This window comes from Streptomyces sp. NPDC096323 (genome assembly GCF_040302845.1).
Taxonomy (GTDB): domain Bacteria; phylum Actinomycetota; class Actinomycetes; order Streptomycetales; family Streptomycetaceae; genus Streptomyces.
The window spans coordinates 97572-150763 of the sequence record NZ_JBEOSI010000013.1; the positions used below are offsets into that span (position 1 = coordinate 97572).

General features: G+C 71.3%; 65 protein-coding genes and 1 pseudogene (2 of these 66 cut by a window edge). 23 read left to right on the top strand and 43 right to left on the bottom strand.

The window, feature by feature from the left end; all coding sequences use genetic code 11:
* Positions 1 to 248 carry the 3' portion of an AAC(3) family N-acetyltransferase gene (locus tag ABTX18_RS31240; RefSeq protein ID WP_503061239.1) on the top strand. 589 nt of this gene lie to the left of the window's left edge, so 248 of the gene's 837 nt are visible here — the last part of the coding sequence; its start codon lies beyond the left edge, outside the window; the stop codon is at positions 246 to 248.
* Between the two features lie 78 nt (positions 249 to 326).
* Here the strand turns inward: ABTX18_RS31240 and ABTX18_RS31245 are convergent, their stop codons facing one another.
* The gene (locus tag ABTX18_RS31245) at positions 327 to 899 is read right to left on the bottom strand and encodes a helix-turn-helix domain-containing protein (RefSeq protein WP_352126157.1); all 573 of its coding nucleotides are present in this window, start codon (positions 897 to 899) and stop codon (positions 327 to 329) included.
* A 91-nt stretch (positions 900 to 990) separates the two neighbouring features.
* Here ABTX18_RS31245 and ABTX18_RS31250 point away from each other — a divergent pair, with 91 nt between their 5' ends.
* On the top strand, positions 991 to 1857 hold the full coding sequence (locus ABTX18_RS31250; RefSeq protein ID WP_352126158.1) for an EamA family transporter: 867 nt from the start codon (positions 991 to 993) through the stop codon (positions 1855 to 1857).
* Between the two features lie 37 nt (positions 1858 to 1894).
* Here the strand turns inward: ABTX18_RS31250 and ABTX18_RS31255 are convergent, their stop codons facing one another.
* Entirely contained in the window at positions 1895 to 2632 is a 738-nt protein-coding gene (locus ABTX18_RS31255) for an acyltransferase (RefSeq protein ID WP_352126159.1), read from the bottom strand.
* 168 nt (positions 2633 to 2800) lie between these two features.
* Between ABTX18_RS31255 and ABTX18_RS31260 the strand changes: the two genes are divergently transcribed.
* The gene (locus tag ABTX18_RS31260; RefSeq protein WP_352126160.1) at positions 2801 to 3331 is read left to right on the top strand and encodes a gamma carbonic anhydrase family protein; all 531 of its coding nucleotides are present in this window, start codon (positions 2801 to 2803) and stop codon (positions 3329 to 3331) included.
* Positions 3332 to 3371: 40 nt separating this feature from the next.
* On the opposite strand, the gene ABTX18_RS31265 is transcribed toward ABTX18_RS31260, so the two are convergent.
* On the bottom strand, positions 3372 to 4031 hold the full coding sequence (locus ABTX18_RS31265; RefSeq protein ID WP_352126161.1) for a DedA family protein: 660 nt from the start codon (positions 4029 to 4031) through the stop codon (positions 3372 to 3374).
* Positions 4032 to 4182: 151 nt separating this feature from the next.
* The gene (locus tag ABTX18_RS31270) at positions 4183 to 4620 is read right to left on the bottom strand and encodes a DUF4442 domain-containing protein (protein WP_352126252.1); all 438 of its coding nucleotides are present in this window, start codon (positions 4618 to 4620) and stop codon (positions 4183 to 4185) included.
* A 154-nt stretch (positions 4621 to 4774) separates the two neighbouring features.
* On the opposite strand from ABTX18_RS31270, the gene ABTX18_RS31275 reads away from it, so the two are divergent.
* The gene (locus ABTX18_RS31275) at positions 4775 to 5875 is read left to right on the top strand and encodes a DUF8017 domain-containing protein (RefSeq protein ID WP_352126162.1); all 1101 of its coding nucleotides are present in this window, start codon (positions 4775 to 4777) and stop codon (positions 5873 to 5875) included.
* Between the two features lie 106 nt (positions 5876 to 5981).
* Entirely contained in the window at positions 5982 to 7301 is a 1320-nt protein-coding gene (locus tag ABTX18_RS31280) for an MFS transporter (RefSeq protein ID WP_352126163.1), read from the top strand.
* Here ABTX18_RS31280 and ABTX18_RS31285 read toward each other — a convergent pair.
* From ABTX18_RS31285 to ABTX18_RS31295, 3 genes are all read right to left on the bottom strand, one after another.
* The gene (locus ABTX18_RS31285) at positions 7263 to 8108 is read right to left on the bottom strand and encodes a spermidine synthase (protein WP_352126164.1); all 846 of its coding nucleotides are present in this window, start codon (positions 8106 to 8108) and stop codon (positions 7263 to 7265) included. The genes ABTX18_RS31280 and ABTX18_RS31285 overlap by 39 nt on opposite strands.
* A 106-nt stretch (positions 8109 to 8214) precedes the next feature.
* Positions 8215 to 9390: an elongation factor Tu gene (gene tuf, locus ABTX18_RS31290; RefSeq protein WP_352126165.1), complete on the bottom strand. Its 1176-nt coding sequence runs from the start codon at positions 9388 to 9390 to the stop codon at positions 8215 to 8217.
* A 304-nt stretch (positions 9391 to 9694) separates the two neighbouring features.
* Complete coding sequence (locus ABTX18_RS31295; protein ID WP_352126166.1) at positions 9695 to 10432, bottom strand: DNA alkylation repair protein; 738 nt, start codon at positions 10430 to 10432, stop codon at positions 9695 to 9697.
* A gap of 48 nt (positions 10433 to 10480) precedes the next feature.
* Here ABTX18_RS31295 and ABTX18_RS31300 point away from each other — a divergent pair, with 48 nt between their 5' ends.
* The 4 genes and pseudogenes from ABTX18_RS31300 to ABTX18_RS35915 form a co-directional block, all read left to right on the top strand.
* Entirely contained in the window at positions 10481 to 11200 is a 720-nt protein-coding gene (locus tag ABTX18_RS31300; protein WP_352126167.1) for a TVP38/TMEM64 family protein, read from the top strand.
* A 181-nt stretch (positions 11201 to 11381) separates the two neighbouring features.
* Positions 11382 to 12254, top strand: coding sequence for an undecaprenyl-diphosphate phosphatase (locus tag ABTX18_RS31305; protein WP_352126168.1), 873 nt, complete (start codon positions 11382 to 11384; stop codon positions 12252 to 12254).
* 91 nt (positions 12255 to 12345) lie between these two features.
* Entirely contained in the window at positions 12346 to 13137 is a 792-nt protein-coding gene (locus tag ABTX18_RS31310) for a class I SAM-dependent methyltransferase (protein ID WP_352126169.1), read from the top strand.
* 235 nt (positions 13138 to 13372) lie between these two features.
* Positions 13373 to 13621, top strand: a pseudogene (locus ABTX18_RS35915) (transposase); the annotation flags it as partial.
* 44 nt (positions 13622 to 13665) lie between these two features.
* On the opposite strand, the gene ABTX18_RS31320 reads toward ABTX18_RS35915, so the two are convergent.
* The 3 genes from ABTX18_RS31320 to ABTX18_RS31330 form a co-directional block, all read right to left on the bottom strand.
* Positions 13666 to 14667, bottom strand: a complete 1002-nt coding sequence (locus ABTX18_RS31320; RefSeq protein ID WP_352126171.1) for an SGNH/GDSL hydrolase family protein — start codon at positions 14665 to 14667, stop codon at positions 13666 to 13668.
* 392 nt (positions 14668 to 15059) lie between these two features.
* The gene (locus ABTX18_RS31325) at positions 15060 to 15242 is read right to left on the bottom strand and encodes a hypothetical protein (protein WP_352126172.1); all 183 of its coding nucleotides are present in this window, start codon (positions 15240 to 15242) and stop codon (positions 15060 to 15062) included.
* Positions 15243 to 15403: 161 nt separating this feature from the next.
* Positions 15404 to 15589, bottom strand: coding sequence for a hypothetical protein (locus tag ABTX18_RS31330; RefSeq protein ID WP_352126173.1), 186 nt, complete (start codon positions 15587 to 15589; stop codon positions 15404 to 15406).
* 108 nt (positions 15590 to 15697) lie between these two features.
* Between ABTX18_RS31330 and ABTX18_RS31335 the strand changes: the two genes are divergently transcribed.
* Entirely contained in the window at positions 15698 to 15922 is a 225-nt protein-coding gene (locus ABTX18_RS31335) for a hypothetical protein (protein ID WP_136326307.1), read from the top strand.
* An 85-nt stretch (positions 15923 to 16007) separates the two neighbouring features.
* Here the strand turns inward: ABTX18_RS31335 and ABTX18_RS31340 are convergent, their stop codons facing one another.
* Together ABTX18_RS31340 and ABTX18_RS31345 are read right to left on the bottom strand one after the other, a co-directional pair.
* Positions 16008 to 16166, bottom strand: a complete 159-nt coding sequence (locus tag ABTX18_RS31340; RefSeq protein ID WP_168713581.1) for a hypothetical protein — start codon at positions 16164 to 16166, stop codon at positions 16008 to 16010.
* Positions 16167 to 16367: 201 nt separating this feature from the next.
* A complete protein-coding gene (locus ABTX18_RS31345) occupies positions 16368 to 16997 on the bottom strand; it encodes a flavin reductase family protein (RefSeq protein ID WP_352126174.1) in 630 nt (209 codons plus the stop codon).
* 45 nt (positions 16998 to 17042) lie between these two features.
* Here ABTX18_RS31345 and ABTX18_RS31350 point away from each other — a divergent pair, with 45 nt between their 5' ends.
* The gene (locus ABTX18_RS31350) at positions 17043 to 17309 is read left to right on the top strand and encodes a hypothetical protein (RefSeq protein ID WP_352126175.1); all 267 of its coding nucleotides are present in this window, start codon (positions 17043 to 17045) and stop codon (positions 17307 to 17309) included.
* A 63-nt stretch (positions 17310 to 17372) separates the two neighbouring features.
* On the opposite strand, the gene ABTX18_RS31355 is transcribed toward ABTX18_RS31350, so the two are convergent.
* Together ABTX18_RS31355 and ABTX18_RS31360 are read right to left on the bottom strand one after the other, a co-directional pair.
* Entirely contained in the window at positions 17373 to 17570 is a 198-nt protein-coding gene (locus tag ABTX18_RS31355; RefSeq protein WP_352126176.1) for a helix-turn-helix domain-containing protein, read from the bottom strand.
* 58 nt (positions 17571 to 17628) lie between these two features.
* On the bottom strand, positions 17629 to 18015 hold the full coding sequence (locus tag ABTX18_RS31360; RefSeq protein ID WP_351395384.1) for a hypothetical protein: 387 nt from the start codon (positions 18013 to 18015) through the stop codon (positions 17629 to 17631).
* A 116-nt stretch (positions 18016 to 18131) separates the two neighbouring features.
* On the opposite strand from ABTX18_RS31360, the gene ABTX18_RS31365 reads away from it, so the two are divergent.
* Positions 18132 to 18617, top strand: a complete 486-nt coding sequence (locus tag ABTX18_RS31365; protein ID WP_352126177.1) for a nuclear transport factor 2 family protein — start codon at positions 18132 to 18134, stop codon at positions 18615 to 18617.
* A gap of 99 nt (positions 18618 to 18716) precedes the next feature.
* On the top strand, positions 18717 to 20387 hold the full coding sequence (lnt, locus tag ABTX18_RS31370; RefSeq protein ID WP_352126178.1) for an apolipoprotein N-acyltransferase: 1671 nt from the start codon (positions 18717 to 18719) through the stop codon (positions 20385 to 20387).
* Between the two features lie 203 nt (positions 20388 to 20590).
* Here the strand turns inward: lnt and ABTX18_RS31375 are convergent, their stop codons facing one another.
* Both ABTX18_RS31375 and ABTX18_RS31380 read right to left on the bottom strand, forming a co-directional pair.
* A complete protein-coding gene (locus ABTX18_RS31375) occupies positions 20591 to 21490 on the bottom strand; it encodes a Gfo/Idh/MocA family protein (RefSeq protein WP_352126179.1) in 900 nt (299 codons plus the stop codon).
* A 19-nt stretch (positions 21491 to 21509) separates the two neighbouring features.
* Positions 21510 to 22754: an FAD-dependent monooxygenase gene (locus ABTX18_RS31380; protein WP_352126180.1), complete on the bottom strand. Its 1245-nt coding sequence runs from the start codon at positions 22752 to 22754 to the stop codon at positions 21510 to 21512.
* 82 nt (positions 22755 to 22836) lie between these two features.
* On the opposite strand from ABTX18_RS31380, the gene ABTX18_RS31385 reads away from it, so the two are divergent.
* On the top strand, positions 22837 to 23598 hold the full coding sequence (locus tag ABTX18_RS31385) for a TetR/AcrR family transcriptional regulator (protein WP_352126181.1): 762 nt from the start codon (positions 22837 to 22839) through the stop codon (positions 23596 to 23598).
* A 551-nt stretch (positions 23599 to 24149) separates the two neighbouring features.
* On the opposite strand, the gene ABTX18_RS31390 is transcribed toward ABTX18_RS31385, so the two are convergent.
* The 18 genes from ABTX18_RS31390 to ABTX18_RS31475 form a co-directional block, all read right to left on the bottom strand.
* Positions 24150 to 24635: a hypothetical protein gene (locus ABTX18_RS31390; RefSeq protein WP_352126182.1), complete on the bottom strand. Its 486-nt coding sequence runs from the start codon at positions 24633 to 24635 to the stop codon at positions 24150 to 24152.
* 162 nt (positions 24636 to 24797) lie between these two features.
* On the bottom strand, positions 24798 to 25481 hold the full coding sequence (locus ABTX18_RS31395; protein ID WP_352126183.1) for a uracil-DNA glycosylase: 684 nt from the start codon (positions 25479 to 25481) through the stop codon (positions 24798 to 24800).
* Between the two features lie 142 nt (positions 25482 to 25623).
* On the bottom strand, positions 25624 to 27204 hold the full coding sequence (locus ABTX18_RS31400; protein WP_352126184.1) for an ABC transporter substrate-binding protein: 1581 nt from the start codon (positions 27202 to 27204) through the stop codon (positions 25624 to 25626).
* A gap of 118 nt (positions 27205 to 27322) precedes the next feature.
* Positions 27323 to 28078, bottom strand: a complete 756-nt coding sequence (locus ABTX18_RS31405) for an SDR family oxidoreductase (protein WP_352126185.1) — start codon at positions 28076 to 28078, stop codon at positions 27323 to 27325.
* Between the two features lie 20 nt (positions 28079 to 28098).
* The gene (gene fabG / locus ABTX18_RS31410) at positions 28099 to 28860 is read right to left on the bottom strand and encodes a 3-oxoacyl-ACP reductase FabG (RefSeq protein ID WP_352126186.1); all 762 of its coding nucleotides are present in this window, start codon (positions 28858 to 28860) and stop codon (positions 28099 to 28101) included.
* A gap of 216 nt (positions 28861 to 29076) precedes the next feature.
* Complete coding sequence (locus ABTX18_RS31415) at positions 29077 to 29460, bottom strand: DUF3037 domain-containing protein (RefSeq protein WP_352126187.1); 384 nt, start codon at positions 29458 to 29460, stop codon at positions 29077 to 29079.
* Positions 29457 to 30308, bottom strand: coding sequence for a HipA family kinase (locus ABTX18_RS31420; RefSeq protein ID WP_352126188.1), 852 nt, complete (start codon positions 30306 to 30308; stop codon positions 29457 to 29459). The genes ABTX18_RS31415 and ABTX18_RS31420 overlap by 4 nt, the downstream gene beginning before the upstream one ends.
* Before the next feature lie 484 nt (positions 30309 to 30792).
* Positions 30793 to 31071, bottom strand: a complete 279-nt coding sequence (locus ABTX18_RS31425) for a gas vesicle protein K (protein WP_352126189.1) — start codon at positions 31069 to 31071, stop codon at positions 30793 to 30795.
* The gene (locus ABTX18_RS31430) at positions 31068 to 31295 is read right to left on the bottom strand and encodes a gas vesicle protein (RefSeq protein WP_352126190.1); all 228 of its coding nucleotides are present in this window, start codon (positions 31293 to 31295) and stop codon (positions 31068 to 31070) included. Before ABTX18_RS31430 ends, ABTX18_RS31425 begins: the two co-directional genes overlap by 4 nt.
* A gap of 3 nt (positions 31296 to 31298) precedes the next feature.
* Entirely contained in the window at positions 31299 to 32123 is an 825-nt protein-coding gene (locus tag ABTX18_RS31435; protein WP_352126191.1) for a GvpL/GvpF family gas vesicle protein, read from the bottom strand.
* Between the two features lie 23 nt (positions 32124 to 32146).
* Positions 32147 to 32485, bottom strand: a complete 339-nt coding sequence (locus tag ABTX18_RS31440; RefSeq protein ID WP_352126192.1) for a gas vesicle protein — start codon at positions 32483 to 32485, stop codon at positions 32147 to 32149.
* Positions 32482 to 33588, bottom strand: a complete 1107-nt coding sequence (locus ABTX18_RS31445; protein ID WP_352126193.1) for an SRPBCC family protein — start codon at positions 33586 to 33588, stop codon at positions 32482 to 32484. Before ABTX18_RS31445 ends, ABTX18_RS31440 begins: the two co-directional genes overlap by 4 nt.
* A 6-nt stretch (positions 33589 to 33594) precedes the next feature.
* Positions 33595 to 34554: a histone protein gene (locus tag ABTX18_RS31450; RefSeq protein WP_352126194.1), complete on the bottom strand. Its 960-nt coding sequence runs from the start codon at positions 34552 to 34554 to the stop codon at positions 33595 to 33597.
* 7 nt (positions 34555 to 34561) lie between these two features.
* On the bottom strand, positions 34562 to 34816 hold the full coding sequence (locus tag ABTX18_RS31455; protein ID WP_352126253.1) for a gas vesicle protein GvpG: 255 nt from the start codon (positions 34814 to 34816) through the stop codon (positions 34562 to 34564).
* Positions 34817 to 34818: 2 nt separating this feature from the next.
* Positions 34819 to 35568 (bottom strand): GvpL/GvpF family gas vesicle protein, encoded by a 750-nt coding sequence (locus ABTX18_RS31460; RefSeq protein WP_352126254.1) that lies wholly within the window; start codon positions 35566 to 35568, stop codon positions 34819 to 34821.
* Positions 35569 to 35570: 2 nt separating this feature from the next.
* Complete coding sequence (gvpJ, locus tag ABTX18_RS31465) at positions 35571 to 36026, bottom strand: gas vesicle protein GvpJ (protein ID WP_352126195.1); 456 nt, start codon at positions 36024 to 36026, stop codon at positions 35571 to 35573.
* A 33-nt stretch (positions 36027 to 36059) separates the two neighbouring features.
* Complete coding sequence (locus ABTX18_RS31470; RefSeq protein ID WP_352126196.1) at positions 36060 to 36380, bottom strand: gas vesicle protein GvpO; 321 nt, start codon at positions 36378 to 36380, stop codon at positions 36060 to 36062.
* A 111-nt stretch (positions 36381 to 36491) separates the two neighbouring features.
* Complete coding sequence (locus ABTX18_RS31475; protein WP_352126197.1) at positions 36492 to 37418, bottom strand: SDR family oxidoreductase; 927 nt, start codon at positions 37416 to 37418, stop codon at positions 36492 to 36494.
* Positions 37419 to 37589: 171 nt separating this feature from the next.
* Here ABTX18_RS31475 and ABTX18_RS31480 point away from each other — a divergent pair, with 171 nt between their 5' ends.
* The 4 genes from ABTX18_RS31480 to ABTX18_RS31495 are packed head-to-tail and all read left to right on the top strand — an operon-like array spanning position 37590 to position 41048.
* Positions 37590 to 38345 (top strand): enoyl-CoA hydratase family protein, encoded by a 756-nt coding sequence (locus ABTX18_RS31480; protein ID WP_352126198.1) that lies wholly within the window; start codon positions 37590 to 37592, stop codon positions 38343 to 38345.
* A gap of 14 nt (positions 38346 to 38359) precedes the next feature.
* Positions 38360 to 39208 carry a CoA transferase subunit A gene (locus tag ABTX18_RS31485; RefSeq protein WP_352126255.1) on the top strand — a complete coding sequence of 283 codons (849 nt, stop codon included), beginning with the start codon at positions 38360 to 38362 and terminating at the stop codon, positions 39206 to 39208.
* Positions 39205 to 39984 carry a CoA-transferase subunit beta gene (locus ABTX18_RS31490; protein ID WP_352126199.1) on the top strand — a complete coding sequence of 260 codons (780 nt, stop codon included), beginning with the start codon at positions 39205 to 39207 and terminating at the stop codon, positions 39982 to 39984. Before ABTX18_RS31485 ends, ABTX18_RS31490 begins: the two co-directional genes overlap by 4 nt.
* The gene (locus tag ABTX18_RS31495) at positions 39981 to 41048 is read left to right on the top strand and encodes an NAD(P)H-dependent flavin oxidoreductase (RefSeq protein ID WP_352126200.1); all 1068 of its coding nucleotides are present in this window, start codon (positions 39981 to 39983) and stop codon (positions 41046 to 41048) included. Before ABTX18_RS31490 ends, ABTX18_RS31495 begins: the two co-directional genes overlap by 4 nt.
* A gap of 155 nt (positions 41049 to 41203) precedes the next feature.
* On the opposite strand, the gene ABTX18_RS31500 is transcribed toward ABTX18_RS31495, so the two are convergent.
* On the bottom strand, positions 41204 to 41665 hold the full coding sequence (locus ABTX18_RS31500; protein ID WP_352126201.1) for a nuclear transport factor 2 family protein: 462 nt from the start codon (positions 41663 to 41665) through the stop codon (positions 41204 to 41206).
* An 87-nt stretch (positions 41666 to 41752) separates the two neighbouring features.
* On the opposite strand from ABTX18_RS31500, the gene ABTX18_RS31505 reads away from it, so the two are divergent.
* Entirely contained in the window at positions 41753 to 42319 is a 567-nt protein-coding gene (locus ABTX18_RS31505; protein WP_352126202.1) for a TetR/AcrR family transcriptional regulator, read from the top strand.
* A gap of 80 nt (positions 42320 to 42399) precedes the next feature.
* On the opposite strand, the gene ABTX18_RS31510 is transcribed toward ABTX18_RS31505, so the two are convergent.
* Genes ABTX18_RS31510 through ABTX18_RS31530 form a run of 5 tightly spaced genes read right to left on the bottom strand, consistent with a single transcriptional unit; the run spans position 42400 to position 46410 of the window.
* Positions 42400 to 43458, bottom strand: a complete 1059-nt coding sequence (locus ABTX18_RS31510; RefSeq protein WP_503061240.1) for a serine hydrolase domain-containing protein — start codon at positions 43456 to 43458, stop codon at positions 42400 to 42402.
* A complete protein-coding gene (locus ABTX18_RS31515) occupies positions 43455 to 44378 on the bottom strand; it encodes a DUF6895 family protein (protein WP_352126203.1) in 924 nt (307 codons plus the stop codon). The genes ABTX18_RS31510 and ABTX18_RS31515 overlap by 4 nt, the downstream gene beginning before the upstream one ends.
* 31 nt (positions 44379 to 44409) lie before the next feature.
* Complete coding sequence (locus ABTX18_RS31520; protein WP_352126204.1) at positions 44410 to 45516, bottom strand: DUF6895 family protein; 1107 nt, start codon at positions 45514 to 45516, stop codon at positions 44410 to 44412.
* Positions 45513 to 46223, bottom strand: coding sequence for a hypothetical protein (locus tag ABTX18_RS31525; protein WP_352126205.1), 711 nt, complete (start codon positions 46221 to 46223; stop codon positions 45513 to 45515). The genes ABTX18_RS31520 and ABTX18_RS31525 overlap by 4 nt, the downstream gene beginning before the upstream one ends.
* A 10-nt stretch (positions 46224 to 46233) precedes the next feature.
* A complete protein-coding gene (locus ABTX18_RS31530) occupies positions 46234 to 46410 on the bottom strand; it encodes a hypothetical protein (protein WP_352126206.1) in 177 nt (58 codons plus the stop codon).
* A 324-nt stretch (positions 46411 to 46734) separates the two neighbouring features.
* Here ABTX18_RS31530 and ABTX18_RS31535 point away from each other — a divergent pair, with 324 nt between their 5' ends.
* Positions 46735 to 47463, top strand: a complete 729-nt coding sequence (locus ABTX18_RS31535) for a hypothetical protein (protein ID WP_352126207.1) — start codon at positions 46735 to 46737, stop codon at positions 47461 to 47463.
* A 36-nt stretch (positions 47464 to 47499) separates the two neighbouring features.
* Here the strand turns inward: ABTX18_RS31535 and ABTX18_RS31540 are convergent, their stop codons facing one another.
* The 3 genes from ABTX18_RS31540 to ABTX18_RS31550 are packed head-to-tail and all read right to left on the bottom strand — an operon-like array spanning position 47500 to position 50662.
* Positions 47500 to 48657, bottom strand: a complete 1158-nt coding sequence (locus ABTX18_RS31540) for an acetyl-CoA C-acetyltransferase (protein WP_352126208.1) — start codon at positions 48655 to 48657, stop codon at positions 47500 to 47502.
* 56 nt (positions 48658 to 48713) lie between these two features.
* A complete protein-coding gene (locus tag ABTX18_RS31545) occupies positions 48714 to 49499 on the bottom strand; it encodes an SDR family oxidoreductase (protein ID WP_352126209.1) in 786 nt (261 codons plus the stop codon).
* Positions 49496 to 50662 (bottom strand): acyl-CoA dehydrogenase family protein, encoded by a 1167-nt coding sequence (locus ABTX18_RS31550; RefSeq protein WP_352126210.1) that lies wholly within the window; start codon positions 50660 to 50662, stop codon positions 49496 to 49498. Before ABTX18_RS31550 ends, ABTX18_RS31545 begins: the two co-directional genes overlap by 4 nt.
* 46 nt (positions 50663 to 50708) lie before the next feature.
* Between ABTX18_RS31550 and ABTX18_RS31555 the strand changes: the two genes are divergently transcribed.
* The 3 genes in view from ABTX18_RS31555 to ABTX18_RS31565 are tightly spaced (at most 55 nt apart) and all read left to right on the top strand, a layout consistent with a single transcriptional unit that may run on beyond the window.
* Positions 50709 to 51557, top strand: a complete 849-nt coding sequence (locus ABTX18_RS31555) for an enoyl-CoA hydratase (RefSeq protein WP_352126211.1) — start codon at positions 50709 to 50711, stop codon at positions 51555 to 51557.
* A complete protein-coding gene (locus ABTX18_RS31560) occupies positions 51557 to 52732 on the top strand; it encodes an acyl-CoA dehydrogenase family protein (RefSeq protein WP_352126212.1) in 1176 nt (391 codons plus the stop codon). Before ABTX18_RS31555 ends, ABTX18_RS31560 begins: the two co-directional genes overlap by 1 nt.
* A 55-nt stretch (positions 52733 to 52787) precedes the next feature.
* Positions 52788 to 53192, top strand: the 5' end (the start) of a protein-coding gene (locus ABTX18_RS31565) for an acyl-CoA dehydrogenase family protein (protein WP_352126213.1). 591 nt of this gene lie beyond the right edge of the window; only the first 405 of its 996 coding nucleotides appear in the window; the start codon lies at positions 52788 to 52790; its stop codon lies beyond the right edge, outside the window.

The window sequence follows — 53192 nt, forward strand, 5'->3', positions numbered from 1 at the left end:
CGCCCCGTCGCACCTACCGCTGCGTGGTGCGGGACGGCGGCGGGCGCCGGTGGTGGGAGTACGAGGACGTGGCCCTGGACGACAGCGACTTCACGGCGCTGGGCGCCGACTTCGAACGCTCCGGTCACGGCACGGCCGTCCGCACGGGCCCGGTGGGCTCCGCCACGGGCCGCCTGTTCGGCTTTCCGGCCGCGGTCGCGTTCGCGTCGCAGTGGCTGCCGGCGCACCGCGGCAGGGAGCCTGCATGATCACCGAACGTCCAGGCGGAGGCCATCTGATTCGTATGCGCGACGCTGACAGGCCCTGCCCTTTGCCCGGTGGGTGTCTCATCTGACGGGCGGGATGGATACGGCCATGGTGGCGTCGACGGGCTCGGAGCCCTCGTTGCGGTAGGCGTGCGGGTGGTGCGCCTCGAAGGTGGCGGAGGTGCCGGCGGGCACGGCGTACGGGGTGCCGTCGACGACGAGGGTGAGGGTGCCCGCGGTGACGTGGAGGAGTTCCACGGTGCCTTCGGGGTGCGGGTCGGAGTCGCTGCCCTCGCCGGGCATGAGGTGCCAGGACCAGAGTTCCAGCGGGCCCCGGGCGTCGGCTCCGACCAGCAGGGTGGTGGCGCTGCCCGCCTCGGTGGACCACATGCGGACGGCCTGGCTCTCGTCGACCAGGCGGACGGGCGCGCCCTGTTCGTAGTCGAGCAGTGTCGTGATGCTGATCCCGAGCGCGTCGGCGAGCTTCACCGTGGTGCCGACGCTGGGGTTGGTGCGCGCCTGCTCGATCTGGATGATCATTCCTCGGCTGACCCCGGCGCGGGAGGCCAGTGCGTCCAGAGTGAAACCCCGCTCACCCCGCCAGCGCTTGAGGTTCCGGGCGAGGGACTGCGTCAGCTGGTCGAGATCCGTCACATTCAGTCCAATATTCTGTATTGCAGTCGAAGATAATGAACTACGGTCCGGTGTACCCACCCGTTCATCGCACTGTACTGCGAGGCCGCTCATGACCGCACTCTTCGCCCTGGCAACCAGCCTGTTGTGGGGCCTGGCCGACTTCGGCGGCGGGGTGCTGACCCGGCGTCTGCCCGCGCTCACCGTGGTGGTCGTCTCGCAGGCGGTCGCCGCGGTCGTGCTCGGTGTCGTCGTGATCGCCACCGGCGCCTGGAGCGAGGCGGACGGCCGGCTCTGGTTCGCCGTCGCGGCGGGCGCGGTGGGGCCGGTCGTGATCCTGAGCTTCTACCGGGCCCTGGCGCTCGGCCCGATGGGGGTGGTGGCGCCGCTCGGGTCGCTGGGCGTCGCCGTGCCGGTGAGCATCGGGCTGGCCGTCGGCGAGCGTCCCGGGCTGCTGCAGGGCGCCGGGGTGGCCGTCGCCGTGACCGGCATCGTGATGGCTGGCGGGCCGCAGCTGCGCGGCGCACCGGTGCAGCGCCAGGCGGTCCTGCTGACGTTGTTCGCGGCGTTCGGCTTCGGGGCCGTGATGTCCCTCATCGCCGAGGCGTCCACCACGGTGACCGGACTGTTCCTCTCGCTCTTCGTCCAGCGGATCGTCAGCGTCTCGGTCGGTGGCGCCGCGCTGTACGTCTCCGTGCTGCGCGGGGCCCGCGCCCTGCCCGAGGAGGGCGGCGGCGCCGTGGTGTTCGCCGCGCTGCCGGCGCTGACGTGCGTGGGCCTCACGGATGTCGCGGCCAACGGCAGCTACGCGATCGCCGCACAGCACGGGCCGGTGACCGTCGCCGCCGTGCTGGCCTCGCTCTACCCGGTGGTCACGGCCCTGGCCGCGCGCGGAATCCTCGGGGAACGGCTGCGCGGGGTGCAGGCCGCGGGAGCCGGGCTCGCTCTACTGGGAACAGTGCTGCTCGCGACCGGATGAGGGGTGCCGCACGGAGCCGTCGGAGCGAGGGCGGGCCTCAGCTCTCCTCGAGCTCCGCGACGGCCAGCAACTGTTCGGGGGTCACGCCCGCCGGGATCGGAACCGGGGCCGGTGTCCGCAGGGGAGGCTGCCACCCCTTGTCCGCGTCCCAGCTCCGTACGACACGGGCCGGCGCCCCGGCCACCACCGCGTGGTCGGGCACCTCGCCCCGTACCACCGCCCCCGCGGCCACCACCACGTTGCGGCCGAGCGTGGCACCCGGGAGGATCACCGCTCCGGTGCCGATCCAGCAGCCGGGGCCGATGGTCACCGGCTCCATCCGCGGCCACTGCTTGCCGACCGGCTGCCCGGGGTCGTCATAGCTGTGGTTGGTCGAGGTGATGTAGACGTACGGTCCGCAGTACGTGTCCGAGCCGATCGTCACCGTGGTGTCGGCGACGACATGGCTGCCGCGGCCCAGCACCACGCCGTCGCCGAGCGTCAGGACGGTGTCGGATCCGAGATCCAGGCCGGGCATGAGCCCCGCGGTCAGAGTGACCTGCTCGCCGATGATGCAGTGGGCGCCCAGCTCGATCCACGGCTCGCCGAACACCGTGCCCTGCGGGAAGGCCAGCCGGGTGCCCTCGCCGATCCGGCCGAACCGCAGCCCGCCGGGATGTGCCGCGGTGATCGCGCCCGTCTCCTGCACCCAGCGCCGGCAGCGGTGGACGGCACCGGACAGGGCGCGCCGCCGCCAGGCGGTGAGGGAGGAGAACGTGTTTCTGTTCTTCGGCACCCGCACACGGTAGTCCGCGGGCCCACGGGCGGCCGCCGCACCCGCCTGTGATCTTCACCCCACCGGATCACGCGGCGGCCCTCGCGTCGCATACCGTTTCCCGGGCGGGCCGTACGACGGCGTTCGGACGACCGCGATCCACGGCACCGGAGCTCGGAAGGACGCGCGATGGCAGAGCAGGCGTTGATCACGGCCATGGGCGGCAAGAAGCCGGTCATCGACGCGGATGCCTTTACCGCACCGACATCGGTCGCGATCGGGGACATCACGATGGCCGCCGGCTCCAGCCTCTGGTACCACGCGGTACTGCGGGCCGACTGCGGCCCGATCGTCATCGGTGCCGGCTCCAACATCCAGGACAACTGCAGCGTGCACGTCGATCCCGGCTTCCCCGTCACGGTCGGGGAGCGGGTCTCGGTCGGGCACAACGCCGTGCTGCACGGCTGCACCATCGAGGACGACGTGCTGGTCGGCATGGGCGCCACCGTACTCAACGGCGCCCACATCGGCGCCGGTTCGCTGATCGCCGCCCAGGCCCTCGTCCCGCAGGGGATGCGGGTGCCCCCGGGCTCGCTGGTCGCGGGCGTGCCCGCCAAGGTCAAGCGTCAGCTGACCGGGGAGGAGCTGGAAGGCATCAAGTTCAACGCGGTCGGTTACGTGGAGCTGGCCAAGGCCCACCGACAGGCGCACGAGGACTGAACAACCGGCCCCGGCCGCACGGCCGGAGCTCCGCTCCCCGTCAGTCGGCGACCGGGACGGCCGACGGTTCGGACGCGGCCTCGGCCTCGGCCCGCGCGGCCGCCTTCTTGGCCCGGTTCTTGATGATCAGCATCGAGCCGAGCCCGAGCAGGACCGCGATCGCCAGTCCCAGGTACGAGAACCGCTTGAGCCAGGCCTCGGCGACGACGCCCACCGAGTAGATGACGGCCGTGGTGCCGCCCGCCCAGGCGATCCCGCCGAGCACGTTGGCGGTCAGGAACTTCCAGTAGGGCATCTGCAGAACGCCGGCGAGCGGTCCGGCGAAGATGCGCAGCAGTGCGACGAAGCGGCCGAAGAAGACGGCCCACATGCCCCACTTCTGGAACGAGCGCTCCGCCAAGGCGATCTGGCTCTCGCCGAAGTGCCGGGGGAACCTCCCGCCCAGCCAGGCGAGCAGCGGCCGTCCGCCCTTGCGGCCGATGGCATAGCCGATCGAGTCGCCGATCACCGCCCCGGCCGTGGCGCAGGCACCCAGGATCCACGGGTTGATGCCGTCGTGCCCCGCCGCCAGCAGCGCGGCGCTGACCAGCACGATCTCGCCGGGCAGCGGGATGCCCAGGCTCTCCAGCCCGATGACGACGCCCACCAGGAGGTACACGCTGATCGCGGGGACGGTCTCCAGCCACTCCTGGATGTGCAACGCCGGTTCCTCCGTAGTGATGTCCTCATCGCCCGCCTGACAACTCCACGGCGCACGGCGAAAGCCTACCGGTCGCCGCGTCGCGGCGGGCAGGGCGAAGGGCCGCCGGCTCCCTTGCGGGTGCGGGCGGCCCTGTCCGGGGGCTGCGGGATCAGGCGTTCGGGCGCAGCGTCCAGAGCACGGTCATCTCGCCGGTCACGGCGCCGTCCGCACGCCGGATCTCGATCGCCACCGGGAATTCGGGGCGCCCGCCGGCGTCGAGTTCGGCAACGACGTCGGCCACCGGACGGCCGAGGGTGGCGGTCGCGGTGACCTCCCCCATCGCGAGCTTCTTGTAGGCGATCCGGGCGTTCACCGCGAGCGGGACGGCCCGTGTGAGCTGGTCGCCGAACGCGGCCATGACGATGGCCCCGCTCGCCGATTCCGCGAGGGTGAACATGGCGCCGGCGTGCGGGCCGCCGACGTGGTTGTGGAAGTCGGGCTGGTCCGGCATGCGGACCACCGCGCGGTGGTCCGTGGACTCCAGGAATTCGAGGTTGAGGGTCCGGACCATCGGAACCGACGCGGCGACCATGTCGCCCGCGGTCATCTGTTCAGCGCTCATGAGCCCGATGTTACTCACGAGTAGTCACGTTTGGCCATGGCCCGGCGGCCACCCGCTCCGCCCCGCCCGCATCTCTTCACCGTCCGCTCACGGGGGCGGCCGTAGCCGCTCGGGCGGCGCCCCTCTATCGTTACTCGCCATGTGGCCAGGACAGCAGCCGCCCGGGGGCGAGCAAAACCCGCAGGACCAGAACCAGAACCCGTACCAGCAGCCGGGGTACCAGCAGCCGAACCCGTATCAGCAGCCGGGTTATCAGCAGCCCGGCCCCGAGCAGCAGCCCGGGTACGGCTATCCGCAACAGGGTCAGCCGGGGCAGCAGCCCGGTTACGGCTACCCGCAGCAGGGGCAGCCGGGATACCAGCAGCCCAATCCGTACCAGCAGCCGACCGTCCCGCAGTACGCGGTGCCCGGCGGGCCCCAGCCCGGCAACGACAAGAAGAAGACCACCGTCGTCGCCATCGTCGCGGCGACCGCGGTCGTGGTGGCCGCGGCGGTCACCGGTGTCGTCGTGCTGAACAAGGACGACGAAGCGAGCGGCAAGAACGTCGCCGAGGGCAAGAAGTCGTCCGCGCCCGCCAAGCCCTCCGAGGCCGCGTCCTCGCCCGAGGCGAACCCGCGCGGCACCGACGGCGACGCCAAGCCGCTGATCCCGGGCTGGAAGGTCGTGACCAACCCCAAGTGGGGCACGCAGTTCGACGTGCCCGGCGACTGGGAGGTCGGGTCCCCCGGCACGTTCTCGTACTTCGAGGACGACGCGAAGGATGACGGCTCGCCGCTCATCGGCTTCTCCGCACCGGCGGACTTCAAGCAGAAGTGGTGCGTCGACGACTTCGACAAGGACGGCACCAAGGAGAACTACAGCCTCGCCGGCACCGGCACCCGCGGCGCGGAAGGCGCCACGGACGCCGCCCTGAACGCCCGGAACGAGGCGGGCACCTGGGCGTGGGGCGCGTACGCCCAGCACATGCCGAAGAAGACCATCAAGATCAGCAAGGCGAAGCAGTACACCACCAAGTCCGGGCTGACGGGCAGCGTGGTCACCGCCACCGCTCCCAACGTCACCAAGAAGAAGAAGTGTGACAGCGACGGCAAGACCATCGCCTTCACCTTCAAGAACAGCAGCGGGGCGTTCTCCTCCTGGGTGCTGTACGCCGCCGCCGGTGTCGAGGGCGAACTGCCGGACGCGACGGTCCAGAAGATTCTGAGCACGGTCCGGCTGGTGAAGATCACCAAGTCGTGACCGGGCGGGCGGCCCCGCGGGGCTGACCCTGCGGCACTGCCACTTGCGGGATTGACCAGCGGGAATGCATTTGGCACAACGGGGTCGCTGCCGCGATAGTCCCTGAGTGACTGAAGCAGCCGATCCCGCACCCCTCTCGGACCGCCCCGCCCCGGCGGGCCGCAACTACCGGCTGCTGACCGCCGCCGCGATCATCACCGGCCTGGGCACCCATGGCGCGCTGATCGCGGCGGCGTTCGCGGTTCTGCAGGCGGGCGGCGACGGCGGGGACGTCGGTCTGGTGGCCGCCGCGAGGACCGCGCCGCTGGTGCTCTTCCTCCTGATCGGCGGGGCGATAGCCGACCGGCTGCCGCGCCACCGCGTGATGGTCGCGGCCAACGCCCTCAACTTCCTCTCCCAGGGCGCCTTCGCCTGGCTGGTGCTCGCCGGCGACCCCCAGCTCTGGCAGATGATGCTGCTGACCGCGCTGTGCGGCACCGGACAGGCCTTCTTCAACCCCGCGGCCGAGGGCATGCTGATGTCCAGCGTCAGCGGTGAACAGGCCGGCCGCGCCTTCGCCCTGTTCAGGATGTCGATGCAGGGCGCGGCCATCGGCGGCGCGGCACTCGGCGGGGCCATGATCGCCGCGATGGACCCGGGCTGGGTGCTGGCCGTCGACGCCGCCGCCTTCGCCGTGGCGGGTGCGCTGCGCGCCTTCCTCGACGTCAGTCACATCCCCTCACGGGAACCGGGCGGCGGTCTGCTCGCCGATCTGCGGGAGGGCTGGCAGGAGTTCGTCGGGCGCCCCTGGCTGTGGGCCATCGTGGCGCAGTTCTCGGTGGTCGTCGCCGCCGTGGGGGCCGCGGAGGCCGTCTACGGGCCGCTGGTGGCCCGGGACGAGCTCGGGGGCGCCCGGCCGTGGGGATTCGCACTCGCCGCCTTCGGTGTCGGCACGGTGGCCGGGGCCTTGCTGATGATGCGGTGGAAGCCGCGGCGGCTACTGCTCGCCGGAACGCTCTGCGTCTTCCCGCTGGCCCTGCCGTCGGCCGGGCTCGCCGTCCCGCTGCCGGTGGAGGGGCTCTGCGCGGTGATGTTCGTCAGCGGGGCGGCCATCGAGGTGTTCGGGGTCTCGTGGATGACGGCGATGCACCAGGAGATCCCTGAGGAGAAGCTGTCACGGGTCTCGGCGTACGACTGGTTCGGCTCGGTCGCCATGGTGCCGGTCGCCACCGCGCTCGCGGGTCCGGTGGAGTCGGTGGTCGGCCGCGGTCAGGCCCTGTGGGGCTGTGCGGGTCTGGTCGTGCTGGTCACCGGCGCGGTGCTGTTCGTGCCGGACGTACGCAACCTGACCCGACGGACCTCGTCCGCCGAGGAGCCGGCCGTGGTCCCGCCCGTGATCCCGCTCGTGTCAGCCGATGCTGAAGGCGCCGTCGGGCGGCTCGGGTGAGGCGACCGCCTCGTCGTCGCCGACGGGCCGGGCGCCCTTGAGGAGAGCGGCCACCGCGTCGCCGTACTCCACCCGGGCGGGAAACGCGTCGGCGGCGCAGCGACGGGTCAGGACGGCCGTGTCGAGGGGGGACCGCGACGCGACGAGGACCACGTTGCCGAAGCGCCTCCCGCGCAGCACGGACGGCTCGGCGATCAGTGCCAGCTCCCCGAAGACGGTCGCGAAGGTGGCCAGCTGCGAGCGCAGGAAGCCGAAGGGCGCCCCGTCCGCCAGGTTGGCCGCGTAGATCCCGTCCGCGCACAGAGCCCGTGCCGCGGCCCGCGCGTAGGGCACGGACGTGAGGTGGGCGGGCACCCGCGAACCGCCGAAGACGTCCGCGATCACCAGGTCCACCGAGCCGGGGGCGGTCTCCTCCAGGAGTTTTCGGGCGTCCGCGGCGTGCACGGTGATCCCGCTGCGGTCCGGCAGCGGAAGGTGCCCGGCGACGAGGTCGAGCAGTGCCCGGTCCGCCTCGGCGACCTCCTGCCGGGAACCGGGCCGCGTCGCGGCGACGTAGCGGGGCAGCGTGAGGGCGCCACCGCCGAGGTGGAGGACATCCAGCGGTGCGCCCGGTGCGGCCGCGCAGTCCACGACGTGGGCGAGCCGTCGCGCGTACTCGAATTCGAGGTGCTCGGGCGCGTCCAGGTCGACGTACGACTGGGGTGCGCCGTCGACCGTGAGCAGCCACGCGCGCTCCCGGTCCACGTCGGGGAGCAGCCTGGCGGTGCCGTGGTCCACGTCGCGCACGACGGGTATCGACTCGTTCACTCCCCCATTGTGCTGGGTGGGACCGGCTGTTCCGACCGTGAGGGCGCACGTCGACGGGGCCGACTCCCGCGGGTACGGGAGGCGGCCCCGGAAACGGCCGTACGCCTCAGAGCAGTCCGGTGACGGTGCCCGCGCCGACGGTGCGGCCGCCCTCACGGATGGCGAAGCCCAGGCCCGGCTCCAGCGGCACGTCCCGTCCCAGCTCGACGGTCATGGTGACCGTCTCGCCGGGGCGCGCGACCGCCGCCGCCCCGAGGTCCACGTCGCCGACGACGTCGGCGGTGCGGATGTAGAACTGCGGCCGGTAGCCGGTGGTGACCGCGGTGGTGCGGCCGCCCTCGCGCCCCGACAGGACGTACACCTGCGCGGTGAAGCGCCGGCTCGGGGTGACGCTGCCGGGCGCCGCCACGACGTGTCCGCGTCGCACCCGGTCGCGCTCGACCCCGCGCAGGAGCAGGGCGACGTTGTCGCCGGCCTCGGCGGACTCCATCGGCTTGCCGAAGGTCTCGAGCCCGGTGACGACCGTCTCGATGTCCGCGCCGAGCACGGACACCCGGTCGCCGACGCGCACGGTGCCGCGCTCCACGGCGCCCGTGACGACCGTGCCCCGGCCGGTGATGGTCAGGACGTTCTCCACCGACAGCAGGAAGGGCGCGTCGGTGTAGCGCACCGGCATCGGCACATACGTGTCGACCGCGTCGAGCAACGCCTCGACGGCCGCGGTCCAGCGCGGGTCCCCCTCCAGCGCGCGCAGGCCCGACACCCGCACGACGGGGACGGCGTCGCCGCCGTACCCGTGCGCGGACAGCAGCTCGCGCACCTCCAGCTCGACCAGGTCGGTCAGCTCCGGGTCGCCCGCGTCCGCCTTGTTGAGGGCGACGACGATGTGGTCGACGCCCACCTGGCGGGCGAGCAGCACGTGCTCCGCGGTCTGCGGCATGATCCCGTCCAGCGCGGAGACGACGAGGATCGCCCCGTCGAGCTGGGCGGCGCCGGTGACCATGTTCTTGATGTAGTCGGCGTGTCCGGGCATGTCGACGTGCGCGTAGTGGCGGGTGCCGGTCTCGTACTCGACGTGCGCGATGTTGATGGTGATCCCCCGCTGCGCCTCCTCGGGCGCCCGGTCGATGCGGTCGAACGGGACGTAGGAGGTGCTGCTGCCGGAGCGGTCGCTGAGGACCTTGGTGATGGCGGCGGTCAGAGTGGTCTTGCCGTGGTCGACGTGGCCCATGGTGCCGATGTTGAGGTGCGGCTTGGTGCGCACGTATGCCGTCTTGGGCATGGTTCATTCCTTGGGATACGAAGCTGTGTGAGGGGACCCCGGGGCCCGGCCGACCCTCCCCTTGCGGGGTCCGCCGGACAGTCGGGGGAGGGTCAGCTTCGGGCGCCGCCGAGGGGCGCTGCGGCAGCGTTGAACGCTGCCGCGGCCACTGCTGCGAGGGGGCTCACGGCAGCCTTCGGCGTGTCCGCGACTGCGGACTGCGCTGCGAGGAAGGCGTACCGGAACATGGCTCGATCATCTCCGACGGCTGCCGGACCGTCGAGCGAATTACCGCGGACCGTAGGGAGGTTGGGCCCGGCCCTCCTCAGAGGTGCTTGGTGGCCTCTCGTACGGACAGCGGCGCCAGCCGGTCCCGGGCGCCGTCGACGAAGTCCCGTACGGCCTGCGGGTCCGTCCTGGCGTACTCGCGCAGGGCCCAGCCGATCGCCTTGCGGATGAAGACGTCGGGGTGGTCCGCGCGGCGCAGGCAGTGAGCGAAGAGCCGCTGCGGGTCCGTGGCTTCCCCGAAGCGGAGTTGGTGCAGGAGCGCCGTGCGGACGATCCAGAGGTCGTCGTCCTCGATCCACTCGTCCATGACCGGCCGCAGTTCCGGGTCCGCGGCCACCAGCGGCCCCGCGGCATGGACGGCGAGGATGTCGACGGTGTCCCACCAGGAAACGGTGGTGACCAGCTGCCGCAGCACCGGCATGAATCCGGACGAACAGCGCGCGATGTGGCGGCGCAGATAGTCGGCGGCGAAGTAGTGGTACTCCCGCTCGGGCAGGGCCCAGCAGCGCAGAGCGATAGCGGCGCAGTCCGTCGCCTCGGGGCGGGCGGTCCCTTCGAGGACGGTGCGGGACAGGGCCCGGCGGCGGGGTGCGGGGATGCCGAGGAACGGCGCGACGTCCTTCATGTACGCGGCGGCCGACCGTGCACGCACGGGGTCGGCGGCCGTCGGATACAACAGCGTCAGCCGCTCCAGCACGGTGTCGGCGAGAGCGCTGCGCGGCGGGCCGGGGGCTGCCTCGGCACGCTCCCGGGCCGGTTCGGCTGCGTGGCTCACAACATCACATTACGACGATCGGATACGGGATTCGGATACTCTCCCCGAATGCTCGACCCCGTCCCCGTCCCCGCCCCCCGGCCCGCCGGTGGCCTCGCCGTGCGCTGCACGCGCGTGCTTCTGTCGCCCTGGTCCCGGTTCTCCCTGCTCGTGGCGGTCCTGCTGGGCGCCGCGACGACGATGCTGCTCCTGGAGCCCCAGCGGCTGCTGACCTCGGGCTGGCCGGCCCAGCTGAGCGGCGGGACCGCCGCGGCGGTGCTCTTCGGCCTCGCGTACGGCGTCTGCACGGTGGCCTTCGTCCCGAGACCCCTGCTGAATCTCGCCGCCGGTGCGCTGTTCGGCTCCCAGGCAGGGCTGGCGGCGGCCCTGGCGGGTACGGTCCTGGGCGCGGGCATCTCGTTCATGCTCGGCCGGGTCCTCGGCCAGGAAGCGCTGCGTACGCTGCTGCGCGGGCGCTGGATGCGGGCGGCCGACGGGCAGCTGAGCAGGCACGGTTTCCGTTCGATGCTGGCGCTGCGGCTCTTCCCCGGGGTGCCGTTCGCCGCCGCCAACTACTGTGCCGCCGTCTCGCGCATGGGGTACCCGCCCTTCCTCGTCGCGACGGGCCTCGGCTCGATCCCGAACACGGCCGCGTACGTCGTGGCGGGAAGCTCGGCCTCTTCGCCGACCTCGCCCGCCTTCCTGGCCGCGATGGGGTTCATCGTGCTGACGGGGGCCGGCGGGGCCGTCGTCGCCTGGCGCCGGCGCCACCGGCTCGTCGCGGAGTGATGCGGGGAGCTGCGCGGGGGCAGTCGTCACCGTGTTCATCCGGGGGCGATACGCTGCCCGCGACCGACTGACGATCTCCGGGCCCGGTGCGGCCCTGTCATCACACGACCGCAATCCGCACGCAGCCGGCGGCTCGACGCCGTCGGCCGATGCATGATCACTCCGGGATGGCCCAAGCCCCATGAGCTGGTTCGAATCGTTCGTCCTCGGCCTCGTTCAAGGACTGACCGAGTTCCTGCCGATCTCCTCCAGCGCGCATCTGCGGCTCACCGCGGCGTTCGCCGACTGGCACGATCCTGGCGCGGCGTTCACCGCGATCACCCAGATCGGCACGGAGGCGGCGGTCCTCATCTACTTCCGCAAGGACATCGTCCGCATCGTCTCGGCGTGGTTCAAGTCGCTGACGGACCGGTCGATGCGAGGCGACCATGACGCGCAGATGGGCTGGCTGGTCATCGTCGGTTCGATTCCCATCGGCGTCCTCGGTGTGACGTTCAAGGACCAGATCGAGGGCCCGTTCCGCGATCTGCGGCTGATCGCCACCACCCTGATCGTGATGGGCATCGTGCTCGGCGTCGCCGACCGGCTGGCCGCACGCGACGAGGCGGGCGGCAAGCACCGGGCCATCAAGGAGCGCAAGTCGCTCAAGGAGCTCGGCGTCAAGGACGGCCTGATCTTCGGCTTCTGCCAGGCGATGGCCCTCGTCCCGGGCGTCTCCCGGTCGGGCGCGACGATCAGCGGCGGTCTGCTGATGGGCTACACCCGCGAGGCGGCGGCGCGTTACTCGTTCCTGCTCGCCATCCCGGCGGTGCTCGCCTCGGGCGTCTTCGAGCTGAAGGACGCGGGCGAGGGCCACGTGGCGTGGGGCCCGACGATTTTCGCGACCCTCATCGCGTTCGTGGTGGGGTACGCGGTCATCGCCTGGTTCATGAAGTTCATCACGACCAAGAGCTTCATGCCGTTCGTGATCTACCGCGTAATCCTCGGGGTGCTGCTGTTCGTCCTGGTGGGAGCCGGCGTACTGAGTCCCCACGCCGCTGAGTCCGCGGGCTGACCGGGTCCGCTTCAGCGGATTTCTCAGGCTCGCGGCTGGAGCCGCTCGCAGGTGCCGGCCGTGTCCACTTGACTGAAGCAGGGAGTTGGACGTGCAGGACGATGCCGTCGACCCGAGCGCCCACAACCGGGCAGCCTGGGACAAGTACGTCCAGAAGGGCAACGAGTGGTCGCGACCGGTGAGCGCCGATGACGTCGAGCGCGCCCGCAGGGGCGACTGGTCGGTCGTTCTCGTCGGGCGTGAGCCGGTCGACCGCTCCTGGCTGCCGCCGGACCTGACCGCCACGGACGTGTTGTGCCTGGCCTCCGGTGGCGGCCAGCAGGGTCCGATCCTCGCCGCCGCGGGGGCGAGGGTCACCGTGTACGACAACTCGCCCCGCCAGCTCGGCCAGGACCGGATGGTGGCGGCGCGCGACGGACTCGAACTGCGCACCGTTCTGGGTGACATGGGCGACCTCGGCGCCTTGGGCGACGCAGCATTCGATGTGGTGTTCCACCCGGTCTCGAACCTGTTCGTACCCGACGTGGCACCGGTGTGGCGTGAGTGCTTCCGCGTCCTGCGACCGGGCGGAACCCTGCTCGCGGGCTTCCTCAACCCTGATGTGTACTTGTTCGACCACGAGGCCCTCGACGAGCGCGGCGAGCTGGTCGTCGTGCACAAGCTGCCCTACAGCGATGTCACGCACTACTCCGCCGAGGAGCGTGCCGCGAGGTTCGGCGCGGATGCCGCGCTCGAATACGGTCACACCCTCACCGACCAGATCGGCGGGCAAATCGCCGCGGGGTTCGTCGTCACCGGCTTCGCGGAAGCACCGGACAAATCCAACGCATCCGCCCCCTACCTGTCGAGCTATTTCGCGACGCGGGCGGTCAAGCCGGGCTGACCGGCTGAGCCGGGGCGACGGCCGCGCCATTTCGACCATGGCTCCTGCTGTCGATGAGCTCGCCCCGCTCGGGATCTCGTCGAGTGTCGCCGAGGCCGCCTCGACCGCCCGCTTGCCGCGCTCCTCGATCACGATCAGCCGGGCACGGCCGTCCGTAGGGTCGGGGACCCGGCGGACCTGGGCCGTGTTTTGGAAGTGGCTCCCGTGTCTCGCCTCGTACCGTGATGATCTCGGTGTGGGGCGAGGGGATCTTTCTGATGATCAGTGGGCAGTGTTGTGCCCGTTGCTGCCGGTCGCGATGTTGGGCAGGCCGTCGGTGTGCCAGCGGAAGCTGATCAACGGGATCCGCTGGCGGGTTCGGACCGGGGCCCCGTGGCGGGATCTGCCGGCGGAATACGGTCCGTGGCAGACGGTCTACGGGCTCTTCCGCCGCTGGCAACGCGATGGGGTCTGGTCGTCGGTACTGACCAGGCTGCAAGCGCGGGACCTTCGCCCGTGCTGCCCTCGACCCAGGTGATCAAGTCTCCCTCACCATCCCGTCGGCAGACTGCTGAGGAACGGGGCAAGCCGGTCGGCGATCACCCGGTCATCGTGAGCCGAGGTGTGCCCGTCGCATCCGAGGAAGTCCAGGCCCGTCTGATCGAGGAACCAGTAGTGGACCCCGCTGTCGCCGGCGTCGTTGCACGCCTCGACTACCTGCCGCACGTGCTCGGCGTTTCTGTCGAAGCCGACGGCCACGAGGGTGGTGCTGGCACCGTAGCGCGTCCGCAGTTTCCGGAGGAACTCGCCGTAGGCGGTGCGGTAGGTGGCCGCGAGGCTGTCGGGCGTCCACGGTTCACCGGGGGTGAGGTCGGTGAAGTCGTTGGAGCCGAGGTTGACCACCACGATCTGAGGGCGCCACGTCCCCGGGTTCTGCCAGACGTCGCCCTCCACGTTCAGCAGGGCGCGGTCGTAGTAGGTCCGGTACGTGACGTCCGGGATGATGCCGGCCACGTTGCGCACCATGCCGAGGCCGGAGAAGCCGTTGATCTGGTAATCGGCGTCCAACTGCTGGGCAGTGAGGGCACCGTGGCTCACGTCGCTGTTGGTGTTCCGCTTGACCTGCTCCGGGTTGCAGTCGCTGGTGCCCGACATATTGCCGTAGCCCACGGTGATGGAGTCCCCGATGAACTCGATCTGGCGGTCCCGGGGCGCCGGCTTGCTCAGTACGGCGCCCCCGGGCGCGGCGACGAAACCTCCGAACGTGCTGGTCTCCCCCGGGGTGTCGTTGCGCTTGACGACCCGGACCGTGTGCTCGCCGTCCCGCAGGCCGTTGATCCAGTGTGTGGTGTCACCGGGTGCGACCAGCGTGGCGACGGTGGCCCCGTCGACCTGGACGTCGTAGTCGGCGGCCGCGCACTCGAGTACCACCCCGAGGCCAGTCCCGCGGAAGCGGCCCTCGAAGTACACCCCAGGCCAACTGAACTGCACCGTCTTCCCCAGGTCCCTTATCCGCCCTGCGGTGTGCACCTGCTCCGAAACGCTCTTCACGGAGACCAGTTGACTCAACTCATACCGCGAGCCCGCGTCCACTGCAGCAGGCGCCGCCGCGCGCCTCCCGCGCTCTGGCTTCGCGTTCCCTCCTCTGAAAGTCATCTGTGTGCCGTCTCTCCGTCCCAGTGGCGCATCGGTGGGTCACGGCTGAACGTCCGACATTCCACCCCGGCATGTCAACCAATTTGCAGGTACGAAAAGATCAATAGGCGTCTCTTTGAGACGACTTGCGGGGCGGGCTGTGACCAGCGTGCGCCAACACTTCAGGTCCGCGAAGCCGTGCTCCAGCAGGGCCCGGACGGCGGCCCGGGGCCTTGGTGTATTGACCCACACCGTCGCGACGCCCGGCACACCGAGAACACGCGCCGAACGCCGCTACACGGGGACTTCTAAAACACGGCCTGGCCCAGGCGTTCCAGCTGGTCGACCAGCACGCCGGCGCTCTGCTTGCTCATTTGCGCCTGGTCAGCGAGGTCCGTGAGGCGCGAACCGTCCAGGGCGACCCGTTGGAAAACCCGGCACTGGGCGAGGGTCCAGTCGTCGAACCCGGCATCCTGCTGGGCCCGGAACATCCGGTTTTCGGTGTACCGGGGCCCACCGGCAAGGGCCGGGAGGCGGCGTTCTCCGGCAGGGCGGTCTGGTTCACCGGTGCGACGTTCTCCGGCGGAACGGGGCAGCTTCACGTGGGCGTCGCTTGCCGCGGGCCGGCAGGCGCCGCGCCCCCTGGACCGGTTCAGTGGTCCGGGTGCGCGTCTGTCTTCAGCGCCCATGCACGGCCCGTACAGCCCGCAGGGAACGGCGGGAAACGGTGCCCCTTCACGTCCGTACTCCAGTGGTGGCCCGCACCGCAGTCGCACTCGTAGATTCCGCTCTCGGGCACGATCTCGCCCGAGTGCCATGTCGTCCGGTCCTCGCTCATACCTTCTGTGTACGTCCCACGGCGACCTCCCGCGACCCAGGGAGGCCCTGCGGCCCGCCCGTCTCCGAACCGGATGCGGGCGAGGGCGCCCGGGGCCACGCTGGATGTATGGCTACTCCCCCGATTGTGATCCACCGACCGACACCGTCCGGCGCACGGCTCGTCACCGTGCACATCGCCGGCCGCGAGGAGAGGCTCGGGCTCGCCCACAGCGATCACGATGTCATCGTGTTCCTCGCCGACGCCGGGATGGCGGACCCGGCGCGGGCCCTCGACACCCCGTCCCTCGTCGAATGGCAGGGCGCCGCCGCCCATGACTTCGCGGCCGCCTGAGCCGCGGCGGGAGCACCGGATACCGCGCTGCCCCCGCCCCGCCTGAGCGGGTACGGGGGCAGCGCGGGCCTCGACTCGGGCGGTGTCACTCGGTCTCGACGAAGGGCGGAAGATCGGGTTCGACGAACAGCCCCTGGTAGCGCGGTGTCGGCATGGCCTCGACACGGCCGGGGGCCTCGGACGCCGAGCCCGCCTCGCTCTCGTCCGAGCGCCGCTGCACCTGGCGGGGCGGGGTATCAGCCATCGGGTCTCCTGTTGCTTCGCAGTTGCTTATGAGGACCCCGGGACGCCGTCCGGAACTCGGAACGCGGCGGCGACGGGGTGTGGCACCGTCCCGGCCCCACACCCACCAGGGCACCGGTATCCGACGAGGCATGCTGAGAGTATCCGTTGTCGCGGGCCGGGCTGTCGGCACCGTCGCCCGGGCCGCTCGTCATTCGTCTGCTCAGCCGCGTCGGCGGGCGTCGCTGTCCTCCTGCCACCGGGTGTACGGGACGCGGGAGATCTCCCGGACGCCTCCGAAGGTGCCCCACTCGTCCTTGCCGAGCCGGGTCAGCGGGCGCAGCGCGGTGACCTCCGGATGCCCGTCCGTCATGACGTCCTCGTCGACCGCGGCGTGCAGGACCCGGCCGAACACGACGGTGGAGTCGCCGAGCAGGACCGTGCTGTGCAGCTCGCATTCCAGCGCGACCGGCGATCCCGCCACACGCGGCGGCTTCACCCGTAGGCTGGGCTCCTGCGCGATGCCCACGGCCTCGAACTCGCTGACGCCGCGCGGAAAGTCGGTCGCCGTGGCGTTGATCTGCTCGAAGAGGTGCTCCGGGGCGAAGTTCACCACGAAGGAGCCCGTCGCCTCGATGTTGCGCAGGGTGTCCTTGCGCCCGACCGAGGTGAACTGCACGACGGGCGGGCTGACGCAGGCGATCGTGAAGAAGGAGTGGGGGGCCAGATTGGCCGTCTCGCCGTCCGGGGTGACGGTGGAGATCCACGCGATGGGCCGGGGGACGACCACGGCGGTGAGCAACCGGTAGAAGGCCGAGGACGGCATGGTCCGAGGATCGAAGTCGACGCGCATGAGCAGCAGTATCCCGCGCGGCCGACACCTGTCCTCTGCATGGTGATGGACGCCACGCGCCCTGCGGACACCTGGCATCTGTCGACCCGCACCCCCACCGAGTGGGGTTTCCCCTCCGGGCAGATCCCCGCCAACTCCCCCAAGGGCTCCGCCGATGTGCCGATGCCGCTGCCCGACTACGGCGTCGCCACCGGCATGCGCGGTGACGTACGGGCGGGGCGGCCCGTCGCGGTGACGCTCTCCGGCACCACGCAGGAATGGCTGACCGACTCCGTGAAGGCCGACGCGGCAACACTGTCGCCTTCGGCCTGAGTGACGTCAGGTGGAGCGGGGGCCGGTCGCGCCGAGGTGGGGAGCGCGACCGGCTCCGCGCGTTCAGCGTGTGACCCAGCTCTGTTCGTACGCGTGCCGGCCGAGCTGCATGCGGCTGCTGACGCCCTCGGCGGTGCTGCCCGCCGGTGCCGCCATGCCGCGGTCCTCGAGCGTCCGCAGGAGTTCCGCCGTCTTCGCTTCGTGGGCTCCGAAGTGGCGCGCCAGATCGGCCGGCGTCGGCTGACGCTCACGGGGATCCACAGCGGCCCGACCGGCGACGCACCTGCATCCGTGCGCGGCCGTCCGGTCCGCCGCCCGCCTACACCTCCGGCTCTCCCGGGTCTCCCGGTCCCTCGGCGCCGAACTGTTCCGCCCGCAGGGCGAGGTCCTGGAGCACGTCGGCGGACGACACGTCCGTCTGTCCCGAGTCGTGCACCTGCGCCAGCATCGCGAACGCCAGGGTGAACGCGCCGACGAGTTGCTCCACCGCGCCCCCGACCTCCCGGCCGACCAGGACCACCACATCCTCGATCGTGGCGTCCTCGGGGATCGCGATCCGTGGCATCGTCTCGTTGAGAAGGGCGGTCACCACGGTCGAATCGGTGCTGGGGTCGTCACGGTCCGGGTCCTCCTCCAAGAGGCGGCGCATCTCGCCCGCTTCGGTGAGGATGCCGATCACACGTTTCACGACTTCGCTCTGCTCCATTCCGCGAGCATAAGTGCAGGCGCACCGCCCGACGAGGACAACCGGCCGCGGCCGTCCGCCGTGCCGGGCACCGCACGGCACTTGGCCCCTGGCGTCCGTGGGCCCACACTGACCCGATGACGCAGCGTGTGGACCTCTCGACCGTGATGGACCGGCTCTCCATCGACGCAGTGATCACCGGCTACGCGGTGGCGGTGGACGACGGTGCGTGGAAGGACTACCTGGCCCTGTTCACCGCGGACGGCCGCGCCGACTACCGCACCGCGGGCGGCATCGAGGGCCCCGCCGGAGATGTCGCGCAGTGGCTGTCCGAGACGATGCGGATGTTTCCCGTACGGCAGCACCTCATCGTCAACCGGCGTCTGGACCTCCAGGACCTCGGCGGCTATCCCGGCGACCGCGCCCGGGTGCAGGCCGACTACGTCAACCCCATGCGGCTCGTGAGCGAGGGCGCCCGTTCCGAGGACCGTCCCGCCGCTCCGAACTTCGTCTCCGGCGGGCGTTACGCCTTCGAACTGCTGCGTACCGACGGCGGCTGGCGGATCGAGAGCGTGACGGTTCATGAGAAGTGGCGGAACCTGCCGGGGTCCCTCGCCGGGTGATCCGCTCCGGCCCGCTTCGGCTGCCCCACACTGGGGGAACAAACAGCAGGAACGGGTTCCGGATGATGCCTGCCGCCTGGCAGGACGAGGAGGCGCGGTATGCCGAGCGGTTCCGTGGGGCACGCGTGGGGCGGGCGGATACTCGGCTCGGCCCCGCGGCGCGCAGGCGCCGCCCTTCTGGCCGGCGCGTTGCCCGCGCTCGCCTTCCCCGCGCCGGGACTGTGGTGGTTCGCGTACGCCGCCCTGGTCCCGTTGCTGCTGCTGATCCGGTCCGCCGGCACGGGGCGCAGGGCGGCGCTCGACGGCTGGCTCGGCGGGACGGGCTACATGCTGGCGGTCCACCACTGGCTGATGCCGAGCCTGCATGTGTTCATCGTGGTGCTCGGGGCCCTGCTCGGTCTGCTGTGGGCCCCGTGGGGGCTTCTGGTCTTCCGGCTCCTGCGCGGGCGGGCGTCCGGGGCGGGCGTCGTGGCGGCCGTGATCGTGGTCCCGTGCGGATGGCTGATGATCGAGGCGGTCCGGTCCTGGGAAGGGCTCGGCGGCCCCTGGGGGCTGCTCGGAGCGAGTCAGTGGCAGGTGACGCCCGCGCTCAGGCTTGCGTCGGTGGGCGGGGTGTGGCTGGTGAGCCTGCTGGTCGTCGCTGTGAACACGGTGCTCGCCCTGCTGCTCACGGCCCCCGCCGCCCGCGGGGCGGGCGTCGGCACGCTCGTCGTGGGCGCCGTGGCCGTGGGGTCGGTGGGGGTGTGGGCGCCGCAGCCCGAACGCTCGGGGACGGCCCGGATCGCCGTCGTGCAGCCCGGTGTCGTCGAGGGGCCGGGCAGCGTGCAGCGCCGTTTCGCGCGGAGCGAGGAGCTGACGCGCTCGCTGGCGGGCCGGGAGCTCGATCTGGTCGTGTGGGGCGAGAGCAGCGTCGGCGTCGATCCGGCCCGGCGGCCCGACGTCACCGCGCGGATCGCCGCGCTGTCGCGTCTGGTGGGCGCGGACGTGCTGGTGAACGTGGATGCCCGTCAGACCGACGCGACGGGCCGGACCGGCATCTTCAAGAGCGCCGTGCTGGTGGGCCCGGACGGGCTGACCGGGGACCGTTACGACAAGATGCGCCTGGTCCCGTTCGGGGAGTACATTCCCGCCCGCTCGGCGCTCGGCTGGGCCACCTCGATGGGCAAGGCGGCGGGCGAGGACCGGCTGCGCGGCGCGGGGCCGGTGACGATGACGACGCCCGGCGCGCGCGGCCTGCGCATCGGTCCGCTGGTCTGCTTCGAGTCCGCGTTCCCCGACATGAGCAGGCGGCTGACCCGTGACGGTGCCCGGCTCCTGATCGCCCAGTCGTCCACGTCCTCGTTCCAGAACGGCTGGGCACCCGGCCAGCACGCCTCGCTGGGCGCGCTGCGGGCCGCCGAGAACGGCCGCCCGATGGTGCACGCGACGCTCACGGGCGTCAGTGCGGTGTACGGCCCGCAGGGGCAGCGCGTCGGGGCTCCGCTCGGTACGGACACGCGCGCGGCCGCGGTATACGACGTACCCCTGGCCCGTGGCACGACGCTGTACGTCCGGCTGGGCGACTGGCCGCTGTACGGCGCGCTGGGCGTGCTGGCGGCCTTCTGTGCCGTCGAGGGCCTGCGGGCCGTGCGCAGGCCCGGGGCGGTCGGGCGGATGGGGGCGGTGGGGGCGGTGGGGGCAGTCCCCGCGCCGCTTCCGGCCGGCGGCTCGGCGGCGGTGGGCTCCGCCCGTACGGCCGAGGAGACCCCGGCGGGGCCGGCGCCGCAGTGAGCCGGCTCGGTCTCGGGCGGGTTGCGGATCTCCGGCGGTGCGGGCTCCGGGTGTCCCGACCGCAGGCGCGCGGACCCGAGGCCCGCGGACCCGAGGCAGGTGGGCCGAAGCAGGCGGACCCGAAGCAGGTGGGCCGAAGCAGGCGGACCCGAAGCAGGTGGGCCTGAGGCAGGCGGACCCGAAGCAGGCGGGCCTGACGCGCGCTACGCGCAGTCCAGGTCCCGCAGGACGCGCTCGCACAGCTCGTGCGTCTCCAGGGCATCCCGGGCGCTCAGCAGCTTTCCGGCCCGGACGGCGTCCAGGAACGACAGCACGCTCTGCTCGATACCGCGCTGACGGGCCACCGGCACCCAGTCGCCACGCCGGCGCAGGCTCGGCTGGCCCTTGTGGTCGATGACCTCGGCGAGGTTCACCACTTCGCGCTTGGAGTCCTGGCCCGAGACCTCCAGCCGTTCCTCGGTCGAGCCGCTGAGCCGGTTCATCGCCCCGATGGCGGTGAAGCCGTCCCCGGACAGCTGGAGCACGACGTGATGCATCAGGCCGTCACGGATCCTGGCCCGGACGACGGTGTGCTCGACCGGGCCCGGCGCCAGGAAGCGCAGGGTGTCGACCACGTGGATGAAGTCGTCGAGGATCATGGTCCTCGGCTCCTCCGGCAGCCCGACCCGGTTCTTCTGCATAAGGATCAGCTCACGCGGGTGCTCGACACACTGCGCGTAGCCGGGCGCGACCCGGCGGTTGAAGCCGACGGCCAGGGCGACACCGCGTGCCTCGGCCAGCTCCACGAGGCGCTCGGAATCGGCGAGTTCGTAGGCCAGCGGCTTGTCGACGTATGTGGGGACGCCCGCTTCGAGCAGTCGGGCGGTGATCTCCGGGTGCACGGCGGTCGGGGCGTGCACGAACGCCGCGTCCAGGCCCTGGGCGAGCAGCGAGTCGAGGTCGGTGTGGCACTGCCCGGCGGGAATGCGGTGGGCCGCGGCGACCGATGCCAGGGTGGCGGGGGTGCGGGTCTGCAGATGCAGTTCGACCCCCGGCAGGGTGGTGAGCACCGGCAGGTACGCCTTCTGCGCGATGTCGCCGAGCCCGATGCAGCCGACCTTCACAGGGTCTCCTTCTCGCTGTTCAGCGCGGCACGTCACGGTGATCTTTTGTGGAGACCGGCCGCGGCAGGGCACGCGCGTCCTTCGTCCGGGCAGCATACGTGTGCTGTGGCGGCCGCCAGTCGGCGATGCCGTCGAAGGTGCGCAGGACGAGCCCCGGCCCGAGCCGGGAGAGCCTGGACATCACGAAGTCCCGTGCGGCGACGGCGGGGGCGGAGGTCAGGCGCATCAGCCGGCTGACCTGTGCGGCCTTGCGGACGACGGCGGTGGTCCGCGGCAGCCGGTCGGCGGTGTATCCGGCCAGGCCCGCGCCAAGGTCCGCGCCCGGTGCCACGTGGTGGGCGAGAACGATCCCGTCCTCGATGGCCTGGTTGCCCCCCTGACCCAGGGTGGGCGCCATCGCGTGGGCGGAGTCGCCCAGGAGGACGGTGCGGCCGCGGTGGTGGGCGGGCAGCGGTCGGGTCATTTGGTACACGTCGTTGCGCAGGAGGCCCCCGGGCCGGGCGGCGGCGATGATCGCCGGGACCGGGGCGTGCCAGTCGCCGAAGCGGCGCAGCAGTTCCGCCCGTTCGTCGTCGGCGCGTTCCCCGGCCGGGGTGGCGGCCGCGGCATACGCGTAGGTGCGGCCGTCCTTGAGCGGCTGGGTGCCCCAGAGGGCGCCGCGGCCCCATGTCTCGTGCGGGGCGAAGGGCTCGGGGGGTGCGGGGACGACGACGCGCCAGGTGGTGAATCCGGCGTAGGACGGGCCAGGGTGGTCCGGGAAGAGAGCCCCGCGTACGGCGGAGTGGATGCCGTCGGCGCCGACGACGAGATCCGCCTCGATCGTGCCGTCCGACGTCCGAATCATGGCGCGCCTGCCTCCTGCGACGCCCGGGTCCACGAGGTAGGCGGGGCAGCTGGTGCGGAGGGCCGATTCGGGCAGCCCGGAGGCGAGGCAGTCGATCAGGGTGGCCCGGTGGACGAGGACGAGCGGGCCGCCGAACCGCTCGGCGGCGGCGGTGCTGTCCGTCCGGGAGAGCCAGCGGCCGTCGGGCCTGCGCATGCCTCCCTCCCCCTGCCAGGCGGCCAGGGACCTGATCCTGTCACCGAGCCCGATGACGTCGAGCGCGCGCTGGGCGTTGGGGGCGAGGCCGATGCCGGCCCCGACGGGCTCGAGCGAACCGGCCCGCTCCAGGACCGTGACCCGCCAGCCGGAACGGTGCAGCGCCACCGCTGCCGTGAGCCCACCGATTCCACTGCCAATGACGACCGCACGGGGAGCGTCCATGGCTCCTCCTCCCGCCAGCAACTACACCTGTAGTGACACGACCACGTTACTACAGCTGTAGTGACAGCAGTAGATTGGCCCCATGTCCCCACGCACTCCCGCCGGTTCCTCCCGGGCCACGCTCATCACCGACGCCGCTCTCGCGCTTCTCGCCGAACGCGGCATGCGAGGACTGACCCACCGCGCGGTGGACGAGCGCGCGGGCCTCCCGCAGGGGTCGACGTCCAACTACGCCCGCACCCGACAGTCCCTCCTGGAGGCGACGGTACGACGGCTGGCCGAACGCGAGGCCCAGGTGCTCGCACCGGGGGATCTCCCGGTGCCCGGCGAGCGGCGGGCGGCGAGCGGCACGGCGTCGGCACCGGACGGCTCAGCCGGAGCCGCACGGGAGCCCGCCGCCGCGGCCACGCCCGGCGAGCCGGCCGGACCGGCCGCCGCCCCGGGCCCCGACGCCCTGATCGCCGCTCTCGCACTGGCCCTCCACCGCTACCTGACCCACCATGCGGACCTGCTCGTCTGCCGCTACGAGCTCGCCCTGGAGGCCACGCGCCGCCCCGGACTGCGAGCGTTCTACGACGCGACGGGCCGGCAGTTCCGCGAACCGCTGGAGGTACTCATGGCGGCGGCCGGATCGCCCGAGCCTGAACGGCACGCACTGTCCCTGGTGGCCTGGTGCGAAGGCCTGATGTTCTCGTGCGCGGCGGGCGCCTACCACCGCTCCGTCCCGACCGAGGCGGAACTGCGCACCGGCTTCGCCGAACTGTTGAGCGGCATGCTGGGGGCTGCTGACGCCCCCGGCCGGGCGGAGCCGCCCGAAGCGGCGACACGCGGGGCGTCACGCTGACCGGGTCACTCGTGCGGATCAATCCGGGCTCACCGGTTCGCCCGAGGGCCCGTCCGCACCCCAGAGTGGATCAGGTGCATCGAACCAGAACCACCGTGAAACTCCTGGTCGGCGTGGCTGTCACGGCCCTGTCCGGGTGTGTGTCCGTACCACCGGAGCCGAGCGCACCGCCGCGCCCGGAGAGCAGCAGGCCGGCGCGGGACCTGGCCCCGCAGGTCGTCCAGCCCCCGGTACGCGACACCCTGGAAGCGCTACCCGGTCCGAGGCCCTCACCTTCGGCCTCCCGGCGAGCGGTCCCGGCGCCTCCCGTGACGCGGCGCGAGTCCCCACGACCCCCGCAGCAGCCGCGCCCCCGTCAGGTCCGCCCGCAGCCGCACCGGGCCGCGCCGCCCGTCCCCGTTCCCGCCCTGCGGGCGCCCGTCACCGCGGCGGATGTCTGTGCGCTCGGCCGGGGGTACGGACACTGGCCCGCGGGCAGCCCGCAGTCGCGGATCTGCGACGACGCATACGGCCACCGCTGATACGGCAGATCCGCAGGAGGCGGCCGGCGGTCAGAGCTCCAGCAACCGCCGCTCCAGCCGTCCGATGGCCGCCCGGACGCCTCCCCCGTACCCGTCGTCCATCCCGTCGTCCGCGAGGACGCCCGACGCCGCCCGGGCCCGGTCCAGGTGGATCCGGGCGGCGTCGGGGCGCCGCAGTTTCACGTAGTCCGCCGCGAGGCTGAGATGCAGCGACGGGAAGAAGGCCCGCACCGCGAGCGCGTCCCGGTGCCGGGCCATGCCCTCACCGGTCAGTGCCTGCGCGGCCGAGAAGGCCCGCAGGTTCCAGACGAGCGCGTCGGCCGGATCGTCCTGGGTGTCGGCCATGTAGTGCGCGAGAGTGCACCGGTGCAGGACGTCATCGCTCTCGCCGATCTCCGCCCAGAGGGCACCGAAGCGATTGCGGGCCTCCTCCCGGTCACCACCGTGGAGCAACATGATCGCCTGGCCGATTCTGGTCATGACGACGTCCTGCGACGCCTGCTGCTGCTCCGTCACGCGGTCTCCCTCGAACCTGTCCCGCCCACGTCCGGCCGACGACTTCGGCCTCCTCCGGCCAACACCTGACAGATCGCGTCATTTATGCCGATTCAGTCTGGTTACAGCCGGTTCGACGCTAGCCTCCGCGGCGGACATCCGCACTCAGGCTCCGGCGCGCCCTCATCCCAGGTCGGGGATGCGCCAGTCGATGGGCCGGTGCCCCTGCGCCGCGACCGCCTCGTTGATCTGCGTGAACGGGCGCGAGCCGAAGAACTTCTTCGCCGAGAGCGGCGAGGGGTGCGCGCCCTTCACCACCACGTGGCGCTCCTCGTCGATCAGCGGAAGCTTCTTCTGGGCGTAGTTGCCCCAGAGCACGAAGACCGCCGGGTCGGGCCGTGCGGCGACGGCGCGGATCACGGCGTCGGTGACCTTCTCCCAGCCCTTGCCCTTGTGGGAGTTCGCCTCACCCGCGCGCACCGTCAGCACCGCGTTGAGGAGAAGCACGCCCTGCTCGGCCCACGGCATCAGATATCCGTTGTCCGGGACCGGCAGGCCGAGCTCTTCCTTCATCTCCTTGTAGATGTTGCGCAGGGAAGGCGGTGTCTTCACGCCCGGCCGCACGGAGAAGCACAGGCCGTGCCCCTGCCCCTCGCCGTGGTACGGGTCCTGGCCGAGGACCAGGACCTTGACCTTTTCGTAGGGGGTCGCCTCCAGAGCCGCGAACACCTGCTCCCGGGGCGGGTAGACCGGCCCGTCGGCCCGCTCCTTCTCGACGAATTCGGTGAGCTCCCTGAAGTAGGGGCTCTCGAGCTCCTCGCCGAGGACGCCGCGCCAGGAATCGGGCAGCGGGTAGGTGTCGGTCACGTCAACAACCTCCGGTAAGCAATCGTTTCTTGCCTCAGAACCTACCGGGGGCCACTGACAACGGACTCCGGGGAGCCCGCGGGGGCCGGGAACGACGGGCCCCGGCCCCTCAGGGCCTGTCCGGCGGACAGGCCCTGGCCCGCTACCAGCTGGCCTTGCGGTACAGCTCCCACATCTGCATCACCGTCTGCGGGTCCAGCGCGCGCTCACCACCGCCGATGTCCTCGCGCGCGGCCACGTAGAGCTTGCCCTGCCACAGTGGCAGCAGCCGGACGTCGTCGACCAGGATCTCCTGGGCCCGTTCGAACTCCTGGCTGACCGCTCCGCGGTCGCTCTCCTTGCGGGACTGGGGCAGCAGCTCGTTCGTGATCTCGTTCTTCACGTAGGGCAGGCCCGTGACGCTGTCCTTGCCGACGAACGGGGCGATGAAGTTGTCGGGGTCGGGGAAGTCCGGGAACCAGCCTCGGCCGAAGACGGGGTACTCACCCTTGGTGAAGCCCTCCTGGAAGGTCTTCCAGGGCTTGCTCTTCAAAGTGATCCTGAACAGCCCCGAAGCCTCCAGCTGACGCTTGAGTTCGGCGAACTCGGGCGCCGTCGACGAGCCGTAGCGGTCGGTCGTGAACCAGAACGTCAAGGCGACGGGCTCGGTGATGCCCGCCTTGGTGAGGATCTTCTTCGCCTTTTTGCTGTCCGGGTCGCCGAAGGTGTCGAAGAAGCTGGTCGTGTGGCCCGCGATGCCCTTGGGGACCATGGAGTAGAGCGGCTCGGCGGTCCCCTGGTACACCTTGGCCACCAGGGCGTCGCGGTCCACGAGCTGGGCTATCGCGCGCCGGACGGCCGGGTTCCCGGCTGCCGGGTCGTCCGGGTTGAACACCAGGAAGCGGATGTCGGCGCCGACCGTCTCGACGAGCTGGAGGTCGCTGTTCTTGTCCTTGTTGTCCTCCAGATCGACGACCTCCTCGGCGGACAGCCCGCGGTAGGTGGCGTCGATCTCGCCCTTCTTGAGGGCCGGGACCAGAGCGGCGGAGTCCTTGAAGTACCGGATGGTCACCGCGTCGTTCTTGCGGTCGGCGAAGCCCTTGTAGTCGGGGTTCTTCACCAGCTCCGAGCGGTCCCCCGCCTTGTAGGCGTCCAGCAGGTAGGGGCCGGACCCGGTCACCTTGCCGTCGTCGCGGATCTTGTGCGCCGAGTACGCGCTGGGCGCGACCAGCGACATGGCGGGCGTGGCCAGCACGAACGGGAAGGTGGCGTCCGGCTTGCTCAGATGGAAGATGACGACGTCGTCGCCCTTGGTCTCCACCCGGTCGAGCGAGCCGAGCATTCCGAGCGGGCCGCCCTTGACCCCGATGGACTTGATCCGGTCGATGGAGAACTTCACGGCCTCGGCGTCGAGCTTGTCCCCGTTGGAGAACTTCAGACCCCGGCGGAGCTCACAGCGGTAGGCGGTGCTGGTGAGGTCCGTGAACCGGCAGTTGTCGGCGGCGTCGGGCTCGGGGCTCGTACTGCCGGTGGGGAAGCTCACCAGGGTCTGGAACACGTTGCGCATCAGCTCCCAGGAGCCGTCCCAGGCCGCGGCGGGATCGAGCGTGGACGGCGAGCTGGTGGTCCCGACCGCCAGCTTCTGTTCCACGTCCGAACCACCGCCCGGAAGCAGACCGCAGCCGGCCAGCAGAGAAAGGGAAGCAAGGGCTGCAGCAGCCTGCAGACTGGCCCGGTAGAACACGCGCACGCTCCTCGATCAGCCATGGGTCGGCAGACCATACCGCAGTGCCCCGCCAGGTCAATCCGGTGGCCCGGCGGGGCACTTGAGTCAATCAGGGCCAAATCGGCCCAGGCCGATCTCAGCCCACGCCGGCATTCAGGAAAATCCCGCCGTCGACCACGAGGGTCTGTCCGGTGATCCAGTCGGACTGGCCCGACGTGAGGAAGGCCGCGGCCCCGCCGATGTCCGCCGGGACACCGAGCCGGCCCAGGGGATAGGCGGCTGCCGCCTCGGCCTCACGGCCCTCGTACAGCGCCTGCGCGAACCGGGTCTTCACGACCGCGGGAGCAATCGAATTGACCCGGACGACCGGCGCGAACTCGTGCGCGAGCTGCAGGGTCAGATTCACCATGGCCGCCTTGCTCATGCCGTACGCGCCGATGAAGGGCGAGGCGGAGACACCCGCGACGGAGGCGATGTTGACGATCGCCCCGCCGTTCTCCTTCTGCCAGGCCTTCCAGGTCTGCTGGGCGAAGCCGAGCGCCGAGATCACGTTCGTCTCGAAGACCTTGCGGGCCACGTTGAGATCGAGCTCGGCGATCGGTCCGAAGACCGGGTTGGTGCCGGCGTTGTTGACCAGGAAGTCGACCCGGCCGAACGCCTCCATGGTGCGCTCGACGGCCGCCGCCTGGTGCGCCTCGTCGTGCGCCTTGCCGGGGACCCCGATGACCCGGTCGGAACCGAGCGCCTCGACGGCCTCCTTCAGCGCGTCCTCGCCGCGCCCGGTGATGCACACCCGGTCGCCGCGGGCGACGAGCGCCTCGGCGATGCCGTAACCGATCCCCCGGCTCGCACCGGTGATCAGCGCGACCTTGCCACTGTCCTGCACAGTCATGATGTCCGTAGCCCTTCGGGTCAGTTGAGCGGTCCGCCGGCGACGTACATGACCTGACCCGAGACGAAGCCCGCGTCGTCGCCCGCGAAGAAGGCGATGGCGTTGGCGACGTCCTCGGGGAAGCCGACGCGCTGCACCGGGATCTGGGTGGCGGCGGCGGCCTGGAACTCCTCGAAGCCCATACCGACGCGCTCCGCCGTCTGCGCGGTCATCTCGGTGACGATGAAGCCGGGCGCGACGGCGTTGGCGGTGACGCCGAACTTGCCGAGCTCCTTGGCGAGCGTCTTGGTGAAGCCCTGCAGACCCGCCTTGACGGCGGCGTAGTTGGCCTGGCCGCGGTTGCCGAGGGCCGAGGAGGAGGACAGCGAGACGATCCGGCCGAACTTGGCGTCCACCATGTGCTTCTGGACGGCCTTGGCCATCAGGAACGCGCCCTTGAGGTGCACGTTCATCACGATGTCCCAGTCGGACTCGCTCATCTTGAAGAGCAGGTTGTCGCGGAGCACGCCCGCGTTGTTGACGAGGATCGTCGGGGCACCGAGCTCGGCGGCGACGCGCGCGACGGCGGCCTCCACCTGGGCGCTGTCCGACACGTCGCAGCCGACGGCGAGGGCCCGGCCGCCGGCGGCGGTGATCTTCTCGACGGTGTCCTTGCAGGCCGCTTCGTCGAGGTCGAGTACGGCGACGGCGCGGCCCTCGGCCGCCAGGCGTACCGCGGTGGCGGCACCGATACCCCGTGCGGCTCCCGTCACGATGGCTACGCGCTGCTCGGTGGTGGACATGCTTTGGCTCTCCTCGCCCTTGGGTCGCGGCTCAGCGGACGTCAGGTCATTCCCACGAGAACGTTCCCGATAACTGAGCAACCGCTTAGTACCTTCAGCAGACGAGACGCTAGAAGCCCTGGCACCCGGTGTCAACGGCCCACGGACGCAGCGGCGCATGTCACACCGGACGGCGCCGCCCCCGCGGAGTCCGGGGGCGGCGCCGAAGGGCTGCGCTCAGCGCACCAGCAGGTCGAGGAGCCGTTCGACCTCGGCGGCCGGATCGGTGGTGAGGCCGCTGTGCACCGGACTCGGCTGGATGACGGTCGAGCGCGGGGCGATCAGCCAGCGGAAGCGCCGCCCGGCATCGTCCCCGGCCGCCTGGCCCGCGTCCGTACCGCCGCGGCAGACGCCCTCGACGGCGTGCAGTGCGGCCCGTACCCCGGTCACGTCGGCGCCGGGGTCCAGGGCCCGGAGCTTGCCCTCGTCGAGTGCGGTGCGGGCGGCGACGAACCCCTTGGCGCGGCAGTAGACCACCACGCCGGCGTTGAAGAACTCGCCGCGCTGGACGCGTGGCACCACGCGCAGGAGGGCGTACTCGAAGACATCGCGCTTGCTCACGGCCGGCCGCCCTTTTCGCTCTTCTCGTGGTCGTGCCGCGGGGGGAGGCGTTCGGTGAGCCAGCCCGGCGCCCGGGACGGCTTGGACGCGGTCGGCGCGTCCAGGGTGATCCGCTCGTGGATGGTGGCGGCGCGCGGCAGCAGCGCCTCCACATAGGCACGGCGCAGCTGGTCCGTCGACGCGAAGCCCGGCTCGTCCACCAGCCACTCGTCGGGGACGTCGGCGGCGACCTCGGTGAGCAGTTCCTCGGTGACCAGCGGGGCGAGCTCGGCCGCGGCCGACGCGATGTCGGGTCCGAAGGGGGCGAGCGCGTGGTCGGACGCGTTGTACGGCTTGGCGGCGGACGCCTGGGCGCCGGGCCAGTTGTGGTGCCAGATCATGGTGGCCCCGTGGTCGATGAGCCAGAGGTCGCCGTGCCAGATCAGCATGTTCGGATTGCGCCAGGAGCGGTCGACGTTGTTGATCAGCGCGTCGAACCAGACGACGCGTCCGGCCTCGCGCGGGTCCACCTGATAGGCCAGCGAGTCGAAGCCGAGGGATCCGGGAAGGAAGTCCATCCCGAGGTTGAGCCCGCCGCTCGCCTTGAGGAGCTCCTGCACCTCCTGGTCGGGTTCGGCGAGACCGATCACCGGGTCCAGCTGGATCTGTACGAGATCGGGGACGCGCAGCCCGAGCCGCCGCCCGAGCTGTCCGCAGATCACCTCCGCGACGAGCGTCTTGCGGCCCTGCCCGGCTCCGGTGAATTTCATGACGTACGTACCGAAGTCGTCGGCCTCGACGATCCCGGGGAGCGAGCCGCCCTCACGCAGGGGTGTGACGTAGCGAGTCGCTACGACCTCTTTCAACACTTTTCCAGGCCACCCATCTCTTCAAGCTAACAATCCACGGACGTCTCCACCGGGGCCCAGAAGCAGGAATTGCCGGTCAACAGCGCTGGGGAGAATCTCGGGAGTCGCGGCCGGCGAGCCGGGCTCCCCGCTCCCCGAGCAGACCGCCGATGGCGCCCCCGCGCCCCTTGGTGCCGGACTCCGGCATGAAGTGAAGTGAGCATAGTAACCGAGGGTGATCGCCGACGCAGGTGTGCCGAACCGCGTGGGAGCCATCCTCCCCGCCTGGACGTCGGACGCAGCCGGACCGTCCACTGACACGGGGCCGCCCGTCCGGCCTCGGCGACAGTGGATCTACGGCATACGGCTCCGACGCCTTTGGGCCGCAGCTGGTTCTGCAGCCAGTCCGCCACCTGCTTGGTCAGGCGTTCCTCGATCTACGCCTGGCAGTGGCAAGCGACGAGAGCGCGACCGGCTGACCATCCCGCGTCCACCGGGCCGGTGGTCAGTCCCGGGGCAGGAGACTGCCGAGCGGCCCGAGGTCGAGGTTGAGATCCTCCGGACGCACTCCGTGCTGCTCGCAGAGCTCCGTCATGCGCTGGTCGAGCATCATGAGCGTCGTGCCGATCTCGTCGGTCTGTTCGTCGGTGAGGTCGCCCTGGTCGATACGGCGCAGGGCCTGGCGTTCCATGAGCTGACGAAGCAGCTCGACGACGGTGAGGACCAGCGTGACGAGGTCCCGCCCCATCTGCTCGGAGTCGAGGTCGACGCGTGAGGACGTCACAGCGGCCCGCTGTCCGCCCACGGGGCAGGTACGCGTTCGTTGACGGACGACAGCAGGGCGTGCAACGACAACCGTACGAGCGGGACATCGGCGATGGCGATCACCAGGTCCCCGCTGATGACGACCCCGGTCGCCAGGACCCGGTCCAGCAGATCGACCAGCGGCACGCCGATGGGCCCGCTGAGTGCGCTCGGACTGTCCCATGGAACGACGTCGTGCGTCATGAATCACACCTCGCCCACGAAGGAGTACGGAACCCACGGGCCTGAGAGTTCGATGTCCGCGCCGGTGCGTGCTCGCAAACCGGCTGCCAAAGCCTGAAGTTCGTCGGACCGGTCCTCGGCGACCAGGTAAGTGGCGTTGAGCACCTGGACCCTGGGCCCGCCCGCGCTTCCCTGACCGTGCGGCCGGAGGCGGCGGGATGCCTTGGCGATACGGCTCACGGCCGCGTCCACGGCTTCGGCGATGCGAAGGGAGTCCTCCTGCCGCTGTTCGCGCTGCGCGCGCTGGTTCCGTTTGCGCTCGAGATACGCCAGCCCCCCTCCCGGGGCCGGACGGGCCCGGTCGACGGGTGCGCTCGGCCGGGAAGCCGGAGCGGCATCCCCGCCACCCGGCAGCAAGGGCGCGAACACCTTCACGCCCCACTCGGCATGGTGCTCGATCCGCTTCAGGGCGGTGTGGAAGCGCGCCGCCTCGTCGTTGAGCGCGCGTCTGGCCCGGTCTTCCCCCTGGTACAGCGTGGCCAGCGGCAGAGGCACCGTGGGCGCGTGGCCGGCGACCGCGGAGACGACCGCGTGGTGGGCCCGGGCGTACCGCTCGAGTTCGATCGCGTCCGAGAGCCGCTCCTGCCAGGCCGCGTCCGTGAACTCGGCCGCCGCCACGGTCTGCACGACCGCGGTGAGAGACCCCAGGGAAAGCGTACGTACAGGCTCGTCCCGGGTGACCCCGGTGACCGCACCGAGGGCCAGTGGGGCCTCGGTACGGCAGACCGCGTACACGTAGATGGCGTGCGCGCCCTGCGCACCCGAAGTCCCGGGGCCACGCTCCGGCATGTGCTTCCGTCCTTCCTCGGTCATCACTCTGACGAAGACCTCTCGTCGGACTTGGATTCGAGTGCCTCCAGGCGCTCACGCAGTTCGCGGTTCTCGTCCTGCAGGGCGTTACGTGCCGCCTTGGAGCTGAGCGCCGGATCGGTCTCCCACCAGTCGATGCCGGCCTTCTTCGCGGTGTCCACGGAGGCCACGAACAGGCGCAGCCGGATCGTGAGCAGCTCGATGTCGAGCAGGTCGATCTTGATGTCGCCGGCGATCACGATCCCTTTGTCGAGGACGCGTTCGAGGATGTCGGCGAGATTGGTGGTCTGCGGCCCCGGGACGGGAGGGGACAACTCGTGCCTGAAGTCGAGGTCAGTCACCGAGCCCTCCGCGATCGCTGCTTGGCCGACCGCCTCCTGGGTGGCGCCTCGTCCTCTTCGTCTTCGTCCTCTTCGTCTTCGTCCTCTTCGTCTTCGTCTTCGTCTTCTTCGTCCTCGTCCTCGTCCTCGTCCTCGTCCGTCAGCTGGTCACCCTCTTCCTCCTCTTCGTCCCACTCGCCCTCGCCCTCGTCCTCGTCCTCGTCCTCGCCCTCGTTCTCGTTCTCAGCCCGGTCCTCGTTCTCGTCGTCCTCGCTCTCCGGCCCTTCCTCGTCCTGCGCTTCTTCCTCTTCCATGGCCTCGTCGTGGGACTTGACGACCTCTCCGTCGCGGATCTCACCGCGCCACGCTTCCGGTTCCTCGTCGGTGAGGCTGACGTATCGCTGGAAGTGCTTGAAGTCGAGTCGCACACGGCGCCCTTGTGCGCGCCAGAGGTTGCCCGTCTTCTCGAAGAACCCGGACGGGTAGTACTCCATGACCAGAACGATGCGCGTGAGGGACGGTGCGAGCTCGTGAAAGCTGACGGCGCCTCGCGTGGTGCCCTTGGCCCCCTCGGACGTCCACACGATGCGTTCGTCGGGCACCTGTTCCTGAACGGTGGCCTTGAAACTGCGTGACGACGGACCGACCTTGACCTTCCAGTCGCTGGACGTCTCGTCCTCCGTCGAAACGTCTCGCACGCCCTTGGCGAAGCTGCTGAACTTGTCGTACTGCGTCCAGTGGTCGTAAGCGGTCCGCAGGGGCACTCCCACATCGAGCACCTCGATGATGTTCATCACCTTGCCACCGCTCGCCTTGCGCTTGCCCTTTCCCCCACCGCCGAAGGCTTCCTTCGCCTTGTTCGCGACGTTGTCCTTGACGCCCTTGGCCTTCTCCGAGACGAACGCCTTCACCGGGGAATCTCCCTGGAGCATGCGCGAACCGATAGCCGGCAGACTGCCGCTCTCCGCGGAATCGGTCAGCTGACCCGTGATGTCCGTCAGCTTCTCCCCCGCCCTTTCGGCGAGTTTCTCCGCCTTCGCACTGACGAATGCGGACAGTTCCTCACGGAGCCTGTCCACGCCGGACTCTTCTGCCTCGGGCTGTGCGTTCTCTGTCCTGGCCATGACTCGCTACCTCCGAGGACTCGTGCGCTTGGATGCAGCCCGCTTCGCTGACGACGAACCACCCGCTGCTGTTTTCTTGGCAGCCGTCTTCCTGGCTGCGCCCTTCTTGGCCGGGGCGGTCTTCTTCGCCGTCGTCTTCTTAGCAGCCGTCTTCTTGGCCGGGCCGGACCTCTTCGAAGCCGCCTTCTTGGCGGGGGCCGACTTCTTGGCTGCCCCCTTCTTGGCCGGGGACGTCTTCTTGGCCGGGGCGGACTTCTTGGCCGGCGCTGTCTTCTTCGCAGCTGTCTTCCTGGCCGGGGCGGACTCCTTCGCTGCGGCCTTCTTGGCCGGGGAACCCTTGCTGCTCTTGCGGCTCTTGGCCGTCTCCGAGTCGGTCTGCCGGGAAGAGCGCCTTCTCGGCCGTGTCGCGTCAGGCTCCTCCTCGCGCTCCTCCTCCAGCGGCTCCTGGGGCTCGTCCTCCTCGTACTCGTCCTCCTCGTCCTCCTCGTCCTGGTACTCGTCCTCCGAGTCGCCCTCGTCCGCGGGTCCCTCTTCGTCCTCGTACTGGTCGTCCTCGCCCTCGTACTCGTCGTCGTACTCAGCGCCCTCGTCGTCCGGCGCCTCTTCGTCCTCGTACTCGTCGCCCTCATCCTCATCGCCCTCGTCGCTCGGCGGTTCGATGAGGCGGGCCGTGCGGTCGCTGATCGCGTCGGCCAGCGAGCCCATGCTCCGGTTGGCGGCGGCGGTCACGGCCTTGCGGCCGGCGTCGAGAACCTCGCCGCGGAGCTGGTCCTGCAGTTCCGCGAACTGGGGAACCTCTCCGAGACGGCGCATACCTTCCGCGGCCAGCTGACGGGGCTCCAGGCCGAAGCGCCGGCCGGCCAGATAGGTGGCGACCGTGAGAGCCAGCCGCCCCTTCTTGGTCCTGCCCAGCACATAGCCGCCCACCACTGCTGCCGCGAGCGTCACCTTCGTCTGGTCTTCCATGAGCACGTCACCTTCTATCGATCTGAGCCGGACCGACCCGTACGGCCTCGAGCCGGTCAAGCAACCGTTCCTCTTCCCGTTCGAACTCCTCCTGGCTGATGTCTCCGGCCTCGAGTTCCTGATTGAGCATGGCCAACTGCGCACGCAGCACGGCCGGATCGTGCAGCTCACGCTGCGCGGCGTCGTCGAGCTTCTCCGCCACCCAGATCACGCCACGGACCGGCGCGAGGGGAAGCGTGAGGAGGCCGGTGATGAGTCCCACCGTCATCCCCCTCCTACCGGTACGGGGCGTGCCTCGGCAGTCACGAAGCTGTAGCACGGGAGCGGGCCCGCCAGCCGGAGTTCCACCTGCTCACGATGGGCGTCCGCGAAGCTTTGCGCCCGGGCGAGAAAGGCGGCGGCGTCGCTGTGGTCCACGAGGAAGGACATGTTGAGTGCGCACCCCGGGACCTCAGGACCCGGGGCGACAGCACGGGCTTCCGGCGCGAGCTCACGCATCAGCCGCTGGCCAGCCGCGGCCGCCCTGCGGGCGAGCGCGGAGGCGATGGCCTCGCCCAGCCGGAGACTCGCCTCGTAACCCGGGTGCCGCCGAGCGGCCTCGCGGAGTCTGCGTACGTTCTGGTCCTCGGCGACGAGGGCCGGCAGCGCGTCCTGGGCGGGAAGCGCCTTGACGTTGATCTCGATGCGGCCGGCGAGCTGGTCCAGGGTGGCGACGTGTCCGCCCTCGGCCGCGGCCAACTGCCTGAGGACCGTCTCCTCGTCCGGCGCCACCATGCCGAACCGCATGGGCAGTACCGGTCCTTCGTCCGACAGGCGCAGCAGAAGTTCCTGGTGTGCCAGCAGGTCGCGGCGCCGTGCGCGAAGGTGTGGGGGCGCGTCGCTGACGACCGCGCCGAGAAGTCCCTGCCTGATCACGCGGACGGCCTCGGGAGGAGACCCCACACCTCCGGCTCCCTCGGGGAGCGCCGTTCCCGCCCGCAGGATCGCGTAGACGTAGATGCCATGGGCCACCACGGTCATGCCTCCGCGCGTCGTCGGCTCGTGCCGCCGCGAGCCGGAGCCCGCCGCTTCTTCGGCCGCTCGCGCGGCTCCTCCTCGTCCTCGTCCTCATAGCTCGTACCGCCGCCCACGGCCTTCTTCACGGTGTCGCCGACCGTCTCGGCGGCGGAGCGCACCTTGCGCTTGCCGACGGACCTGGCCACGCCGCCGCCGAGGAGTTCGGGGATGGTGGTACTGCCTGAATCACGTTCCAGGTCAAGCCGGTTGCACGCCTCGGCGAACCTGAGGTAGGTGTCCACACTCGCGACGACGATGCGCGCGTCTATCTTCAGAATCTCGATCCCGACCAGCGAGACGCGGATGAACACGTCGATGACCATGCCGCGGTCGAGAATCAGTTCCAGTACGTCGTACAACGTGCCGGCGCGAGGCGGGCAGGCCACTACCTCGTCGGAGTACGTGGTCGCGCTCATGGAACGTCCTTCCAGCAGGGGAGCGGAAACGGATCACTCGTCGGCTGCACCACGTCGGTAGCGCCGGACCCTGCGGTATTCCAGGAGTTCACCGGCCCGATCGAGCTGCACCTCGTACGAGGCGAGGAGGCTTGTGGTGTCGGGGATCCGTGGGACCTCCAGAACGTCCACCACCACACACCAGCCGTCGTCGGAACGCCGGACAGCGGACACACCCTCCGTGGGGTGGCCAATCAGCCTCTCCAGGCTCTCGCAGGCAGCGTTGGCCGCATGCTCGGGTCCCCGCGCAGATCCTGCGCGGCGAGCGGCCGCCGTCTTGGAGCTCCCGGCATGTGTGCGACGTTCTTCTGCCATAAGGCCAAGTCTGGGCACTCCGGCCCGCCGCGCATCTTGAGCGATGCCATCGGAGCGGGAGCTCAGGTACGGCGGCAGCGACGCGTGTGCGAGCGGACGTGCCGCCGTGTGTCAGGAGGCGCCGTACACCGGCTGCGGGGGCTCGGCCGCGGCCAGCAGAGCGGTCACCGCCTCGCCGGCCCCGGCCGGGGTCCAGCGGGCGCCCTTGTCGGCGGTGGGGCCTGGCCGCCAGCCCTCCATCACGGTGATCCGGCCGGCCTCGGCCTCGAACACCCGGCCGCTCACCCCGGCGGACGCGGCGGAGCCCAGCCATACGACGAGCGGGGAGACGTTCGCCGGGGCCATCGCGTCGAAGGCGCCCTCTCCGGGTGCCGCCATCGTCTCGGCGAACGTCGCCTCGGTCATCCGGGTCCGGGCGGCCGGGGCGATCGCGTTGATCTGGACTCCGTAACGCCCCATCTCGGCGGCGGCCACCAGGGTCAGGCCGACGATGCCCGCCTTGGCGGCCGCGTAGTTGCCCTGCCCGACGCTGCCCAGCAGCCCCGCCCCGGAACTGGTGTTGACGACCCGGGCCACCGGCGTCCGGCCGGCCTTCGCCTCGGCGCGCCAGTGCGCCGCCGCGTGCCTGAGCGCCAGGAAATGCCCCTTGAGGTGGACGCGCATCACCGCGTCCCAGTCGTCCTCGTCCAGGTTGACCAGCATCCGGTCGCGGAGGAATCCGGCGTTGTTGACGAGCGTGTCGAGCCGGCCGAAGGAGTCGAGCGCGGTGGCGACGAGCGAGGCGGCGCCCTCGGACGTGGCGATGTCCCCGTGGTGGGCGACCGCCTCGCCGCCTGCCGCGCGGATCTCCTTCACGACCTCCTGGGCCGGGCCGGAGCCCGGGCCTGAGCCGTCGAGGCCGACGCCGAGATCGTTGACGACGACTTTCGCGCCCTCCGCGGCGAGGGCCAGGGCGTGCGCACGGCCGAGGCCGCGGCCGGCGCCGGTGACGACGGCGACACGGCCGGCACACAGGGCGGCGGCGGTCGGTGGGGTCATGACGAGGGTCCTTTCGGAGGATGGCGGTGAGCGGCGGGCGAGCGGAGGGAGCGGGGCGCCGGTGCCGGGGAGTGGCATGACGCCCTCCCGCGGCGTTCGTATCGCTGCTACCTTGTGGACCTAACAAACGTTAGGTCGAAAGGCGGCACTGGAAAGGTAGCTGATCCGCCCATGGGTGTCTCCACCTCCGTCCCGCGCGAGGGCATCGCCGTCGTCACCGTGGACTACCCTCCGGTCAACGCCCTTCCCGTACAGGGCTGGTACGACCTGGCCGCGGCGGTACGCGCCGCCGGGGCCGACCCGGACATCCGCTGTGTGGTCCTCACCGCCGAGGGGCGCGGCTTCAACGCGGGCGTGGACATCAAGGAGATGCAGCGGGCCGACGGACCCGAGGCCCTGATCGGCGCCAACCGCGGCTGCTTCGAGGCCTTCGCGGCGGTCTACGAGTGCGAGGTCCCGGTCGTCGCCGCCGTGCAGGGCTTCTGCCTGGGCGGCGGCATCGGCCTGGTGGGCAACGCGGACGTGATCGTGGCGGCCGACGACGCGACCTTCGGCCTCCCGGAACTGGACCGCGGGGCGCTCGGCGCCGCCACCCACCTGGCCCGGCTGGTCCCGCAGCACCTGATGCGGACCCTGTACTACACCTCGCGCACCGTGCCGGCCGGGGAACTGCACCGGCACGGCTCGGTGTTCAGCGTCGTGCCGCGCGAACAGCTCACCGGGGCCGCCCTGGACCTCGCCGGGGAGATCGCCGCGAAGGACGGCTCCCTCATCCGGCTGGCCAAGGCCGCCATCAACGGCATCGACCCCGTCGACGTACGCCGCAGTTACCGCTTCGAGCAGGGCTTCACCTTCGAGGCCAACCTCAGCGGCGTCGCCGACCGGGTGCGCGACACCTTCGGCGCGGACAAGGAGCAGCGGACGTGACCCAGGACAAGACGATGACGGCCGACGACGTCGTCGGCCGGCTGGAGAGCGGCATGACGATCGGCATCGGCGGCTGGGGTTCGCGCCGCAAGCCGATGGCCCTGGTACGGGCGCTGCTGCGCTCGGACATCACGGACCTGACCGTGGTGTCGTACGGGGGCCCGGACGTGGGTCTCCTCGCGGCGGCGGGGAAGATCCGCAAGCTCGTCGCGGCCTTCGGGACGCTCGACTCGATACCGCTGGAGCCGCACTTCACGGCGGCCCGGCAGCGCGGCGCCTTCGAAATGGTCGAGCTGGACGAGGCGATGATGATGTGGGGCCTGACGGCGGGGGCGCAGCGGCTGCCGTTCATGCCGGTCCGCGCCGGACTGGGTTCGGACCTGATGGAGGTCAACCCGGCGCTGCGTACGGTCACTTCGCCGTACGACGACGGGGAGACACTGGTCGCGGCCCCGGCGCTGCGGCTGGACACCGCCCTGGTCCACGTCAACCGTTCCGACGCACAGGGCAACGGCCAGTATCTGGGCCCGGACCCGTATTTCGACGATCTGTTCTGCGAAGCGGCCGACCAGGCCTTCGTCTCCTGCGAACGGATCGTGGAGACGGCGGATCTGCTGAAGGAGCAGGGGCCGCAGACGCTGCTGATCCAGCGGATGTTCGTGGACGGGGTCGTCGAGACGCCCCACGGCGCGCACTTCACCTCCTGCGTGCCCGACCACGACCGCGACGAGTCCTTCCAGCGCGCCTACGTCCGGGCCGCCCGCGACCCCGAGGCCTGGCCCGCCTTCGTCGCACGGTTCCTGTCCGGGGACGAGACCGCCTACCAGGCGGCGGTCACCGCGTTCCACCAGGAGGAAGCATGAACGGCACCGGGACCACCGGCATCCCCACGGCGACGCGCGCCGAGTACTGCGTGGTGGCCTGCGCCGAGGCATGGCGGGGTGCGGGCGAGATCCTCGCCGCCCCCATGGGCACCGTCCCGGCCATCGGAGCCCGCCTGGCGAGGCTGACCTTCTCCCCCGGACTGCTGCTGACCGACGGGGAGGCGCTGCTGATGGCCGACACCCCCGCGGTGGGAGTGCGGCCGGGCATCATCGAGGGCTGGCTGCCGTTCCGCCGCCACCTGACGCTGACCGCCACCGGCCGTCGGCACGTGATGATGGGTGCCAGTCAGATCGACCGGCACGGCAACCAGAACATCTCCTGCATCGGGACCTGGGCCCGGCCCGCGCGCCAGCTGCTCGGGGTGCGCGGCGCACCGGTCAACACCCTGAACAACCCGACGAGTTACTGGGTCCCCAGGCACTCGGCGCGGGTCTTCGTCGAGCATGTCGACATGGTCAGCGGGGTCGGGTACGAGCGGGCGGCCGAGGCCGGTCCCTCCGCGACCCGCTTCCACCGCATCCCTGAAGTCATCAGCGACCTGGGCGTCTTCGACTTCGAGACCCCCGGCCGCACGATGCGGCTGCGCTCGCTGCACCCGGGGGTCGGCGTCGAACAGGTCACGGGTGCCACCGGGTTCGCTCTCACCGTTCCCGACCAGGTGCCCTTCACCCGCGACCCCACGGAAGACGAACTCCGGCTGATCCGCGAGGTCATCGACCCCAAGGGGCTGCGCGAGCGCGAGGTCCCCGCATGACCGGGCCCGCGCCGTTCCCGACCGCGCTCACCGAGCTCACCGGGGTGCGGTACCCGATCGTGCAGACCGGAATGGGCTGGGTGGCCGGCCCCCGGCTCGTGTCTGCCTCAGCGAACGCGGGCGCGCTCGGCATCCTGGCCTCCGCGACGATGACGGTCGAGCAGCTCCGCGAGGCGGTCCGCGAGGTCAAGTCCCGTACGGACGCACCATTCGGTGTCAATCTGCGGGCGGACGCGGGTGACGCGGGCGAGCGGGTCCGGATCCTCATCGACGAGGGGGTCCGGGTGGCGTCCTTCGCACTGGCCCCCTCCAAGGATCTCATCGCCCGGCTCAAGGACGCCGGCGTCGTCGTCATCCCCTCCGTCGGCGCCCGCCGGCACGCGGAGAAGGTCGCCGCGTGGGGAGCCGACGCGGTGATGGTGCAGGGCGGCGAGGGCGGCGGGCACACCGGCGACGTGGCCACCACGGTGCTGCTCCCCCAGGTGGTGGACGCCGTCGGCATCCCGGTGATCGCGGCGGGCGGCTTCCACGACGGCCGCGGTCTCGTCGCCGCGCTCGCCTACGGGGCGGCCGGCGTCGGCATGGGCACCCGCTTCCTGCTGACCTCCGACAGCACCGTCCCCGGCGCGGTGAAGGCGAGGTACCTGGCCGCCTCCGTCAAGGACGTCACGGTGACGGACCGGGTGGACGGCCTGCCGCACCGCATGCTGCGTACCCCCATGGTCGACTCACTGGAGCGCTCCGGCCGGGCCGCCTCCCTGCTGCGGGCGCTGCGGCACGCCTCGGCTTTCCGGAAGGAGACCCGTGCGAGCTGGCCCCGGCTGGTCCGCGACGGGATGGCGATGAAGCACGGCAGGGAACTGACCTGGAGCCAGGTCCTGCTGGCCGCCAACACCCCGATGCTGCTCAAGGCTTCATTGGTCGAGGGACGCACCGATATCGGCGTGATGGCCTCGGGCCAGGTGGTGGGCGTGATCGAGGATCTGCCGTCCTGTTCGGACCTGGTCGCACGGATCATGGACGAGGCGCGGGCCGTGCTGAAGACCCTGCCGGGGGCGGGCTGACCCGGGCATCGGCGTGGCGTTCCTCGCGGCACCGCGCTTGGCGTCCATACGGTGGTCCGTACGCCGGAGCCAGAGCCAGACGGCCTGCGAGGCCGGCGCAGTGCCGCAGCAGCAGCCCGCAGCCGGACCGCCGCCGAAGGGGTCACGGCGCCGTGCTACCGGAGGGGGATGTCGGCCCCGTGTTCGTGCGCGGGCCGGGGGCCGTCAAGACGCCTGTCGGCTCCCACGATGCCGATGTCATTGATGCTTGCCTCGCGGCGCCGCATGAGACCGCGCTCGTCGAACTCCCACAACTCGTTGCCGTAACTGCGCCACCACTGGTCTTCCGCATCGCGCCACTCGTACTGGAATCGGACGGCGATGCGGTTCTCCTGAAAGGCCCAGAGGCTCTTGCGCAGGGCGTAGTCCAGTTCGCGCTGCCACTTCCGCGTCAGGAAGTCGACGATCTCCTCACGCCCGTTGACGAACGTGTCCCGGTTCCGCCAGACCGCGTCCGGCGTGTAGGCCAGTGCCACCCGCCGGGGATCACGGGTGTTCCACGCGTCCTCGGCAGCCTGAACCTTCTGCATGGCTGTCTCCCGCGTGAACGGCGGGTAGGGCGGTCGATCCTCCGACATTGCTGTCTCCTCACATAGAGAACGCTCGTTCCCCATCGATGGAGGTTAAGGTAGGGAACGAACGTTCTCGATGTCAAGGAGCCTCGAATGCCGGCCCCCCTCACCCCGGAGCGAAGCCGCCTGGACCGCGAAGCGCTGCTCGACGCGGCCGAGGCGCTCTTCTACGAGCGGGGCATCCAAGCCGTCGGAATGGACGCGGTACGCACGGCATCCGGTCTTCCGCTGAAGCGGATCTACGGGTTCTTCCCCGGGAAGGAGGACCTCGTCGTGGCCGTGCTCCAGCGTCGTGACCAACGGTGGAGGGGAGACCTCGCCGCCCACGTGGAGCAGGTCCAAGACCCGCGTGAGCGCGTGCTCGCGGTCTTCGACTGGCTTGCCGAGTGGTTCTCCGAGCCGGGTTTCCGCGGATGCGCCTGGGTCAACGCCCACGGTGAACTCGGCCCTTCGTCGGAGGTGGTACGGCGCGAAGTCCGGTCGCACAAGCAGGCGTTCCACGCCCAGATCACCGCGTGGGTCGACGCCACCGGGGCGCCGGTGGCCGAACCGGTCTTCCTTCTCGCCGAAGGAGCCGTCGTGACGGCAGGCATCAGCGGCGACCCGGCCCCTGCCCACCACGCACGGGCAGCCGCGGCGACCCTCCTGGATGCGCCCTGACCGGTCCGCCGAGGGTGGCGCGGTTCGGCACATGCGCCGGATCGGTCCTGCACGGGCCGCGGTGGTGACGGAGCAGGATGTCAGAGCTTCTCCGTCAGCAGCTCGTGCATCGTCGCGATGAACGGGTCCGCCCTGTGCACCCGTCGGGTACACATCGCCGCCAGGGCCGTGCCGGTGTCCGGGCGGAAGCCGAGGAACATCTGCTGTCCGAGCGTGGCCCCCGCGTGAAAACAGACGGGCCCGCGCGGTGACGGATGGCGGAACCAGGTGAGCGTGTGCGTGTGGGCGTGCCGCAGTCCGCGCCGCAGCAGCGGGGTCCGTACGTCCGCGAGCGCGGCGGTCAGCGGCCGCGTGGGCGCAGTGGTCCCCGGGAGGTGCGCCTCGAGGAAGGTGAGCAGGTCCGAGGGGGTCGCCCGGACCGCTCCGGCGGCGTTGAAACCGCCCGTGTCGAGGGCGGGCAGCGGTCTGCCGTCGCGCCGGCGCCCCACGGCGTCGCCGGGCGGCGGGCCCGGGCGCAGGCGCGTGCCGTGCAGGCGGAGCGGGTCCAGCACCTCCTGCCGGAGCAGCGTCTCCCAGGGCGTGCCTGTGGCGGCGGCCAGGGTGTGGCCGAGTACGGAGACCGCGAAGTTCGAGTAGTGCCAGCGGGTGCCCGGCCGGTGGCGGGGGCGGGCGCGCAGGAAGGCCCGGACGACGCGGTCGGCCGGGTAGCGGCTGTACGGCGCGGTGGACCACCGGGGCAGCGCCTGCGGGTAGAAATCGGCCGGCAGCGAGGGAAGGCCCGAGGTGTGGGTGATCAGATGGCGCAGGGTGATGGCGCGCACGCAGGGGTGCACCGGGTGGCCGGGGGCCAGCAGTTCGGCCGCCGAGTCCTCGTACCTGAGACGGCCCGCGGCGACGAGTGCGGCCAGGAGCAGCCCGGTGAAGGGCTTGGACGCGGAGCCCAGCTCGTAGCGGGGTGCGTCGTCCGGCAGCAGGCCCGCGTCGAGCTGGTAGGTACGCCGGGACCGGTGACTGAGCGCGATCACGAGGCCGGGCGCGTCGACGGTCCGGGCGGCATCGGCCAGCAGGCGGGACCGCTCGCCGTCGCCCCGGGACGGGCCGCCGGCGGAGGCCCGGCGGACCTCCTGCGGGGCCGTCACGCGGGGGCCGGGGCGGCGAGGTCCGACAGGGCACGGGACAGGGCCAGTGCCGAAGCGAACGCCGCCACCAGCGTGGGGTGGTAGACGAGGTCGAAGACGGACTCCTCGTCGCCTTCCGGCATGCCGCCCATCACCGGCATCGCCCCGTCCGGCTGCTGCGCCCCGGCGAATCCCTCCCAGGCCGCCGGGTCGAGGGTCGGCTCCGGGAGGCAGGCGTCGACAACGAGCAGTTCGCCCAGCAGGTCCCAGCGCCCGAGGTCGAGCCAGTCGTCGAGCCACACCGGCAGCCAGAGGGCGAGGTAGTCCGCCACATCGGCGGGCAGCCCGGCCGGATGGGCGCCCCAGTCGGTCAGATGGAAGACCGTGTGGGTGATGTCGTAGCCGATGTTTCCCTCGACCGTCCAGGGTTCGGGCCGCTTGGACAGCCAGGTGCGCCGGTACGCCTCGTCGGCCGGCATGCTCGGCTCCAGCCCGAACCGCCGCTCCATGTTGCTGAGTCCGAGCCTGCGTACCGGGACGACCTCCAGCGCGCCCCAGCTGCCCAGCCGGTGGTTCAGCCGGACGGCCGCTTCCAGGGTCGGTTCCCTGTACCCCAGCTCCCGGAACGGGACGTAGACCTCCATGGGCACGGGACAGAGCGGTTCGCGCCGCTGGCCGTCGACCAGGCGGCTCCCCGAGCCCAGCAGTTCGTGCCAGGCGTGGTCGAGGAGCTTGCGCGCGAGGTCGGCCTGGCGGGAGCCGGCGACACCTTCCCGGAAGATGACCGTGCTGATGAGAGCGAGTTCGCCGAGCGGCTTGAACCGGTCCAGGACCCCCACCTCGGGAGGTGGGTCGTCGTCCAGCCGGAACCCGGCCCGGTGCTCGTACAGCCAGCCCAGGGCCCGCGCCCCCACGTCATGGATCTGCTGGATGCCGCTCATGCGGCAACTCCCTTCGTGCGGCCGGTGCGGCTCATGCGGCGGCTCCCCGGTGCGCGGTGAGCCGCTTGAGGCACAGCGCGGCGGCGAACGCGGTCACCAGGGTGGAGTGGTAACAGGCGAGGAAGGGGTACGGATCCGGCTCGGGCCCCGCGTCGCCCGGCCGGACGGTCTCCGACCGGTCGTCTGCGTCCGACGACGGCCGGGCCGTCTGCGACCGGTCGTCCCGGTGCGATGCGGGCGGGACGGTCTCCGGCCGGCCGTCGCCGTCGGGCGTCCCCGCCGGGGAGACCGTGGGGCCCGTCTCCGGTACGGCACCGCTCGGGGCCTGCGCCGCTGCGAGCTCGGGCCAGACCGCGTCCAGCAGCTCCGTGGGCGGCGCTCCCGGCAGGGCCGCGGCGACCGCGAGCAGTTCGCCGGTCAGATCCCACTGCCGGCTCTCCAGACAGCCGTCGATCCAGGGCGGCAGCCAGGCCCGCAAGTAGGCGTCGATCTCGACGGGCATCCGCTCGGGGACACAACACCAGTCCGTGATGTGGAAGACGGTGTGGGTCAGCGCGTAGCCGGAGGGCCCCTCGAACATCCACGGTTCGGACAGCCCGCCCAGCCAGGTGCGTGCGAGGACCTCACCGGCGTCGGTGTGCGGGGCGGTGCCGACCCGGCGTTCCGAGTTGATGAGTCCCAGCTCCCGGTTGGCCTGCTGCTCGGTGTGGGCCCAGCCCCTGGTCGCGGAGAGCGTCCCGGCCAGGCGCTCGAAGCTCTCGTTGCGCAGTCCGTATCCGGCGAAGGCCGCGTAGATCTCGTACGGGTACGCGGCGAAGGGCTCGCCGCGCAGCAGCTCCAGCAGCAGCTCGCCCGCGTGCACCTGGTCCCAGGCGAACGCGACGAGGTCCCCGGCCGCCCGGTGCTGCGGGGTGTCGGGGGTGGTGCTGCGGTGGATCGTGACGCAGAGCTGGGCCAGTTCGCCGAGGGGTTTGAGAGTGCGATTGACCTCGATGTGCGGCTCCAGCACGTCCGGGGGGAGTACGAAGCCCGAACGGTGGGCGTCGGCCCAGCCGAGCGCTTTGCGCAGGACGCCGGGCAGGACGGACAGCGCCGCGCCCGTCGTACCACCGGGGGCGAGGGCCACCGATGCGCTCACCGCGCCCGCCCCTCGGCCATCAGCCGGGCGGCCCGGACGTGCAACGCGACCCGCGGGTCCGTGCCGCCCATGAGCTCGACGAAGTCGAGTCCGCGGTCCAGGCCCAGGCTGTCGGGCCGGCCTTCCAGCGCGGCCAGCCAGCGGCCGACGCCCGCCGCCTGGAGCCAGTTGCGCCGCCGTACCGCTCGGACGAACCCCCGGGACAGGTCCACGACCCGGTGGGCGGCGGCCCGGTGCACGGCCGACGAGGCGGCGGGGACGGCGAGGGGGGCCAGCACGGACAGCTGATGGCTGAAGGCCTGCCAGGCGGCCCCTTCGAGCCACGCGGCGTTCGGCTCGTCGCCTCCGGGTGCGGCACCCGGCGGCTGACCGGAGACCGAGGCCGTCCGGTGGAGGGCGGACAGCATGCCCCAGTGGCTCCAGACCGCGGCGTCGGAGGCGTCCGGCCGGGGCGGGAACTCCCGCACGGCACGGTGGAGCACGGCGATGTCTCCGGGATGCGGATGGTGCCCGTGCAGCACACTCGGCAGAAGCAGATCGGCCCCGATGACGCGTACGGCGGCGATTCCCGTCCGGTTGTCCTCGTCGATTCCGGCCGCGCCGCACACCGTGGCGAGGTGGTCCCCGCTCCGAAGAGCGAGGACCACCTCTGTTGCCAGGTCATGCACGGCACCCGCGAGGGGGGACGAGGCATGTGACTGGTTCATGTGCTGCCGACTAGCCCTTCTTCGGGCGGGGGGTCGGCGGCGAGAGCAGCAGTGAGGAGCCGCCCCCGAGGAGCGCGAGATAGGCGCACTCGCGGGAGTCGCGGTAGAAGCCTTCGGCCTCGCCCGGGTTGAGCGCCTCGTCGAGGTCCAGCTCGATGTCGGTGCTCGTGGTTTCGGTCGTGTACATGGTGTTGCCCCGTCCTGTGGTGAGTGGGGTTGACGTACGTTTCGAGTGGAATGCATGGAATGCGAAGCCGCAAATCAAAGGGGCTGGTCAGGGAATTTCCCTATTCAATTGAATGGCGAAATCAAGGGACTCCAAACAGGGCCCTGACCTGCTGATACGCATATCGCGCTCACCGAAATGGCGGGTTGTGCGCGGGGCGCATTCAGGGTGCGGGGGCGTGCATCCGGGCCACCGACCGCCGAACCTCGGGCCCCCGATACCAGGACCCGCTCCGACGGCCGGGCCGCCCCCGTCTGCCGGAACGGTCCGAGGGAGACTGGGTGGATGGACACATGGGCACGGCCCGACCGAGAACCCGTCCGGGCGCTGTACGGGCGTCTGCGCGTCGCCAGGGAGGACCTCGGGCCGGCCCAGTGGCTGACCGAACGCCGCCCCGGTCACGGTGACTTCGCGACCGTCGCCGGTGTCGCCGCTCCGGGCTTCGCGGCGTACGCACGGCTGCTGCATCCCGCGGCTCTCGACGAGCGCCCCGTCCGCTGGGACACCGTCGCCGCCGCTTACGGTCGCGAGGTCCAGGCGCTGACGGGCTGGCACGAGGTGATCGGCGCGGAGCGGTTCTACCAGAACAGGGAGGAGTACGGCCTGGTCGGCGTCTGGGACGAACACGCGGCCGAGGGCCCCACGCCCGGCGGGGTCGCGCGAGCGCTGATCCCCGTCCTGGCGCGGCACACGCGCACACCGGAGCGGTGCTGGTTCGGGCTGTGGGAGGGATACGGCCGCTGGGACTGGGAGGGGGTTCCCACCTTCCCGACTCCGGGCCGGGACGAGATCCTGCTGTCGGGGCCGCTGGCCGACGCCGTGGCGCCCGAGCTCCTGGACGAGTTCGCCGAGCTGCCCGATCTGTGGTGGCCGCAGGACCGCGCGTGGTGCGTGGGCGGCGACGTCGACCTGGTGAGCACCTACGTCGGCGGCTCCGAGGAACTGATCACCGCTCTCCTCTCCGCTCCCGGCCTGGAGGCCCACCGGGTCACGGCGACCGACGGGGTCTACTGACGGCGAGCGCGCCGGTCCGGACGGCTGCCGGGCCCCTCAGAGGCGCTCGATGATGGTGACGTTGGCCTGGCCGCCGCCCTCGCACATGGTCTGCAGGCCGTAGCGGCCGCCGGTGCGCTCCAGTTCGTACAGCAGCGTCGTCATCAGCTTGGTGCCGGTGGCGCCCAGGGGGTGGCCGAGCGCGATGGCGCCGCCGTTGACGTTGACCTTGTCGGGGTCGGCGCCGGTCTCCTTCAGCCAGGCCAGGACGACCGGGGCGAACGCCTCGTTGATCTCCACCAGGTCGATCTCGCCGATCGGCATGCCGGCCTTCTTCAGGGCGTACGCCGTCGCCGGGATCGGGGCCGACAGCATGCGGATCGGGTCCTCGCCGCGCACCGACAGGTGGTGGATGCGGGCCCGGGGAGTGAGTCCGTGCTCGGCGAGGGCCCGCTCGGAGGCGATGAGCAGCGCGGAGGCGCCGTCGGAGACCTGCGAGGAGACCCCGGCGGTCAGCCGGCCGCCCTCGACAACCGGCCTGAGGCCGGCCATCTTCTCCAGCGAGGTGTCCCGGCGGGGCCCCTCGTCCACCGTCACCTCGCCGTACGCGACGGTCTCCCGGGCGAACCGGCCCTCATCGATGGCACGCACGGCCCGCTGGTGGGAGCGCAGTGCGAAGTGTTCCATGGCCTCGCGGGAGATGCCCCACTTCTCCGCGATGAGTTCGGCGCCGTGGAACTGGTCGACGGGTGCGTCACCGTAGCGGGCCCGCCAGCCGACGGAGCCGGCGTACGGGCCCTCGGTCAGACCCAGGGGTTCGGCGGCCCGGCGGCCGGCGTACGCGATGGGGATCATCGACATGTTCTGGGTGCCGCCCGCGACGACCAGGTCCTGGGTGCCGGACATGACGCCCTGGGCGGCGAAGTGGACGGCCTGCTGGGAGGAGCCGCACTGCCGGTCGACGGTGGTGCCGGGCACCTCCTCGGGGAGGCCCGCGGCGAGCCAGGCGGTGCGGGCGATGTCCCCGGCCTGCGGCCCCACGGTGTCCAGGCAGCCGAAGACGACGTCCTCCACCGCGGCCGGATCGATCCCGGTGCGCTCGACCAGTGCCGTGATGACATGGGCCCCGAGGTCGGCGGGGTGGACGGCGGAGAGACCGCCGTCGCGCCGGCCGACCGGGGTTCGTACCGCTTCGACGATGTAGGCCTCGGCCATATCAGCTCCTCAGTAAGTGAGATGACGACACGTCACTTGGCGGTGGTGACACGCGTTCACGCCCTCTGGCTGCTGACGGACACGGTCTCCCCCGTCATGTACGAGGAGTAGCCGCTGGCCAGGAAGACGATGACGTTGGCGACCTCCCAGGGCTCCGCGTACCGGCCGAAGGCCTCGCGTTCGGTGAGCTCGGCGAGGAGTCCGGGGGTGGTGACCTTCACCAGGTGCGGATGCATGGCCAGGCTCGGGGCGACGGCGTTGACGCGTACGCCGAAGTCGGCCGCCTCCAGGGCGGCGCACCGGGTGAGGGCCATGACGCCGGCCTTCGCGGCGGCGTAGTGGGCCTGGCCGCGCTGGGCACGCCAGCCGACGACGGAGGCGTTGTTGACGACGATGCCGCCGGTGTCACGCGCCTTGAAGTGGCGCAGGGCGGTGCGGGTGCAGCGGAAGGTGCCGTTCAGGGTGACGTCGAGGACCCTCGACCATTGGTCGTCGGTCATCTCGACGAGGTCCGCGGTGCCGCCCAGACCGGCGTTGTTGACGACGATGTCGAGGCCGCCGTGGCGTTCGGCGGCGTACGCGAACAAGGCGTCGACCTGCCGCTGGTCGGTGACGTCGCAGGGCAGGGCGGCGACGCCGTCCGCGCCGAACTCCTCGGCAAGGGCGGCGGCGCTCTCCTTCAGGCGGCGTTCGTGGGCGTCGCCGATGACGATCCGGGCTCCCTCCTCCAGGAACCTGCGGGCGGTCGCTCCCCCGATGCCGGCGCCGGCCGCCGCGGTGATCACCGCGGTTCGTCCGGCCAGGAGGGAATGGCCCGGCACGTAGGGCGGGGACGGGGTCACGGGCGGATCTCCTTGGGGAGGCCGAGGACGCGCTCGGCGATGATGTTGCGCTGGATCTCGTTGGATCCGGCGTAGAGGGTGTCGGCGCGGGAGAAGAGGAACAGCCGCTGCCACTCGTCGAGTTCACAGGGGGCCTCGGGGGCGGTCATGCCGCCCGCGCCCAGGACGCTCATGGCGAGTTCGCCGAGTTCCCGGTGCCAGGTGGCCCAGAAGATCTTCCCGATGGACGCCTCGGGACCCGGTGCGCCGGCCGCCACGCCGTCGAGCATGCGCAGGGCGTTGCACCGGATGGTCTCAAGTCCCGTCCAGGCGCGGGCGAGCCGGTCGCGGATCAGCGGGTCGTCCGCGGCGCCGTTGCGGCGGGCCAGGTCGATGAGCGTTTCCAGTTCGCGCCGGAAGCCGACCTGCTGGCCGAGGGTGGAGACGCCGCGTTCGAAGCCCAGGGTGGCCATGGCCACGCGCCAGCCGTCGCCGGGCTCGCCGACGACGTACTCGGCGCGGGTCCGGGCTCCGTCGAAGAAGACCTCGTTGAATTCCGAGGTGCCGGTCAGCTGCCGGATCGGCCGGATCACCACGCCTGACTGGTCGAGCGGGACCAGGAGGTAGGACAGCCCCGTATGGCGGGACGATCCCGGATCGGTCCGGGCGAGGACGAAGCACCACTGGGCGTCCTGGGCCAGTGACGTCCAGATCTTCTGCCCGGTGACCACCCAGTCCCCGCCGTCCCGCTCGGCCCGCGTCCGGACGTTGGCCAGGTCGGACCCGGCGTCCGGCTCGCTGTAGCCCTGGCACCACAGCTCCTCGGCGGCGACGATCGGCGGCAGGAAGCGGGCCCGCTGCTCCGGCGTGCCGAACGCCACGAGGGTCGGGCCGACCAACTGCTCCCCGATGTGGTTGACCCGCGCGGGGGCGCCGGCCAGGGCGTACTCCTCGTGGAAGGCGACCTGCTGCTCGATGGTCGCGCCCCGGCCGCCGTGCTCCTGCGGCCAGCCCACGCAGGTCCAGCCCTCAGCGGCCATGTGCCGTTCCCAGGCGAGCCGTTCGGCGAAGGCCTCGTGCTCGCGACCTGGTCCGCCGCGCCCGCGAAGGTCCGCGAAGGCGCCGGTGAGATGGGCGGTCAGCCAGCCGCGGATCTCCGTGCGGAACTCCTCGACGCTGCTCATGGGGGTACGTTAATCTACCAAACACTTGTTAGGGAAGGAGTGGCCGGTGTCCGCTGCCCACGACGAACCGGTGCGTTACGAGAAGCGGGGCCCGGTCGCGACGGTGACCATGAACCGGCCCGACTACCGCAACGCGCAGAACTCCGCGATGACGTACGCCCTCGACCGCGCGTTCTACCGAGCGGCCGACGACGGCGAGGTGAGGACGGTCGTCCTGGCGGGGGCGGGCAAGCACTTCTCCGCCGGCCACGACATCGGGACCCCCGAGCGGGACGCGCATCTGCCGTTCGAGCGCCGGGCGGGGCTGTGGTGGGACCATACGAACAAGGAGGGCGCGGAGAGCCGGTTCGCGCGCGAGTCCGAGGTGTATCTGGGCATGTGCCGCCGCTGGCGCGAGCTGCCCAAGCCCGTCATCGCGTCCGTGCAGGGCGCGTGCGTGGCGGGCGGTCTGATGCTGGCCTGGGTGTGCGACCTGATCGTGGCCTCCGACGACGCGTTCTTCGCCGACCCCGTGGTCCGGATGGGCATCCCCGGCGTCGAGTACTTCGCCCACCCGTGGGTGATGCCGCCGCGGATCGCCAAGGAGTTCCTCTACACCGGCGACCGGATGAGTGCGCAGCGCGCGTACGAGGTCGGCATGGTCAACCGGGTCGTCCCGCGCGAGGAACTGGCCGAACGCACCGAGGAATTGGCGCTGAGGATCGCGGAGATGCCGCGCATGGGGCTGGCGCTCACGAAGCGCGCGGTCAACCAGGCCGAGGACTTGCAAGGCATGCACGCCGGGATGGACTCGGTGTTCGGCCTGCATCACCTGGCGCACGCGCACAACGCCGAGACCGCACCGGACGCGCTCGGCGGCATGGACATCCGGGCGATGAAGAAGGCGGGCGGCTGATGGACCTGGATTTCGACGCGGCCGACGAGGCATTCCGTACCGAGGTACGCGACTGGCTGGCCACTCATGTCCCCGCCCCTCCCCTGCCGTCCCTGGAGACCGCCGAAGGCTTCGCCGCGCACCGGGAATGGGAGGCCACCCTGTCCGCCGGCCGCTGGTCGGTCATCTCCTGGCCCGAGGAGTTCGGCGGGCGCGGGAGTTCGTTGCTGCGCTGGCTGGTCTTCGAGGAGGAGTACTACGCCGCCGGGGCGCCCGGCCGGGTCAGTCAGAACGGCATCAGCCTGCTGGCCCCGACCCTCTTCGAGCACGGCACGGATGAACAGCGCGCCCGCGTCCTGCCCCCGATGGCGTGCGGTGAGGTCATCTGGGCGCAGGCCTGGTCCGAGCCCGAGTCCGGCTCCGACCTGGCCTCGCTGAGGTCGACGGCCGTACGGACCGGGGGTGGCTGGCTGATCAGCGGCCAGAAGACCTGGTCCTCCCGGGCCGCCTTCGCCGACCGGGCCTTCGGCCTGTTCCGCAGCGACCCGGACGCGGACCGGCCGCACCGCGGGCTCACGTATCTGATGTTCCCGCTGGACGCCGAGGGCGTGACCGTGCGGCCCATCGGGCGGCTCGACGGGAAGCCCGCGTTCGCCGAACTCTTCCTGGACGAGGTGTTCGTGCCCGACGAGGACGTCATCGGCGAGCCCGGCCGGGGCTGGCGGGTCGCGATGAGCACCACCGGCGACGAGCGCGGGCTGACCCTGCGCAGCCCTGGCCGCTTCACCGCGGCCGCGGACCGGCTGACCGCCCTGTGGCACGCGTACGGCGAACCGGCGGACACGGCCCTGCGGGACAGGGTCGCCGACGCGGTGATCGGGGCCCGCGCCTACCGGCTGTTCTCGTACGCGGCGGCCTCCCGGGTCCTGCACGACGAGGGCGGGCCCGCCGGGGCCGCGTCCAGCCTCAACAAGATCTACTGGTCCGAGCTCGACATCGCGCTGCACGAGACGGCACTCGACCTGCTCGGCCCCTGTGGCGAACTCGCCGACCACGCCACCGAAGCACCGGACCACGGCAGTTGGTCCGAGGGTTACACCTTCTCGCTGGCCGGCCCCGTCTACGCGGGCACCAACGAGATCCAGCGCGACATCATCGCCGAGCGGCTGCTCGGTCTGCCGAAGGGGCGCCGCTGATGCGATTGCTCCTGGACGTCGGTCAGTTGCCCGCCGTGCCGAAAGGGTGCCCCTGATGCGATTCCTGCTGGATGCCGGGCAGCGGGACTTCGTCCGCTCCCTCGATGCGCTTCTCACCTCCTGCGACACCCCGGCTGTCGTACGGTCCTGGGCTGCCGGTGACCACGGTCCGGGGCGTGCCGTCCGGGAGCGGCTGGCCGAGGCCGGGGTGTTCGCCCTCGCGGTCCCGGAGACGCACGAGGGTTTCGGCCTGCTGCCGCTCGAACTCACCCTTGCCTTCGAGGCGTTGGGACGGCACGCCGTCCCGGGCCCGCTGGTGGAGACGGTTGCCGCGGCGGCCCTTCTTGAGCGGCTCGGTGACGGCCGCATCGCCGCGGACCGCCTGCCCGGCATCGCCTCGGGGAAGTCGGTCGTCTCCCTCTGCCTGACCTCGCTCAGCCCGTACGCCCTGGACGCCGAC

Coding starts and splice junctions, on each gene's coding strand:
- ABTX18_RS31490 (WP_352126199.1), top strand. CDS start 39,205: ATGAACGGCACCGGGACCACCGGCATCCCCACGGCGACGCGCGCCGAG.
- ABTX18_RS31480 (WP_352126198.1), top strand. CDS start 37,590: ATGGGTGTCTCCACCTCCGTCCCGCGCGAGGGCATCGCCGTCGTCACC.
- ABTX18_RS31470 (WP_352126196.1), bottom strand. CDS start 36,380: ATGGCAGAAGAACGTCGCACACATGCCGGGAGCTCCAAGACGGCGGCC.
- ABTX18_RS31495 (WP_352126200.1), top strand. CDS start 39,981: ATGACCGGGCCCGCGCCGTTCCCGACCGCGCTCACCGAGCTCACCGGG.
- fabG (WP_352126186.1), bottom strand. CDS start 28,860: ATGTCCACCACCGAGCAGCGCGTAGCCATCGTGACGGGAGCCGCACGG.
- ABTX18_RS31250 (WP_352126158.1), top strand. CDS start 991: ATGACCGCACTCTTCGCCCTGGCAACCAGCCTGTTGTGGGGCCTGGCC.
- ABTX18_RS31445 (WP_352126193.1), bottom strand. CDS start 33,588: ATGGCCAGGACAGAGAACGCACAGCCCGAGGCAGAAGAGTCCGGCGTG.
- ABTX18_RS31335 (WP_136326307.1), top strand. CDS start 15,698: ATGGCTACTCCCCCGATTGTGATCCACCGACCGACACCGTCCGGCGCA.
- ABTX18_RS31535 (WP_352126207.1), top strand. CDS start 46,735: ATGGACACATGGGCACGGCCCGACCGAGAACCCGTCCGGGCGCTGTAC.
- ABTX18_RS31525 (WP_352126205.1), bottom strand. CDS start 46,223: ATGAACCAGTCACATGCCTCGTCCCCCCTCGCGGGTGCCGTGCATGAC.
- ABTX18_RS31360 (WP_351395384.1), bottom strand. CDS start 18,015: ATGGAGCAGAGCGAAGTCGTGAAACGTGTGATCGGCATCCTCACCGAA.
- ABTX18_RS31300 (WP_352126167.1), top strand. CDS start 10,481: ATGCTCGACCCCGTCCCCGTCCCCGCCCCCCGGCCCGCCGGTGGCCTC.
- ABTX18_RS31560 (WP_352126212.1), top strand. CDS start 51,557: ATGGACCTGGATTTCGACGCGGCCGACGAGGCATTCCGTACCGAGGTA.
- ABTX18_RS31345 (WP_352126174.1), bottom strand. CDS start 16,997: ATGCGCGTCGACTTCGATCCTCGGACCATGCCGTCCTCGGCCTTCTAC.
- ABTX18_RS31365 (WP_352126177.1), top strand. CDS start 18,132: ATGACGCAGCGTGTGGACCTCTCGACCGTGATGGACCGGCTCTCCATC.
- tuf (WP_352126165.1), bottom strand. CDS start 9,390: ATGCCCAAGACGGCATACGTGCGCACCAAGCCGCACCTCAACATCGGC.
- ABTX18_RS31505 (WP_352126202.1), top strand. CDS start 41,753: ATGCCGGCCCCCCTCACCCCGGAGCGAAGCCGCCTGGACCGCGAAGCG.
- ABTX18_RS31380 (WP_352126180.1), bottom strand. CDS start 22,754: ATGGACGCTCCCCGTGCGGTCGTCATTGGCAGTGGAATCGGTGGGCTC.
- ABTX18_RS31350 (WP_352126175.1), top strand. CDS start 17,043: ATGGACGCCACGCGCCCTGCGGACACCTGGCATCTGTCGACCCGCACC.
- ABTX18_RS31435 (WP_352126191.1), bottom strand. CDS start 32,123: ATGCCGGAGCGTGGCCCCGGGACTTCGGGTGCGCAGGGCGCGCACGCC.
- gvpJ (WP_352126195.1), bottom strand. CDS start 36,026: ATGAGCGCGACCACGTACTCCGACGAGGTAGTGGCCTGCCCGCCTCGC.
- ABTX18_RS31540 (WP_352126208.1), bottom strand. CDS start 48,657: ATGGCCGAGGCCTACATCGTCGAAGCGGTACGAACCCCGGTCGGCCGG.
- ABTX18_RS31325 (WP_352126172.1), bottom strand. CDS start 15,242: ATGTTCCGGGCCCAGCAGGATGCCGGGTTCGACGACTGGACCCTCGCC.
- ABTX18_RS31270 (WP_352126252.1), bottom strand. CDS start 4,620: ATGACCGCGGGCGACATGGTCGCCGCGTCGGTTCCGATGGTCCGGACC.
- ABTX18_RS31340 (WP_168713581.1), bottom strand. CDS start 16,166: ATGGCTGATACCCCGCCCCGCCAGGTGCAGCGGCGCTCGGACGAGAGC.
- ABTX18_RS31305 (WP_352126168.1), top strand. CDS start 11,382: ATGAGCTGGTTCGAATCGTTCGTCCTCGGCCTCGTTCAAGGACTGACC.
- ABTX18_RS31450 (WP_352126194.1), bottom strand. CDS start 34,554: ATGGAAGACCAGACGAAGGTGACGCTCGCGGCAGCAGTGGTGGGCGGC.
- ABTX18_RS31550 (WP_352126210.1), bottom strand. CDS start 50,662: ATGAGCAGCGTCGAGGAGTTCCGCACGGAGATCCGCGGCTGGCTGACC.
- ABTX18_RS31405 (WP_352126185.1), bottom strand. CDS start 28,078: ATGACTGTGCAGGACAGTGGCAAGGTCGCGCTGATCACCGGTGCGAGC.
- ABTX18_RS31430 (WP_352126190.1), bottom strand. CDS start 31,295: ATGACGCACGACGTCGTTCCATGGGACAGTCCGAGCGCACTCAGCGGG.
- ABTX18_RS31515 (WP_352126203.1), bottom strand. CDS start 44,378: ATGAGCGGCATCCAGCAGATCCATGACGTGGGGGCGCGGGCCCTGGGC.
- ABTX18_RS31500 (WP_352126201.1), bottom strand. CDS start 41,665: ATGTCGGAGGATCGACCGCCCTACCCGCCGTTCACGCGGGAGACAGCC.
- ABTX18_RS31275 (WP_352126162.1), top strand. CDS start 4,775: ATGTGGCCAGGACAGCAGCCGCCCGGGGGCGAGCAAAACCCGCAGGAC.
- ABTX18_RS31385 (WP_352126181.1), top strand. CDS start 22,837: ATGTCCCCACGCACTCCCGCCGGTTCCTCCCGGGCCACGCTCATCACC.
- lnt (WP_352126178.1), top strand. CDS start 18,717: ATGCCGAGCGGTTCCGTGGGGCACGCGTGGGGCGGGCGGATACTCGGC.
- ABTX18_RS31330 (WP_352126173.1), bottom strand. CDS start 15,589: ATGAGCGAGGACCGGACGACATGGCACTCGGGCGAGATCGTGCCCGAG.
- ABTX18_RS31475 (WP_352126197.1), bottom strand. CDS start 37,418: ATGACCCCACCGACCGCCGCCGCCCTGTGTGCCGGCCGTGTCGCCGTC.
- ABTX18_RS31260 (WP_352126160.1), top strand. CDS start 2,801: ATGGCAGAGCAGGCGTTGATCACGGCCATGGGCGGCAAGAAGCCGGTC.
- ABTX18_RS31530 (WP_352126206.1), bottom strand. CDS start 46,410: ATGTACACGACCGAAACCACGAGCACCGACATCGAGCTGGACCTCGAC.
- ABTX18_RS31485 (WP_352126255.1), top strand. CDS start 38,360: ATGACGGCCGACGACGTCGTCGGCCGGCTGGAGAGCGGCATGACGATC.